Annotated in this window: 52 protein-coding genes and 2 tRNA genes (1 of these 54 only partly in view); 25 read left to right on the top strand and 29 right to left on the bottom strand. The window is 35.8% G+C overall.

The window, feature by feature from the left end:
* The first annotated feature begins 278 nt into the window (after positions 1-278).
* From thrS to rplT, 4 genes are all read left to right on the top strand, one after another.
* On the top strand, positions 279-2,219 hold the full coding sequence (gene thrS, locus DDY94_RS08810; protein WP_111683729.1) for a threonine--tRNA ligase: 1,941 nt from the start codon (positions 279-281) through the stop codon (positions 2,217-2,219).
* Positions 2,220-2,249: 30 nt separating this feature from the next.
* Positions 2,250-2,798, top strand: a complete 549-nt coding sequence (gene infC / locus DDY94_RS08805; RefSeq protein ID WP_111683728.1) for a translation initiation factor IF-3 — start codon at positions 2,250-2,252, stop codon at positions 2,796-2,798.
* Between the two features lie 67 nt (positions 2,799-2,865).
* Entirely contained in the window at positions 2,866-3,063 is a 198-nt protein-coding gene (gene rpmI / locus DDY94_RS08800) for a 50S ribosomal protein L35 (RefSeq protein ID WP_102754533.1), read from the top strand.
* 159 nt (positions 3,064-3,222) lie between these two features.
* Complete coding sequence (gene rplT / locus DDY94_RS08795; RefSeq protein ID WP_111683727.1) at positions 3,223-3,567, top strand: 50S ribosomal protein L20; 345 nt, start codon at positions 3,223-3,225, stop codon at positions 3,565-3,567.
* A gap of 74 nt (positions 3,568-3,641) precedes the next feature.
* On the opposite strand, the gene DDY94_RS08790 is transcribed toward rplT, so the two are convergent.
* From DDY94_RS08790 to tgt, 11 genes are all read right to left on the bottom strand, one after another.
* The gene (locus tag DDY94_RS08790) at positions 3,642-4,064 is read right to left on the bottom strand and encodes a secondary thiamine-phosphate synthase enzyme YjbQ (RefSeq protein WP_111683726.1); all 423 of its coding nucleotides are present in this window, start codon (positions 4,062-4,064) and stop codon (positions 3,642-3,644) included.
* 28 nt (positions 4,065-4,092) lie between these two features.
* Positions 4,093-5,166, bottom strand: a complete 1,074-nt coding sequence (locus tag DDY94_RS08785; protein ID WP_111683725.1) for an adenylate/guanylate cyclase domain-containing protein — start codon at positions 5,164-5,166, stop codon at positions 4,093-4,095.
* A gap of 11 nt (positions 5,167-5,177) precedes the next feature.
* Entirely contained in the window at positions 5,178-6,362 is a 1,185-nt protein-coding gene (locus DDY94_RS08780) for an asparagine synthetase B (RefSeq protein WP_111683745.1), read from the bottom strand.
* Positions 6,363-6,508: 146 nt separating this feature from the next.
* Positions 6,509-7,234 carry a sulfotransferase-like domain-containing protein gene (locus DDY94_RS08775; RefSeq protein WP_111683724.1) on the bottom strand — a complete coding sequence of 242 codons (726 nt, stop codon included), beginning with the start codon at positions 7,232-7,234 and terminating at the stop codon, positions 6,509-6,511.
* The gene (locus tag DDY94_RS08770; protein ID WP_111683723.1) at positions 7,227-8,144 is read right to left on the bottom strand and encodes an aminotransferase class IV; all 918 of its coding nucleotides are present in this window, start codon (positions 8,142-8,144) and stop codon (positions 7,227-7,229) included. The genes DDY94_RS08775 and DDY94_RS08770 overlap by 8 nt, the downstream gene beginning before the upstream one ends.
* Positions 8,145-8,200: 56 nt before the next feature.
* Entirely contained in the window at positions 8,201-9,241 is a 1,041-nt protein-coding gene (locus tag DDY94_RS08765; RefSeq protein ID WP_111683722.1) for an AI-2E family transporter, read from the bottom strand.
* Positions 9,242-9,313: 72 nt separating this feature from the next.
* The gene (dnaB, locus tag DDY94_RS08760) at positions 9,314-10,846 is read right to left on the bottom strand and encodes a replicative DNA helicase (protein ID WP_111683721.1); all 1,533 of its coding nucleotides are present in this window, start codon (positions 10,844-10,846) and stop codon (positions 9,314-9,316) included.
* A 169-nt stretch (positions 10,847-11,015) separates the two neighbouring features.
* Positions 11,016-11,969, bottom strand: coding sequence for an acetyl-CoA carboxylase carboxyltransferase subunit alpha (locus DDY94_RS08755; RefSeq protein WP_111683720.1), 954 nt, complete (start codon positions 11,967-11,969; stop codon positions 11,016-11,018).
* Positions 11,970-12,018: 49 nt separating this feature from the next.
* A complete protein-coding gene (locus tag DDY94_RS08750) occupies positions 12,019-12,927 on the bottom strand; it encodes a DMT family transporter (protein ID WP_111683719.1) in 909 nt (302 codons plus the stop codon).
* Positions 12,914-13,990 carry an LptF/LptG family permease gene (locus DDY94_RS08745; RefSeq protein WP_111683718.1) on the bottom strand — a complete coding sequence of 359 codons (1,077 nt, stop codon included), beginning with the start codon at positions 13,988-13,990 and terminating at the stop codon, positions 12,914-12,916. Before DDY94_RS08745 ends, DDY94_RS08750 begins: the two co-directional genes overlap by 14 nt.
* A gap of 3 nt (positions 13,991-13,993) precedes the next feature.
* On the bottom strand, positions 13,994-15,124 hold the full coding sequence (gene tgt, locus DDY94_RS08740) for a tRNA guanosine(34) transglycosylase Tgt (protein WP_111683717.1): 1,131 nt from the start codon (positions 15,122-15,124) through the stop codon (positions 13,994-13,996).
* A gap of 164 nt (positions 15,125-15,288) precedes the next feature.
* On the opposite strand from tgt, the gene DDY94_RS08735 reads away from it, so the two are divergent.
* Genes DDY94_RS08735 through DDY94_RS08720 form a run of 4 tightly spaced genes read left to right on the top strand, consistent with a single transcriptional unit; the run spans position 15,289 to position 18,444 of the window.
* A complete protein-coding gene (locus tag DDY94_RS08735) occupies positions 15,289-16,134 on the top strand; it encodes a transketolase (protein WP_111683716.1) in 846 nt (281 codons plus the stop codon).
* Between the two features lies 1 nt (position 16,135).
* Positions 16,136-16,843, top strand: a complete 708-nt coding sequence (locus DDY94_RS08730; protein ID WP_111683715.1) for a hypothetical protein — start codon at positions 16,136-16,138, stop codon at positions 16,841-16,843.
* Positions 16,840-17,793 (top strand): transketolase family protein, encoded by a 954-nt coding sequence (locus DDY94_RS08725; RefSeq protein WP_111683714.1) that lies wholly within the window; start codon positions 16,840-16,842, stop codon positions 17,791-17,793. Before DDY94_RS08730 ends, DDY94_RS08725 begins: the two co-directional genes overlap by 4 nt.
* Positions 17,794-17,847: 54 nt before the next feature.
* Positions 17,848-18,444, top strand: a complete 597-nt coding sequence (locus tag DDY94_RS08720; protein WP_111683713.1) for an outer membrane beta-barrel protein — start codon at positions 17,848-17,850, stop codon at positions 18,442-18,444.
* Between the two features lie 59 nt (positions 18,445-18,503).
* Here the strand turns inward: DDY94_RS08720 and DDY94_RS08715 are convergent, their stop codons facing one another.
* Complete coding sequence (locus DDY94_RS08715) at positions 18,504-19,577, bottom strand: FKBP-type peptidyl-prolyl cis-trans isomerase (RefSeq protein ID WP_111683712.1); 1,074 nt, start codon at positions 19,575-19,577, stop codon at positions 18,504-18,506.
* Between the two features lie 135 nt (positions 19,578-19,712).
* On the opposite strand from DDY94_RS08715, the gene DDY94_RS08710 reads away from it, so the two are divergent.
* The 3 genes from DDY94_RS08710 to DDY94_RS08700 are packed head-to-tail and all read left to right on the top strand — an operon-like array spanning position 19,713 to position 21,195.
* Positions 19,713-20,081, top strand: a complete 369-nt coding sequence (locus DDY94_RS08710; RefSeq protein WP_111683711.1) for an RNA-binding S4 domain-containing protein — start codon at positions 19,713-19,715, stop codon at positions 20,079-20,081.
* The gene (locus tag DDY94_RS08705; RefSeq protein ID WP_111683710.1) at positions 20,068-20,658 is read left to right on the top strand and encodes a methyltransferase domain-containing protein; all 591 of its coding nucleotides are present in this window, start codon (positions 20,068-20,070) and stop codon (positions 20,656-20,658) included. The genes DDY94_RS08710 and DDY94_RS08705 overlap by 14 nt, the downstream gene beginning before the upstream one ends.
* Before the next feature lie 33 nt (positions 20,659-20,691).
* Positions 20,692-21,195 (top strand): phosphoribosyltransferase family protein, encoded by a 504-nt coding sequence (locus DDY94_RS08700; protein WP_111683709.1) that lies wholly within the window; start codon positions 20,692-20,694, stop codon positions 21,193-21,195.
* Here DDY94_RS08700 and DDY94_RS08695 read toward each other — a convergent pair.
* Positions 21,187-21,708, bottom strand: coding sequence for a shikimate kinase (locus DDY94_RS08695; protein WP_111683708.1), 522 nt, complete (start codon positions 21,706-21,708; stop codon positions 21,187-21,189). The genes DDY94_RS08700 and DDY94_RS08695 overlap by 9 nt on opposite strands.
* A gap of 130 nt (positions 21,709-21,838) precedes the next feature.
* On the opposite strand from DDY94_RS08695, the gene DDY94_RS08690 reads away from it, so the two are divergent.
* From DDY94_RS08690 to DDY94_RS08655, 8 genes are all read left to right on the top strand, one after another.
* A tRNA-Lys gene (locus tag DDY94_RS08690) sits at positions 21,839-21,911 on the top strand.
* A 50-nt stretch (positions 21,912-21,961) separates the two neighbouring features.
* Positions 21,962-22,047, top strand: a tRNA-Leu gene (locus DDY94_RS08685).
* A gap of 14 nt (positions 22,048-22,061) precedes the next feature.
* On the top strand, positions 22,062-22,310 hold the full coding sequence (locus DDY94_RS08680; RefSeq protein ID WP_111683707.1) for a GIY-YIG nuclease family protein: 249 nt from the start codon (positions 22,062-22,064) through the stop codon (positions 22,308-22,310).
* 87 nt (positions 22,311-22,397) lie between these two features.
* Positions 22,398-22,646 carry a GIY-YIG nuclease family protein gene (locus DDY94_RS16345; protein WP_111683744.1) on the top strand — a complete coding sequence of 83 codons (249 nt, stop codon included), beginning with the start codon at positions 22,398-22,400 and terminating at the stop codon, positions 22,644-22,646.
* 217 nt (positions 22,647-22,863) lie between these two features.
* Positions 22,864-23,769 (top strand): MerR family transcriptional regulator, encoded by a 906-nt coding sequence (locus tag DDY94_RS08670; protein WP_111683706.1) that lies wholly within the window; start codon positions 22,864-22,866, stop codon positions 23,767-23,769.
* A 4-nt stretch (positions 23,770-23,773) separates the two neighbouring features.
* Complete coding sequence (locus tag DDY94_RS08665) at positions 23,774-25,225, top strand: phytoene desaturase family protein (protein ID WP_111683705.1); 1,452 nt, start codon at positions 23,774-23,776, stop codon at positions 25,223-25,225.
* A 32-nt stretch (positions 25,226-25,257) separates the two neighbouring features.
* Entirely contained in the window at positions 25,258-26,097 is an 840-nt protein-coding gene (locus tag DDY94_RS08660) for a phytoene/squalene synthase family protein (protein ID WP_111683704.1), read from the top strand.
* Positions 26,098-26,113: 16 nt separating this feature from the next.
* Entirely contained in the window at positions 26,114-26,560 is a 447-nt protein-coding gene (locus DDY94_RS08655; protein ID WP_111683703.1) for a sterol desaturase family protein, read from the top strand.
* 1 nt (position 26,561) lies between these two features.
* Here DDY94_RS08655 and DDY94_RS08650 read toward each other — a convergent pair whose 3' ends face one another.
* From DDY94_RS08650 to DDY94_RS08640, 3 genes are all read right to left on the bottom strand, one after another.
* Complete coding sequence (locus DDY94_RS08650) at positions 26,562-27,125, bottom strand: TlpA family protein disulfide reductase (protein WP_111683702.1); 564 nt, start codon at positions 27,123-27,125, stop codon at positions 26,562-26,564.
* Positions 27,126-27,137: 12 nt separating this feature from the next.
* Positions 27,138-27,809: a Crp/Fnr family transcriptional regulator gene (locus DDY94_RS08645; RefSeq protein ID WP_111683701.1), complete on the bottom strand. Its 672-nt coding sequence runs from the start codon at positions 27,807-27,809 to the stop codon at positions 27,138-27,140.
* A 123-nt stretch (positions 27,810-27,932) separates the two neighbouring features.
* A complete protein-coding gene (locus tag DDY94_RS08640; protein WP_111683700.1) occupies positions 27,933-30,200 on the bottom strand; it encodes an aconitate hydratase in 2,268 nt (755 codons plus the stop codon).
* A gap of 375 nt (positions 30,201-30,575) precedes the next feature.
* Here DDY94_RS08640 and DDY94_RS08635 point away from each other — a divergent pair, with 375 nt between their 5' ends.
* The gene (locus tag DDY94_RS08635) at positions 30,576-32,873 is read left to right on the top strand and encodes a S9 family peptidase (protein WP_111683699.1); all 2,298 of its coding nucleotides are present in this window, start codon (positions 30,576-30,578) and stop codon (positions 32,871-32,873) included.
* 68 nt (positions 32,874-32,941) lie between these two features.
* Here the strand turns inward: DDY94_RS08635 and DDY94_RS08630 are convergent, their stop codons facing one another.
* From DDY94_RS08630 to DDY94_RS08615, 4 genes are read right to left on the bottom strand one after another with little or no spacing between them, the layout of a single operon-like run.
* Positions 32,942-33,895: an AAA family ATPase gene (locus DDY94_RS08630; protein WP_111683698.1), complete on the bottom strand. Its 954-nt coding sequence runs from the start codon at positions 33,893-33,895 to the stop codon at positions 32,942-32,944.
* Between the two features lie 3 nt (positions 33,896-33,898).
* Complete coding sequence (locus tag DDY94_RS08625; protein WP_317047179.1) at positions 33,899-35,320, bottom strand: peptidylprolyl isomerase; 1,422 nt, start codon at positions 35,318-35,320, stop codon at positions 33,899-33,901.
* Positions 35,304-36,155 carry a peptidyl-prolyl cis-trans isomerase gene (locus DDY94_RS08620; protein ID WP_232817845.1) on the bottom strand — a complete coding sequence of 284 codons (852 nt, stop codon included), beginning with the start codon at positions 36,153-36,155 and terminating at the stop codon, positions 35,304-35,306. The genes DDY94_RS08625 and DDY94_RS08620 overlap by 17 nt, the downstream gene beginning before the upstream one ends.
* 6 nt (positions 36,156-36,161) lie before the next feature.
* Entirely contained in the window at positions 36,162-38,108 is a 1,947-nt protein-coding gene (locus tag DDY94_RS08615; RefSeq protein ID WP_232817844.1) for a peptidylprolyl isomerase, read from the bottom strand.
* A 232-nt stretch (positions 38,109-38,340) separates the two neighbouring features.
* Between DDY94_RS08615 and DDY94_RS08610 the strand changes: the two genes are divergently transcribed.
* Both DDY94_RS08610 and DDY94_RS08605 read left to right on the top strand, forming a co-directional pair.
* Positions 38,341-38,796 carry an SRPBCC family protein gene (locus DDY94_RS08610; RefSeq protein WP_111683694.1) on the top strand — a complete coding sequence of 152 codons (456 nt, stop codon included), beginning with the start codon at positions 38,341-38,343 and terminating at the stop codon, positions 38,794-38,796.
* A complete protein-coding gene (locus DDY94_RS08605) occupies positions 38,789-39,028 on the top strand; it encodes a hypothetical protein (protein ID WP_111683693.1) in 240 nt (79 codons plus the stop codon). The genes DDY94_RS08610 and DDY94_RS08605 overlap by 8 nt, the downstream gene beginning before the upstream one ends.
* Here the strand turns inward: DDY94_RS08605 and DDY94_RS08600 are convergent.
* The 4 genes from DDY94_RS08600 to guaB form a co-directional block, all read right to left on the bottom strand.
* Entirely contained in the window at positions 39,025-40,164 is a 1,140-nt protein-coding gene (locus DDY94_RS08600; protein WP_111683692.1) for a lycopene cyclase family protein, read from the bottom strand. The two genes, DDY94_RS08605 and DDY94_RS08600, sit on opposite strands and share 4 nt — an antisense overlap.
* On the bottom strand, positions 40,165-40,800 hold the full coding sequence (locus DDY94_RS08595; RefSeq protein WP_111683691.1) for a carotenoid biosynthesis protein: 636 nt from the start codon (positions 40,798-40,800) through the stop codon (positions 40,165-40,167).
* Complete coding sequence (crtD, locus tag DDY94_RS08590; protein WP_111683690.1) at positions 40,801-42,276, bottom strand: 1-hydroxycarotenoid 3,4-desaturase CrtD; 1,476 nt, start codon at positions 42,274-42,276, stop codon at positions 40,801-40,803.
* A gap of 111 nt (positions 42,277-42,387) precedes the next feature.
* On the bottom strand, positions 42,388-43,857 hold the full coding sequence (gene guaB / locus DDY94_RS08585) for an IMP dehydrogenase (protein ID WP_111683689.1): 1,470 nt from the start codon (positions 43,855-43,857) through the stop codon (positions 42,388-42,390).
* Positions 43,858-44,154: 297 nt separating this feature from the next.
* Here guaB and DDY94_RS08580 point away from each other — a divergent pair, with 297 nt between their 5' ends.
* Complete coding sequence (locus DDY94_RS08580; RefSeq protein ID WP_111683688.1) at positions 44,155-46,386, top strand: TonB-dependent receptor family protein; 2,232 nt, start codon at positions 44,155-44,157, stop codon at positions 46,384-46,386.
* A gap of 53 nt (positions 46,387-46,439) precedes the next feature.
* On the opposite strand, the gene DDY94_RS08575 is transcribed toward DDY94_RS08580, so the two are convergent.
* Positions 46,440-47,303, bottom strand: a complete 864-nt coding sequence (locus DDY94_RS08575; RefSeq protein WP_111683687.1) for a hydroxymethylglutaryl-CoA lyase — start codon at positions 47,301-47,303, stop codon at positions 46,440-46,442.
* 65 nt (positions 47,304-47,368) lie between these two features.
* Positions 47,369-47,992 carry a LysE family translocator gene (locus tag DDY94_RS08570; protein WP_111683743.1) on the bottom strand — a complete coding sequence of 208 codons (624 nt, stop codon included), beginning with the start codon at positions 47,990-47,992 and terminating at the stop codon, positions 47,369-47,371.
* Positions 47,993-48,078: 86 nt separating this feature from the next.
* Between DDY94_RS08570 and DDY94_RS08565 the strand changes: the two genes are divergently transcribed.
* Entirely contained in the window at positions 48,079-49,014 is a 936-nt protein-coding gene (locus DDY94_RS08565) for a T9SS type A sorting domain-containing protein (protein ID WP_111683686.1), read from the top strand.
* Between the two features lie 26 nt (positions 49,015-49,040).
* On the opposite strand, the gene DDY94_RS08560 is transcribed toward DDY94_RS08565, so the two are convergent.
* Positions 49,041-50,081 carry a quinone-dependent dihydroorotate dehydrogenase gene (locus DDY94_RS08560; protein WP_111683685.1) on the bottom strand — a complete coding sequence of 347 codons (1,041 nt, stop codon included), beginning with the start codon at positions 50,079-50,081 and terminating at the stop codon, positions 49,041-49,043.
* 149 nt (positions 50,082-50,230) lie between these two features.
* On the opposite strand from DDY94_RS08560, the gene DDY94_RS08555 reads away from it, so the two are divergent.
* Positions 50,231-51,061, top strand: coding sequence for a universal stress protein (locus tag DDY94_RS08555; protein ID WP_111683684.1), 831 nt, complete (start codon positions 50,231-50,233; stop codon positions 51,059-51,061).
* A 43-nt stretch (positions 51,062-51,104) separates the two neighbouring features.
* On the opposite strand, the gene DDY94_RS08550 is transcribed toward DDY94_RS08555, so the two are convergent.
* Positions 51,105-51,602, bottom strand: coding sequence for an ion channel (locus tag DDY94_RS08550; RefSeq protein WP_157957279.1), 498 nt, complete (start codon positions 51,600-51,602; stop codon positions 51,105-51,107).
* A gap of 173 nt (positions 51,603-51,775) precedes the next feature.
* Positions 51,776-53,168: the end of an efflux RND transporter permease subunit gene (locus tag DDY94_RS08545; protein ID WP_111683682.1), read on the bottom strand. 1,718 nt of this gene lie beyond the right edge of the window; only the last 1,393 of its 3,111 coding nucleotides appear in the window; its start codon lies beyond the right edge, outside the window; its stop codon occupies positions 51,776-51,778.

Raw genomic sequence — 53,168 nt, 5'->3', positions numbered from 1 at the left:
ATTCCCACAACATCTTTAAAAATTATTTTTTAATTTTTTTTCTCCTCCTAATCATCACCCCATGAGAACTCCCCAAAACAACATATCACTACCCGTTTTGAGCGCGCAAATATATAACCCTTTACCAATTCAACAAACATTTTTTTTACTTTGTTTTTGAAAGGGAATTATTGTGCTCATTTACAGCCTTATATAAAGTGAAATTTTTATTCAAAACTTCACTTTGTCCTTTATATATATAGGTATATCTTTGTAGGCTAAAATTTATAACTAATATAATGATCAATATTACTCTACCAGATGGTTCGGTTAGGTCTTTCGATAAAGACGTAACTCCTTATGAAGTGGCTGTAGATATTAGCGAGGGATTCGCAAGAAATGTTATCTCAGCAAAATTCAATGACAACGTTGTTGAAACCACCACTCCATTAACCACCGATGGTAGTCTTACATTATATACATGGAGAGACGATGCTGGTAAAAAAGCTTTTTGGCATTCCTCTGCACATGTTCTTGCTCAAGCCTTGGAAGAACTTTATCCTGGTGTAAAGCTATGGGTTGGTCCGGCAATAGATAATGGTTTTTATTATGATGTGGATTTAGGTGAGGATGTGATTTCTGAAAAAGACTTCAAGACCATTGAAAACAAAATGATTGAAATCGCACGAGGAAAACATGATTTCCAAATGCGTGAAGTTTCAAAAGCTGAGGCTCTTTCATACTATAATGGTAAGAATGAATATAAAGTAGACCTTATTGAAGGTCTGGAGGATGGTGAAATCACTTTCTGTGACCATTCAACATTTACAGATCTCTGTCGTGGTGGACATATCCCAAATACAAGCATTATCAAAGCTGTGAAAATTTTGAGCGTCGCTGGTGCTTATTATAAAGGTGATGAAAATGAAAAACAGCTCACTAGAGTTTATGGTATATCTTTTCCGAAGCAAAAAGAACTTACCGAATACCTTCACTTATTAGAAGAAGCTAAAAAAAGAGATCATAGAAAGCTAGGTAAAGAACTAGAACTGTTTACATTTTCTCAGAAAGTAGGCCAAGGTTTACCATTATGGTTACCTAAAGGGACTGCTTTACGAGAGCGTCTTGAAAATTTCTTGAAAGCAGCACAGAAGAAAGCCGGTTATGACATGGTTGCAACACCACATATAGGTAATAAGGATCTGTATGTAACATCAGGTCATTTTGCTAAGTATGGTGAAGATAGTTTTCAACCAATAAATACACCTGCAGAAGGCGAGGAATTCTTATTGAAACCAATGAATTGTCCTCATCATTGTGAAATTTATAATGCCAGACCCTATTCATATAAAGAATTACCTAAGCGTTTCGCTGAATTTGGAACAGTATATCGCTACGAGCAAAGTGGAGAGCTTCACGGACTAACACGAGTACGAGGATTTACGCAAGATGATGCTCATATCTTCTGTACGCCAGATCAGCTGGATGAAGAATTCAAAGAAGTAATTGATCTTGTCTTATATGTCTTTGGTTCTCTTGGGTTTGAGGATTTTACGGCTCAAGTTTCATTACGAGATCCTGAAAATCCGGATAAATATATAGGTAGTGAAGAAAACTGGGATAAAGCCGAACAAGCGATCCTAAATGCTGCAAAGGATAAAGGTTTAAACTTTGTTGTTGAAACTGGTGAAGCTGCCTTTTATGGTCCGAAGTTAGACTTCATGGTAAAGGATGCGTTGGGCCGTCAGTGGCAATTAGGAACCATTCAGGTGGATTACAACTTACCAGAGCGTTTCGACCTTACGTATAAGGGTAGTGATAATGAGTTACACAGACCGGTAATGATCCATAGAGCACCCTTTGGAAGCCTTGAACGATTCGTTGCTATATTGTTAGAACATACTGGTGGAAACTTCCCACTTTGGTTAATGCCAGAGCAAGCTATTATTCTGTCTGTGAGTGAGAAATATGAAAAATACGCGGAAAAAGTTTTAAATTTGCTAGAAAATGCCGAAATTCGCGCCCTCGCTGACAACAGAAATGAAACGGTAGGTAAAAAAATCCGTGAAGCGGAATTACAGAAGTTTCCTTATATTATTGTTGTCGGAGAGCAAGAAGAAAAAGACCAAACCATTTCTGTGAGACAGCATGGTGGTGAGGATCTTGGTACGATAGGTGTAGAACAATTTGTAGAAATAATAAAAGATAAAATAAGTAAGAGTTTAAAAACTTTTAAATAACGTTTAATTAAAACCAGATAAGCCATAGCAATACGTAGAAACAGAAGGAATTACAACAGACGCGAAGCTCAAGAAGATAAGCATCGCATAAATAATAAGATTAGATCAGAAGAAGTCAGAGTAGTTGGAGACAACGTTGAAGTAGGGATTTACCCTATAAAAAAAGCACTGGCCATGGCCGACGATCAAGGCTTGGATCTAGTTGAAATTTCGCCAAATGCGAATCCTCCTGTATGTAAAATAATGGATTATAAGAAGTTTCTTTACGAACAAAAGAAACGTGAGAAGGCTTTAAAATCAAAAGCGTCTAAAGTTGTTGTGAAAGAAATTCGTTTTGGTCCTCAAACTGACGATCATGATTACGAATTCAAGAAGAAACACGCTATTAAATTCTTAACAGATGGTGCTAAATTGAAAGCATTTGTTTTCTTTAAAGGACGATCTATTGTGTTCAAGGAGCAAGGTCAGATTTTGTTATTAAGACTTGCTCAGGATTTAGAAGAGTATGGTAAAGTAGAACAAATGCCAAAACTCGAAGGAAAGCGAATGATTATGTTCATCGCTCCAAAGAAGAAATAAAAAACCCACCTATGCCACGGCTTCGGTGGAAAATAATAAGCGAAACGTAAATTAAAACTAGGACAAAATGCCTAAAATGAAAACAAAATCGAGTGCTAAGAAACGTTTCAAACTAACTGGCACTGGTAAGATTAAAAGAAAGCACGCTTTTAAGAGTCATATATTGACTAAAAAATCTAAAAAGCGTAAGCTTGCGTTGACTCATGATACGTTAGTACATAAGTCTGACGAAGACAATGTTAAAACGATGTTGCGTTTAAAGTAACACGCTTTTAACCGGTTAAATTAATTTATAAACCCTGGAGTTAGGCCTATAAGAGTACAAAGTATAAAGTTATAAGTAAGAAGTTTACAGTAATTACTGAAAACTGTTCACTGAAAACTAAATACTATTTGACCGCCTACTACAAAAACAATTAAAAACATGCCAAGATCAGTAAATTCAGTTGCAAAAAGAGCCAGAAGAAAAAAGGTTCTTAAGCAAGCAAAAGGATACTGGGGAAGACGTAAAAACGTTTGGACAGTAGCCAAAAACGCGGTTGACAAAGCGATGCAATATTCGTACAGAGACCGTAGAAACAAAAAAAGAACATTCCGTTCGTTATGGATTATGCGTATTAACGCTGGTGCAAGACAGCACGGAATGAGCTATTCAAAGTTTATGGGTAAATTAAAAGCTAACAATATCGAATTGAATCGTAAGGTTCTTGCTGATTTAGCTATGAATCACCCTGAAGCTTTTGAAGCAATAGTTAACAAAGTTAAATAAGGGCTTTTAGCCAAATTTATAACAACATTTCGCTTAATGAAAAATCCGATTCTAACGAGTCGGATTTTTTTATTTCAATTTCCAAAAGCCGTTAATACAAGTTGTCGGCCAGAGGCGCGATCTCTATGCTCGCAAAGATAAATACCTTGCCAAATTCCGAGGTTTAGTTGGCCGTTAGTAATGGGTATCTGAACCGAAGTTCCCATTAGCGAAGCCTTAATATGCGCTGGCATATCGTCGGATCCTTCAAAAGTGTGTTTGTAATAGGGTTGGTCTTCAGGCACCATCTTATTCATGTGACTTTCAAAATCATCGCGGACAGTTGGATCAGCGTTTTCGTTAATAGTTAAACTAGCCGATGTATGTTTTATAAAAACTTGCAATTGACCAATGTTGATTTGACGAATTTCAGGAATGGCGTCTAATACCTGACTCGTAATTAGGTGAAAACCTCTTCTGTATGACCTTAATCGAATTTCTTTTTGAAAAAACTGCATTCAAAATATGTTTTTATTCATTGGTATTTCACTTTGAAAGTCCAAAGACCTCAACAGACTTTTCTTTCCCTTTTAAATTAATAATTCCTTTTGAATCTATTTTGAACAAACTCTTGGTACGCAAATTATTAAGTATAGTTTCTGATATTAATAGCGAAGAATCATATGAATTGCACAAACTCTGAATTCTTGAGGCAGTATTTATAACATCTCCATGATATGCTATCTCCTTTTTCATCGTACCGACTTCAGCGATCATAAGTTTCCCAAAATGAATGCCAGCCTTAAAAATTGGTTCGAAACCAAATTCGGACAAATAAAATTGGTGTCGCTTTTTTAATTGTTCTTGAAAAGCAAAAAATAAATTTACACAGTTATCTTTCTTAAACCCTTTTTTGGTGGTCCAGGTTACAACGGCCTCATCACCTACATACTGATACACTTCAGCATCGTGTTTATTCAAAACCTTATTCAAATCTCTGAAACACTCCTGAATAAATTTACTATACTTAATATGACCAATTTGCTCAGCGATTTTGGTTGAATCTTTCAAATCTAGGAACATTAAAATACGCTCTTCTTCACGTGGCTTTCTATATTTTCCTAAGAGTATATTCAAAAACATACCGCGTCCAAACTTGTCGTTGGCAATCCTAATAAGTGAAAAGACTATGGAGGCACTTACAAAAAAGATGACTGTATTCCAAAAAAATGGATCGGTTCGCCACCAGCCGCGTTCGTTAGGTAAATCGATATCTATTTGCTCTTCAATTCTGAATGAAAGCAAACTGAGTACAATAATTATCAATATGAGATATATAAGGGATTTTGCTACTACGCTGACGCCTAGAATCAGTTTTTTGCTCAAGAATTCATCAAACAAATATTCAATGATGGCATAACATACTCCAAGAAGTAATCCGAGTATAACACCATACTTATAAAAAGCAAAAATCGGTAAGCCTAAATCTTCATCCGTGTAAATAGCCAATTCTTCAACCAAGCCGTTATATCTAATGGCCATAAAAAAGATAAAAGCTAAGAGCCAAAAGACAACAGAGGTAACAAATAATTGCAAAAAAGATAAAATTCTATTACTCATTAATGAAGTAATTAGGTTTTCTGTTTCTTCTTTTTAGCGGCAGGAAATAATACGTTATTTAAGATTAATCTATAGCCAGGCGATGTAGGGTGAAGATCTAATTCAGTTTTTGGATCTCCTACTCTATGTGTATAATCTTCAGGATCGTGACCTCCGTAAAAGGTAAAAAATCCCTTTCCCTTTATCCCATGAATGTACTTCGCCTCTCCATTCGTTCTGTTCTCCCCCATGACCAACACATTAGATTTGATCTGATCTCTCGTGAAAGACGTGGTTTGCCCCATAAACCCTTTAACTAATGAGGTGTGATTTTGGGTTAGCATCGTTGGAATTGGATCCCACTTCGCGGAATATTCCATCAATGAGAAGTAGTCAGTCTTAAATGGAATTTGACGCTTTTGTGTCATATCGATTGATGAAAACTCATAGACATTCGGACTGCGCTCTAAAATGTAATCTTTAAAGGCGAATGTTTTGGAGTAATCGATCTTGTTTTGATAACCAGGATCGCTACCGTCACCATCAAACATTGGTTCGCAAATATCAACACCTTCAGCAGATAAGGCAATATCAAAACTATCGGTAGCAGAGCACATGGCGAACATAAATCCGCCACCCACAACATAATCCCTGATCTTTAAAGCTACATCTAATTTAGCATCAGACACTTTGCTATAACCTAACTTTTTAGCTAATTCTTCAGCTGCTTTCTTCTCTTCTATATACCATGCTGCTGATCTGTAGCTTCGGTAAAACTTACCATACTGACCCGTAAAATCTTCATGATGTAAATGCAACCAATCGTATAAAAGCAATTCGTCTTTCAACACTTCTTCGTCATAAATCGTTTCATACGGAATTTCGGCATAGGTCAAAACCATAGTAACAGCGTCATCCCAAGGTTGCTTTCCGTAGGGCGTATAAACTGCAATCTTAGGCGCTTTTTCTAAAACTACAGCCTCTTGGTTGACGGCCGGACTGCTAATTTCTTCTAATATTTGTTCAGCCTTAGCATCGGAGATCACTTCAAACGAAACGCCTCTAATCTGGCATTCGCGTTGAATAATTTCTGCATCTGGTAATAAAAATGAACCGCCACGATAATTAAGCAACCACTTCACTTTAAGCTCGCGCTCTAAAGTCCAATAAGTAACACCATAAGCTTTTAAATGATTCTCTTGGGTTTCTGCATCCATAGGAATTAAGATGTAAGATGCATAGGCATTTGCACTTAGGAATACAGCAAATATGATAAGGGCTATTCTTTTCAAGTTCATAGATTTATAACGAAATATACTCAAAATTTAGTCTGAATAGATATAAATTATAATTCTTTTAAGAGCTATAAGGCATATTCGAGCAGTTTGTTGTAGTGTGGCTCGCAGGTTTTTAATAGTGCATTCAAGTGTTCTGGAAAAGGATCATCCTTAGGTTGATACTTTATAAATCCGCTAGATTTATGAACACTAGCGTACCAATATTTTGCCCAAATTCCGTCTTCTTCACGCCGTTGTGGCGTCCAAGACAACATGTTTTTATCAAACGCTATTTCGGCAAATTCACATAGTTTTTGAAGACTTCTTTCAGGGTTGTCTAAAACCTTTTTAGCATCTAGAACAGTAAACGGAATATCATTAGTTTGAAAATATTCGATGAGTTCAACATGTAGTGCATAACCCACATCATCTATGGACGGATTTTGAATTACCTTATCAAACGAAGGCAACATATCTTTGGGATTACGGGTAAGAATGACATTTACCGTTTCCTTCATAAAATCACGATCTAAGCCCAATAAATGATGCGTCATATGCTTGAAAAACAATACTGGTTTTTCTGTATTATTCAGCATATGTGCTACAACCTTATTGCCATCATTTTCCATGGTTTGTAAAATATCATCTGCACCTGGATGATACGCATGAGCTTCAGGATGGTGCCTTAAATAATAAGCGTATAATGGTTCATCATAAACCTTCGTATTCATACGCTGAGCAAAAGAATACATTAAGGCTGTTGAGATATTGCGTGGACCAGACCACAAACAAATTCGTGTTACTTTATTCATGATGTATCTGTGCTTCAATTAGTGATTCATAGAGATGACTGAGTTTCTTTGTCATAGACCCATAGGTTCCTTCACCTATAATTCGACCGTCTATTTTTGTTACAGGTGTTAGTCCTCCGAAGGTTCCTGTTACAAAGGCTTCGTCGGCATCATAGACATCAAAGAGCGAAAAGTCCTTTTCAAGACATACGATATTATTCGCCTTGCAAACTTCAATAACTTTTGCCCTAGTTATACCATTCATGCAATATTTACTTGTAGAGGTCCACACTTCATTATTCTTTATCATAAAGAAATTAGTGGCATTGCAAGTAGAAACAAAACCGTGTATATCTAACATCAAAGCTTCATCTGCTCCAGCTTCAATAGCTTGAATTAATGCTTGAACTTCGTGAAGTTTAGAATGGCAATTCAGCCTCGGATCTAAATAATCTGGCGAACCTCGTCTAATGGTGCTTGTAAACAAAGTGATGCCTTTTTCTTTCGATTCTTTAGACGCTGTTTTAAATTCTGGAATTATAACCACATTCGGTCCTGAGATCGTAAGTCTTGGATCTTGAGAAGGTGTTTTTTTTATGCCTCTAGTCACCATGATTCTTACATGTACACCATCGTGCATATCGTTCGCTTTTAAGGTATTCCATACTTTATCCGTTAATTCTTCTTTGGAAAAAGGTAAGGTCATACCAACGGTTTTGGCCGATTGCCATAAACGATTGAAATGATCCTCTAGAAATACCAACACACCGTGATGTAAGCGTAACGCTTCCCAAACACCGTCACCAACCAAATAACCACTATCGAAAACAGATATTTTAGCTTCATTTCTTTTGAACAATTCATCATTAACTGAAATTAAAATTTCGTCATTACGCGAATCTTCTAAAGCATTGTGTGTACCATGTACCATACTCTAAATTTTAAGCAGAAAGATACTTAAAAATCAGAGTCAAAAAATGAAGTTGATTAAAGTTTTTCGATTTGTGTTTCCTTGCCCGATAAAAGGCTGGCAATAATCTTAGTGCTAGGAAATTGCTCGAGAATAATTTTCATGAAAACCGTAATTGGTATTGCCATAATTAATCCCGGAATGCCCCATAAAAAGCCCCAAAACATTAACATCACAAGAACTGCAATAATATTTATGGAGAAAGATTTACCCATAAAAATTGGTTCGAGAATTGCACCAAATACGACCTGCACTAAGGTTATTGCGAGAATAAAGAATAATAAAGTGCTCGACGGGTCTAACTCGACCAATGCGAAAATTGAAAGTAATATTACTGAAATGAATGAACCTACCATCTGCACAAAATTGATCGCAAAAGCAAATAAACCCCAGAATATTGGGAAGCTCACATCGAAGAATACACACATTAATCCTGTGAATAATCCTGTAAGCGCACTAACCAAAACCTTCACTTTGATAAATTTTATAAGGTCTTTTTCAATTTTCATAAAAGCCTTTATAGAAGTGTGCTTTTGTTTTAAGATCGTGTTATTTAATAGCTTGTGAACATTAATGGATTCAGCTAGCCATAGAACAACGAAAAATGCCGTCATCAAAAGCATAGTGATAAATTTTCGAAGATAACCGATCGTAGTTCCTAAGTTTTCCTTTTCAAAAAAGGAAGTCAGCAAATTGGCGTCCTGTTCAAATTCTATCCCAAAGCTTTCAGAGACATAAAGTCTTAGATCAGTTAGTTTTACTTCGGCCTTAGGAATAAATTCAGATTTTGTAGCTAGTATCTCCTTACTCGACAATTGAATTAGTTCAATACCCAACTTCAAACCACCGGCTACAAGTAATAAAACGATAACAATACTGATATATTTAGGCACATTTCTTCTTCCTAACCATCGCATTAAGGGTAAAAATAAAAGTGCAATGAACATTGAGAAAATGAGCGGGATAAATATAAAGGACAAGATCTTTAGTAAATAAAACACTAAAGGAATTGCAATAATTAACAATAAAATATTTGTGGTACGTCTTTGATCTAGCATGAGGCAATTTGCGTTGAAATAGCGAACTGTAAAGATACGTCAAAAAAGAGGTTTGAAAACTTTAAATTGCTGTTAAAATGGTACGTCATCGTCTGCTGGCGCATCAAAGGCGTCAGAAGGGTCAGGGAAAGAATCAGGCTTGAAGGTATCGTCGTTGGCAGCAGCATTCATTTTAGAATGGAATTCACCAAACGGTGTATCAAAATCATCTAAATTATCGAACTTACCTAAGTGACCGATGAATTTCAATCTAATATTTTCTAAACCACCATTTCTATGTTTTGCCACGATGAATTCTGCCTGTCCCTCTGTTGGCGATCGCTCCTCGTCATCCCATTCATCAATCTTATAATATTCTGGTCTGTAGATGAAAGATACGATATCGGCATCTTGCTCAATGGCTCCAGATTCACGTAAATCTGATAGTAATGGACGCTTACTTCCTCCACGTGTTTCAACAGCACGCGATAACTGAGAAAGTGCTATAACTGGCACATTCAGTTCTTTCGCTAGAGCCTTAAGGTTACGCGAAATCGTAGAAATCTCTTGCTCACGATTCCCTCCTTTCATACTTCCGCCAGCTGTCATTAATTGTAAGTAATCAATTACGATCAGTTTAATACCATATTGCGAAGCTAATCGACGTGCTTTAGCTCTAAGATCGAAAATTGAAAGTGAAGGTGTATCATCAATAAACAAAGGTGCTTTTTCAAGAGTTTTCACCTTCACATTGAGTTGTTCCCATTCGTGTTTTTCTAGACGTCCAGTTCTTAATTTTTCTGAAGATAAGCCAGTTTCACTTGAAATTAATCGCGTAATCAACTGTACCGAAGACATTTCCAATGAAAAGAACGCCACCGGAATATTGCTATTTACGGCAATATTTCTGGCCATGGTAAGCGTCATGGCAGTTTTACCCATACCAGGACGTGCAGCAACAATAACCAAATCTGAAGGCTGCCAACCAGATGTTAACTTATCGAGTTTATCGAAACCAGACGGAATTCCACTTAGGCCTTCCTTGTTTGAAATTTCTTCAATCTTCTTTTTAGCCTGAATTACCAAACTTTGCGCAGTCTCAGTAGATTTCTTGACGTTACCTTGAGTTACTTCGTACAATTTGGCTTCTGCATTATCTAGAAGGTCGAAAACATCCTTGGTTTCATCGTAAGCTTCCTCAATTATTTCGTTTGAAATTTTGATTAAACTTCGCTGAATATACTTTTGAAGAATAATTCTGGCATGAAACTCAATATGCGCCGATGACGACACGCGTTGCGTTAAAGAAATGAGGTAAAAATCACCACCTATGACATCGAGCTTTTCATCTTTCTTTAATTGGCTAGAAACCGTTAATAAGTCAATAGGCTCACTGTTTTCAAATAATTTGAAAATAGCCTCAAAAATGAATTTGTGCTTTTCTAGGTAAAAAGCATCTGGACTTAAAATATCAATAACCTCATCAACCCCTTTCTTATCAATCATCATTGCCCCGAGTACAACTTCCTCTAAATCAAGTGCTTGAGGAGGTATTTTACCCTTCTCTAAACTAATGAGGGTGCTTTTATCGACTTTGTAGCCTTGTACTGGATTGGGTTGTTTCATAAGTAACAAATGTAACTAAATAGTATCGATGAACGGCATCATTGCACCTGTTCAATCTCAACAGGTCTTTAACAATATAACTGTTAATAACTAACTTTTAGTGTTAATAACCGTAAAAAAAACCGAAGCCATAACTTCGGTTTTTTTAGTTCGCTTATATCTAGTGGATTTAGTCTTTAAATACCCCCATCTGAGCATATTTATCCATACGCTGGGTTACTAAATCTGTTGGTGATAAGTTTTTTAAATCTTCGTAAGATTTTACAATAGCATCCTTAACCGCTAAAAATGTTTTTTCTCGATCTGTATGAGCTCCACCTAACGGTTCTTTAACGATTTGATCAACTAGCTTCATGCGCTTCATGTCTTTGGCTGTTAACTTTAAGGCTTCTGCAGCTTGCTCTTTATATTCCCAGCTTCTCCATAAAATGGAAGAACAAGATTCTGGAGAGATCACTGAATACCATGTGTTTTCTAGCATTAAAACTCTATCTCCTACACCTATCCCTAAAGCACCTCCTGAAGCACCTTCACCAATAATTACAGTGATGATTGGTACTTTTAATCGTGTCATTTCAAGAATATTTCTTGCAATAGCTTCACCTTGTCCGCGTTCTTCAGCTTCCAAGCCGGGGTATGCACCTGGAGTGTCGATCAATGTGACTACTGGAATACCAAATTTCTCGGCAGACTTCATTAATCTTAAGGCCTTGCGATAACCTTCAGGATTAGACATTCCGAAGTTACGGTATTGTCTTGTCTTCGTATTATATCCTTTTTGTTGACCGATAAACATATAGGTTTGATCACCTATCTTACCAAGGCCTCCAATCATTGCTTTATCGTCTTTCACATTTCTGTCACCGTGTAATTCTAAAAAAGAATCACCGCAAAGTGCCTGAATATGATCTAGTGTATATGGTCTATTAGGATGGCGCGACAACTGAACACGTTGCCAAGCTGTAAGATTTTTGTATATATCCTTCTTTGTTTCTGCGAGTTTTTTCTCGATTTGCTTGCAAGTTTCTGTTACATCAACATCACTTTCTTCGCCAATAATTTGGCACTTTTCAAGCTGATCTTCTAATTCTTTTATGGGTAATTCAAACTCTAAATATTCCATACAATTTGAAATCGTTTTTTAGTTAGTTCAGTTTACAAATATATAAACTTTAATTGGTAATACTCGCCCTTTTACGTTTTCGCTTTTTATTGTTTTTTAACACGGCATCCATAACCACTGTTAGTATAATCAGTCCGGCACCAATATAGAATTGCGATGACATTTTTTCGGACTCTGGAAATATTATAAGTGCTAATATGATACCGTAAATTGGTTCGAGATTATAGCTTAAAATTACTGTAAACGGACTGATGTATCTCATGACTTCTACTGCTCCAATAAATGCATAGGCTGTACAAACGGACGCCAAAATGAATATATATATCCAATCCATTTTTGAAAGTGTAAAGAATTCAGCGTTGAATTGAATACCAGAAAAGTATATGAACAAACTTAAAAATAGAACCCCGCTGATAAATTCGTAAAACGAGATCACCGTAGCATTGTAGCGTTCAATAAACCGTCCGTTAACAACAGCAAATAATGTTGAAAACAAAGCGGAAAGTAATCCTAAAATAATACCATTTAGATATTTCAATTCACTACTTGTAATTAAAAATACACCTGCAATAACAATTAGTCCGAACAGAATTTCATAAAGTAATATTCGTCGTTTAAAAAATATAGGTTCAATAAATGATGCAAAAAATGCCCCTGAAGAAAACATAGCTAGGGCTATAGAAACATTAGACTGCTTAATCGATTCAAAAAAAGTAATCCAATGCAAGGCGATAATCACGCCAGCTGCTGAAAACTGTAAGATCGTCTTTCGGGAAACTTTGATATTTAGCCTTATAATTTTAATGTATATAAACATCAAAACCGCCGCTATAGCCATTCTAAACCAAACCAATTCACTTGCACCAATAGTGATCTTTTTTCCTAAGATTGCTGTGAAACCAGCAATAAATACCAGAAAATGTAAATGAAGATAATCCTTTAATCTAGCGTTTGGCATTCTTTAGAAGGTATACAGCTAAAATACCAAATAAAAGATTAGGTAACCAAACGGCAACTATTGGAGGAAAATTAGATTGTTCAGCCATAACGCCAAATATCTTATCGAAAAAGACATAAATCATGGCAATTGTAATTCCGAATGCTAGATTAATACCCATACCACCACGGCGTTTAATAGATGAGACGGCCACGCCGATAATAGTAAGAATAAATATAGAAACCGGTATACTCCACTTTTTAAGTAAAACTACTTCGTAGCGCCCTATGTTAGGCGAACCTCGTCGCTTTTCAGCCTCAATAAATTCGAGCAACTCAAAGTAAGATTTTGTTTCAGCAGCGTATTCTACAGGCGTAAGATCTTCAAGTTCAAAAGGAAAGATCATATTTTTTCGTCGTTCTTTTTCAACGATTTCCTTACCATTTTCAAAAGTTCTTTTAACGTAAGAAGTAAGTCTGTAAGAGCTGTCTTCTTCTATAAATCGGATATTATCAGCAAAAATTTTATACTTCAACTCGTTGCCCTCAAAATGTTCGTATGTGAAATTTTGACCATATTTTTGCGCGGGTGAAAAGCTACTTACATAGATATAATCGTTGTCGTTTATTTGTTGATAAACATCTCGCGTTTTTTGAATTTTCTTATTTTTTTTGAGATAAGTAAATTTAAACTCATTAAATCCTTGACTCGCAATAGGCGCTAAAAACATACCTAGCACTAAGGCCAAGATAGCAATGATCGTTGCTCCAATTATATAGGGTCTCAAAAATCTAGAGAATGAAACGCCTGAGCTCAAAAACGCCACGATCTCGGTATTATTTGCCAGTTTGGAAGTAAACCAAATGACCGACAAAAACAGAAATATTGGTAATAAGAGATTTGCAAAATAAACAGTGAAGTCTAAATAATACAGTGATACTTCACCAAATGGTGCTTTATTTTCAAGGATCTTGCCAACTTTCTCAGCGAGGTCTACTGTTATTCCGATAGGAATAAATAAAAGCAACATCATTAAAAATGTAAACAGATATCTTTTTAGTATGTACCAATCTAAAATCTTCACTATCTATAACCTGTTATCCATTTGTTTTACCATTTTGTTTTTCCATGCACCAAAATCACCAGCAATAATATGTTTTCTGGCTTCACGTACTAACCATAAATAAAATCCGAGATTATGAATGGTTGCTATTTGTTTACCTAACAACTCATTCACCGTAAATAGATGCTTAAGGTAGGCCTTGCTGTAATCTGTATCTACATAGGTAATACCCATTTCATCTATTGGTGAGAAATCATCTTCCCATTTCTTGTTCTTAATATTTATGGTACCGTGTGCTGTAAACAACATGCCATTTCTGGCATTACGTGTTGGCATCACGCAATCGAACATGTCTACTCCTAACGCTATATTTTCTAAAATATTTATTGGAGTTCCTACACCCATAAGATAACGTGGTTTGTCTTCAGGTAAAATATCGCAAACTATATCGGTCATGGCATACATCTCTTCAGCTGGTTCTCCAACCGACAAACCACCAATTGCATTACCTTCTGCACCAACATTGGCAATATATTCTGCAGATTGCTGTCTTAGATCTTTATAGGTACTTCCTTGAACAATCGGAAAGAATGTTTGCTCATAATCATACTTGAATGGTGTTTTTTTCAAGTGCGTTAAGCAACGCTCTAACCAGCGATGGGTCATATGCATCGATCGCTTAGCATAATTGTAATCGCATGGATAAGGCGTGCATTCATCAAAAGCCATGATAATATCAGCACCTATACTACGCTGTACTTCCATTACATTTTCTGGGGTGAAAACATGGTAACTCCCATCGATATGTGATCTAAATTTTACGCCTTCTTCTTTGATCTTCCTGTTGGCCGATAATGAGTACACCTGATAACCACCCGAATCTGTTAAGATATTACGGTCCCAATTCATAAACTTATGCAATCCACCTGCCTGTTCTAAAATTGGAGTTTTTGGTCTCAAGTACAAATGATAAGTATTACCCAAAATAATATCTGGATTAATATCATTTTTTAGCTCGCGCTGATGTACACCTTTTACGGAAGCAACTGTTCCTACAGGCATAAAAATAGGAGTCTCAATGACTCCATGATCAGTAGTTATTGTACCAGCTCTAGCTTTAGTTTCCTTATCTTTTGCTAAGCGTTTAAATTTCATAAAAGTAAGTCTGCTGGCAAATATAATTAACTCTTAAACATTCATATCTTAATTAAAATTAAAATTGTTAGCAAATCATAAAAATCGTTGATAAGTGACTTCATTCAGCTTTTGTAAGCGGGTTTTAAATGTTATTTTTGTGCCATTAATTTAAGCAATATAAAATGCCGAATATTCAACAGCTAGAAGCATTAACTACACAGGTGCGACGAGACATTCTGAGAATGGTTCATAAAGTAAATTCAGGTCATCCAGGAGGTTCTCTCGGTTGTGCTGAATTTTTTGTTTCACTCTACAGTGAAATCATGGAAACTAATGATGGATTTGATATGGATGGTAAAGGTGAAGATCTGTTTTTCTTATCGAATGGTCACATTTCACCAGTATATTATAGTGTATTAGCACGTTCTGGATATTTCCCAGTAGATGAGTTGAATACCTTCAGACTAATAAATTCGCGTCTTCAAGGTCACCCAACAACGCACGAAGGTTTACCTGGTGTGCGAATTGCTTCTGGTTCTTTAGGACAAGGGATGTCAGTAGCTATTGGAGCGGCTGAGACCAAAAAACTCAATAAGGATAAGCATTTAGTATATAGCCTTCATGGAGACGGAGAATTACAAGAAGGTCAGAATTGGGAAGCCATCATGTACGCAGCTGGTAATAAAGTTGATAATCTCATAGCAACTATTGATCTTAATGGCCAGCAAATTGACGGATCTACAGATACTGTTTTACCAATGGGTAATTTGAAAGCAAAATTTGAAGCCTTTGGATGGACCGTTGTTGAAATTGAGCAGGGTAATGACATTGCATCTATTTTAGAGGGTATGTCTGAAGCTAAATCCCTATCAGGAAAAGGTAAGCCAGTATGTGTTTTATTAAAAACTGTTATGGGTAATGGTGTAGATTTTATGATGCATACTCATGCTTGGCATGGCAAAGCTCCAAATGACAAGCAATTGGAAATTGGATTAGCTCAAAACTCTGAAACCTTAGGTGACTATTAATATGAAGAAATTTTTAGCGCTTTCAATTTTATTTTTTGTCGTCTTCGGACACGCACAGGAAAAATCTATTGAAATTGATTACACCGTAGAATATCTTATACCGAAACGACTAAGCTCCGCTGTGGATACCGTAAAAGTAGGTTTTGATAAAGACGGAAAATACCTTTGGACAGATAGCGACTTTCTCGCCAAAGATTTAGCCAGATCAGTATTTGAAGGCAATGATACCTTGTTAGAAAACGCGGAATTAAATATTGTTTTAGATACCGAAAACTTGACAATGATGTTATTTTTTAATTCGGGCAAGAATGAGATGTACATGAATGTTGAAATTTCAAATTTCTTTCCTGTTCAACCCTTAGGCGAAGAAAGCAAGGAGTTTGAATTAATAGCCGAACCGACTGGCGAAACTAAAACCATTCTTAACAAGGCGATTGAAGTTTACGAAGTTTTCCCCAGCAATGATCCTAATGACTCTGTAAACTTTGGTTTCGACAATACAATTGAGGTAAATAATGCAAAATTATTTGAACGATTTTTTTCATTAATATTTGCTGCGGAAGACAAACTAAAATTGAAAAGTATTGATTTTCCCAATGGCCTAATATTAAGTATCTCAGATGATGGCGAAACCATATTAGAGGCCAATTCGATAGATACGAAAACAAAAACCATTTCACTTATACATAGTTTCAAAATCACAGAATGAAAACTTACACGAATACAGGAAACAAAGACACTCGCTCTGGATTTGGAGCTGGTTTAACCGAACTAGGAAAAACAAACGAAAATGTTGTAGCGCTATGTGCAGACCTCACGGGCTCACTGAAAATGGATGAATTCAAAGCCAATCATCCAGAGCGCTTTTTTCAGGTTGGAATAGCAGAAGCCAACATGATGGGTATCGCTGCCGGAATGACCATAGGTGGTAAAATTCCATTTACTGGAACCTTCGCTAATTTTTCAACAGGAAGAGTATATGATCAAATACGACAAAGTATAGCATATTCGCATAAAAACGTAAAAATATGCGCTTCTCATGCTGGTGTGACTTTAGGTGAAGATGGTGCAACTCATCAAATCCTTGAAGATTTAGGGTTAATGAAAATGTTACCAGGAATGACGGTAATCAACACCTGTGATTTTAATCAAACTAAAGCAGCGACCCTAGCGATTGCAAAACATCACGGACCAGTATATTTAAGATTTGGACGTCCAAAAGTACCAAACTTTACTCCAGAAGATCAAACCTTCGAAATCGGAAAGGCGTTAAAATTAATTGAAGGCAGTGATGTAACTATTGTTGCTACCGGACATTTAGTTTGGGAAGCTCTTGAAGCAGCAAAAGCCTTAAATGAAGAAGGTATCAGTGCAGAGGTCATTAATATCCATACGATTAAACCATTAGATGATCAGGCAATTTTAGACTCGGTTGCAAAAACTGGTTGTATTGTAACAGCCGAAGAACATAACTATTTAGGTGGACTCGGTGAAAGTGTTTCTAGAGTATTAGCCAAGCATAAACCAACACCTCAAGAGTTTGTTGCAACCAACGATACCTTTGGTGAATCTGGCACGCCAGCACAGTTAATGGACAAGTATGGTCTTAATAGTGAAGCCATCCAGAATGCCGCAAAAACTGTACTCCAAAGAAAATAACTTCATTTTGGCAACGTTTTTGATTATAGATATCTAATCTTAAAAACGAACATTATGAAAAATTTGAAAAAAGCAGCATTTCTTGCTGTAGCTTTTGCTCTTATTGGACTAACCGCAAATGCCCAAAAAGGCAGCTCCTTTGGTTTTAAAGGTGGATTGAATTACAGTGCTAACGGCGATTATTTTGAATCTATTGGCGATAACGCCAGAAATCCTGATCGCAATATTGGTTATCACGTCGGTATCTTCGGAAAAATTGGAGATAAACTCTACTTTAGACCAGAACTTGTTTATACATCTACCAAAAGTGATTACGATAACAGTGATCTGAGCATTCAAAAAATCGATGCTCCTCTTTTAGTTGGATTAAGAGTTCTAGGACCTTTGAGCGTTTTTGGCGGACCATCACTTCAATATATACTAGACACTGAATTTGATGGTATTAATATCAATAATGTAGAAGACGACTTTTCTGTAGGCTTAAATTTTGGTATCGGTTTAAATCTTAACAAAGTTGGAATAGACCTTAGATACGAAAGAGGATTTAACAATAACGAAGCAACGTTTATCAATGATAACCTAGGAATAAATCCTAGTCGGATTGATACAAGACCAGATCAATTGATACTCAGTTTATCTATTGCTCTTTAATGAATAATAAAAAAGCCGCTAAATTTTTAGCGGCTTTTTTTTTATATGTTCAGTAAATACTATTCGTCTTCTTCGTTATAATTGGTAGTGACTTCACTGTCTAAATGATCAAAAACACCATTGCTATTAGCATCTACCATAGTAACTGTATTAATAGTTATAACACCATTACTCTCAGACCTATTCAACTCGAACTCATTTTCACCTAAAACAGGTTCAGGCTCTCCCATATTAGTGTCAACTGTGTAAGTCGCCGGTACTAATTCATCTAGGGTTGGTACATCATCATCGTCATCATCAGTATCAAAATAATCAGGTAATCCATCTTCATCTGAATTATCATCTAACACATTCAGATTTTCATTCACATCTTCGATGTACGAAGGAATACCATCTAAATCATGATCATTTACTTCAAACTGTAACAATTCAAACTTAAAAATCAAATTAGAATATGACGGCACATTAGGCACTGGCGTAGAAAAGTAACCAAGCCCAGACGGAATAAACATAACACCCAATCCGTAATCATCATATTCAACGATACCATTATTAATATTAAAACTACTAGCTGTATTAAAATCAGACAATATAAGTTGCCATCCTCTAATTACACCTCCAGTTCCACCAATTCCAGGAATACCTTGCATACTAAGTTCAACAGGAGTTGCTACTTCATCAAAAACGTCGCTGGTAGTTTCTAAAAATCCTTCGTAAACTACACGCACCTGATCTGTAAATTCAGGAGATTCTCCACCACCTTGGTTAAGACGTAATATGTAGTATTCGTATTCTGCATCTTCATAAGTGGTTGTCTTCACTTCTACCGCGTCCCAAAGTCTTGTATTATTTGCAGGATCTGGCGGTATCGTTAGATAATCACCATTTTCATCGACTGGCATTTCAGTGATGATAATATCATCAATGGTAAGATTCGTCTGAGTCTCAAAAAGACTAGAGTTATAATAGTGTCCTCTTAAATAATTCTCTAATGAATCTTTATCTGCCAGTTGTTGTTCCGTTCGATCTCTGTCGGGCACTGGAGAGAAATTATCATCATCGCCGCTACAAGCGATCAATATTGAAATAAAGAGTAATAGAGGTAAGTACTTTCTAAATGTTTTTAATGTCATTTTAAAAATCTTTTATGCATGTCTTAAACCACTTAGAACACACACAGTTCATTATTGCTTTATTATAATGGCGCAAGATACATTAAATTAATATTTTTACACCATAAGGTTAACGTAGATTTAAGTTAAAACCATATGCGAATTGATAAATATCTTTGGTGTGTTCGTTATTACAAAACACGAAATATGGCAACCCAAGCCTGTAAAAAGGGGCAAATAAAACTTAACGATAGTGTTGCCAAACCATCGCGAGAGGTTTACCCTACAGATAAAATTGAATTAAGAAAAAATCAGATCACTTATACACTTACGGTTAATGACATACCGCCAAACCGTGTTGGTGCCAAGCTCGTTGATATTTACAGAGTAGACACTACGCCTAAGGAGGCTTTTGAAGCACAAGAAATGCTAAAGTATAGCAAGGATTATTATCGTAAAAAAGGCACTGGTAGACCTACTAAAAAAGATCGTCGAGATATAGACAGTTTTTATGAAGAAGAATAAATTCGATCAATCCTATTGGGAGCAGCGTTATGACGCTAATGAAATTGGCTGGAATATTGGCTACTCTTCTACGCCATTGAAAACTTATATTGATCAACTTGAAGACAAATCCATAAATATTCTTATTCCCGGTGCCGGAAATAGTTATGAAGCTGAATACCTATGGAATGCTGGTTTCAAAAACACATATGTACTCGATATTGCGTTACAACCATTAGTTAATCTGAAAAGCCGAGTAACAGGTTTTCCAAAAGATCAATTGTTACATCATAATTTTTTTGAATTTGAAGGTCAGTTTGATCTAATTCTTGAACAAACATTTTTTTGCGCTTTAGATCCTAGTTTAAGAGAAAAATATGTCAAGAAAATGGTAGACTTATTAAAGCCTAAGGGTAAATTATCGGGATTATTTTTCGATTTCCCACTTACCTCTTCAGGCCCACCATTTGGCGGCAGTATTGAAGAATATAAAATACATTTTAGCCCTTATTTTGAAATAAAGATTTTAGAACGTTCAACAAATTCAATAAAACCAAGAGAAGGTAAAGAACTGTTTTTTATCTTTGAAAGACGATAAGATTATTCCATATAACAAGAAGATAAGCGCACTATGGCACTAACAAAGAATACGATATTAAGTCATAAAGAAATTGAACATAAGATCAAGCGAATCGCTTATCAAATCTACGAGTGCAATGTCGACGAAACGCAGATTGTTATTGCCGGTATTGAAAGTAATGGATATATTCTTGCCAGAAAGATTAAAAATCAACTCGATAAAATTTCTGATATCGAATCGGTACTATGCAAGGTTAAGATCGATAAAAAAGAACCTACTAAGCCTATCATAACTTCGATTAGTAAAGACGACTATACAAACAAATCTATTGTGCTTATCGATGATGTTTTAAATTCTGGTAGCACCTTAATTTACGGGATCAAACATTTTTTAGATGTGCCTTTAAGACAATTCAAAACAGCGGTTTTAGTAAATAGAAATCATAAAAAATATCCTGTTAAGGCTGATTTCAAAGGCATTTCATTATCTACTTCACTTTTCGAACACGTACACGTCAATTTATCTAAACAACCTTATGAGGCTTATTTAGATTAGGATCATTAGGAGTTCCTCTAAAATATCTTGCTGTGTTTTATGATCTGTATTTACAACATGTTCGGCTTGGTTGTAGTACTGCGTGCGTTCAAAAAGATGTTTACCTATAAACTCCATCAGATCATCTTCCGATTGGATATGACTAATTAATGGTCGCTGTGAACGTTCTTTAAAAAGTCGATTTGTTAGTAATGGAATCGACAATTTTAAATAGAATAAATTTACTTGTTCATTGTCTAGAAGCAATTCAAGATTTCTACCATAACATGGTGTTCCACCACCGAGCGCTAAAACACAATTTTCATTTGAATTTAAAATTTCATTTAAATACTCCGTTTCTTTTTTTCTAAAATAGAGCTCCCCTCTTTTATTAAACAGTTCGGGGATAGAAGCATTTTCTTGTGCGGCAATATAGTCATCAAGGTCTAAGAATTTGTAATTCAACAAAGTAGCTAGAGCCTTACCAATAGTAGATTTACCCGATCCCATATATCCCATTAATGCAACAATCATACTCTAAATTTTTAGTTTGAATTTTCTAAATTCCCGATAGAACAAAAAAACAAAAATTAAAGTTAAAAATGTATTGTTTTATTAATTAATCATTTTATATTTGCACCCTCATTTAAGAGAACATCTTAATGACCGGGTAGCTCAGTTGGTAGAGCATCTCCCTTTTAAGGAGAGGGTCCTGGGTTCGAGCCCCAGCCCGGTCACGATAGTTAAGCGAAATGCTTAACTTTTTTTTTATATTTACTTCAGTATTGCGCACGTGGCGGAATTGGTAGACGCGCTGGCTTGAGGGGCCAGTGACCGTTTTAGGTCGTGGAAGTTCGAGTCTTCTCGTGCGCACTTTCAACATTTTAATGCCCTATTTCGTTTATATTCTTTACTCTAAAAAGTTTGATACGTTTTATAAAGGTCAGACTAAAGATTTATTTGAACGAATTAGGAGGCACAATTCAGGACTGGAGAAGTCAACTAAAAGATACACTCCTTGGGAGCTTTTATGGTATTCTGAAAAATCTAGTCGATCTGAAGCAATGACATTAGAAAGAAAGTTGAAAAACCTTTCAAAAGAAAGGCTGAAAAAATTCATAAAAAAGTACTCATAGCGAAATTGAGTCTTGACGTTTGTTACACAAAGTCAAGATCAAGACCGCAAGCGTCTTGATCTTCTCGTGCGCACTTTCAACATTTTAATGCCCTATTTCGTTTATATTCTTTACTCTAAAAAGTTTGATACGTTTTATAAAGGTCAGACTAAAGATTTATTTGAACGAATTAGGAGGCACAATTCAGGACTGGAGAAGTCAACTAAAAGATACACTCCTTGGGAGCTTTTATGGTATACTGAAAAATCTAGTCGATCTGAAGCAATGACATTAGAAAGAAAGTTGAAAAACCTTTCAAAAGAAAGGCTAAAAAAATTCATAAAAAAGTACTCATAACGCCATTGAGTCTTGACGTTTGTTACACAAAGTCAAGATGAAGACCGCAAGCGTCTTGATCTTCTCGTGCGCACTTTATAACTCTAAGTTTGTGCAATTATCAAAGCACACTACATTTCCTCATTTTAATTAACACATATTTTTTACTTAAATTTTGTTAATTGTAAGGTTTTTATGAGTTAAAATCTTACTTTTGTTTAAACATTTTTGTTAAAAAATGAACAATATAAAGAATCAATTCAGTATCAAGGATTTGGAAAACCTTACTGGAATTAAGGCGCATACGATTAGAATATGGGAGAAGCGCTACAATCTTTTACAACCCAAACGGACCGATACTAACATACGATATTACGATTTAGCGAGCTTTCAAAAGCTTCTAAATGTGAGCTACCTAAATAATAATGGCTACAAAATTTCGAAAATAGCCACTATTGAAGAACACAAAATTCCGATATTAGTTAGAGAAATAGCTGCCGAAAGTAACATGGAAAGCCATGCCATAAACGCATTTAAGCTATCTATGCTCAATTTCGATCAGGCACTTTTTTACAACACCTACGAGTCACTTCTAAAGGAAAAAGAATTTTACGAAGTTTTCTATGATATCTTTATTCCATTGTTGACCGAAATTGGTCTCTTATGGCAAACAGATACCATATCACCAGCACATGAGCATTTTTTAACTTCCTTGATTCGTCAAAAAATACTTATCAATACTGAGAAAGTACAATCTAAGCAAATCAATAAATCTAAGAAAACATTTGTTCTCTACTTACCTGAAAATGAAATACATGAGTTAGGGCTTATGTTTATAAACCATCAATTAGTCAGCCGAGGATACCAATCTATTTTCTTAGGCTTCAGTGTACCACTTGATAGTTTAACTGATTTAAAAAATTACTACGACGAAATCATTTATATCTCCTATTTTACAGTAAAACCAGAGAAGGATGACATTGAAAAATATATGGAGAATTTCAACAAACTCTTGCTAGAAAACAGCAACACGAAACTTTGGATTTTAGGTCAGATGCTGAACGCCTTAGATTTGAACAACCTGCCAGAAGGCGTTTCGGCATTTAAGAGTATTCAAGCATTGATTGAAAATTTAGATCACTAAACCAATGAGTAAAAGAATTTCAATAATTGGCTCAGGCTTTTCATCCCTTTCGGCTTCTTGCTATTTAGCTAAAGCCGGACACGAAGTATCTGTGTTTGAAAAAAACAATACTGTAGGAGGTAGAGCACGCCAATTGGTAAAAGATGGATTTACTTTCGATATTGGCCCAAGTTGGTATTGGATGCCCGATATTTTTGAAAAATTCTTTAATGACTTCGGAAAAAGTACAAGCGACTATTATCAGCTCGATAAGTTGAGTCCTGCCTATAAAATTTTCTTTTCAGATGAGGTTATAACGATAGGCGATCATATGGATCAAATCTGTGAAGAATTTGAACGTATCGAGGCCGGTAGTTCAAAACCACTTCGAAAATTCATTGCTCAGGCACAAGATCATTACGATATTGCAATCAATAAGGTCGTATTGAAACCTGGTATTTCACCTTTCGAATTAGTTACAAAAGATACCGTAACAAGAGTAGATCGTTTCTTCAAAACAATTAGCCAAGAAGTTAGAAAGAACTTTAAAAATCCGAAGCTAATTTCAACACTTGAATTTCCGGTACTGTTTTTAGGCGCTAAACCAAGCCAAACACCGTCATTTTACAGCTTTATGAATTTTGCTGATTTCGGATTAGGAACATGGCATCCAAGAGGTGGCATGTACGAAATAATAAAAGCAATGAAAAGCTTAGCCGAAAGCCTAGGCGTTACAATTCATACCAATAGTAATGTTGAAAAGATCAACGTTGAAAATGGCAAAGCTGTGGGCATAACGGTCAACGGAATAACAATAAATTCGGATGTAGTATTGAGTGGTGCAGACTATCATCATTCTGAAACCTTATTAGATACCGAATATCGCCAATACTCAGAATCTTACTGGGAAAAACGAACCTTTGCACCTTCATCATTACTGTTTTATGTGGGGTTTGATAAGAAGATAAAAGCCATAGATCATCACAATTTATTCTTCGATACAAGCTTCGAAAATCATGCTGAAGAAATATATGATGACCCAAAATGGCCTGAAAATCCATTATTTTATGTTAACTTCCCTTCTGTAACAGATAAGAGCATGGCGCCTGAAGGTTGCGAAACTGGTTTTTTTCTCATACCAATCGCACCTGGATTAGAAGATACTCCCGAACTGAGGCAACAATATTTTGATATTATTATCAATCGTTTTGAAAATTTAACCGATCAAAAGGTTAAAGATCATATACTTTTTAAAGAATCGTTTTGTGTTAATGATTTTGTAAGTGAATACAATTCGTATAAAGGTAATGCTTACGGAATGGCAAATACATTAAGACAAACTGCATTCCTTAGACCGAAATTAAAAAGTAAAAAAGTAGATGAATTGTATTTCACTGGTCAGCTAACCGTCCCTGGACCAGGAGTACCTCCATCACTTATATCAGGTAAGTTAGTAGCCGACCTGATCAATAAATAAAAGTTAGTACCATAGAATAAGCACCGTATATCATGAAATCTATTTTTGACAACGTCTCCAAAGAATGTAGCAAGCTTGTTACAAACGCCTACAGCACGTCATTCTCGATGGCCACCAAAATGTTGTCTGAGAGTATCAGGCAAGACATCTATAATATTTATGGGTTTGTAAGATTTGCCGATGAGATTGTGGATACGTTTCATGATTATGACAAGGAAAAATTATTCAGAAATTTTGAAACTGAATTAGAAAATGCCCTTAAGGATAAAATCAGTTTGAACCCGATCTTAAATTCTTTTCAAGATACCTATCACAAGTACAATATCGATAAGCATTTGGTCGATGCCTTTATGAATAGTATGCGACTAGATCTATTCAAAAAAGATTATCTAACCGAAGAAGAATATAAAAATTACATATATGGTTCTGCAGATGTCGTAGGATTAATGTGCTTAAAGGTATTTGTGAAAGGTGATAACGAGAAATATAATGATCTTAAGGACTCTGCTATGAGTTTGGGTTCAGCTTTTCAAAAAGTAAACTTTTTAAGAGATTTGAAAGCAGATTTTGAAGATCTAAGCAGAACCTACTTTCCTAATACAGACCTAAATCATTTAGATGAAAATTCAAAGCAAGCTATAATTCAAGATATTGAAGCTGATTTTGCTGAAGGCTTAAAGGGAATTAAAAAATTACCGCTCGAAGCTAGATTTGGCGTGTTCATGGCCTATCGTTACTACAACAAGCTTCTTCAAAAACTTAAAGACACTCCTGCTTTAGAAATTAAATCGGCTAGAATTAGAGTGCCTAATTACAAAAAGATAGAGTTACTTACTCGCAGTTATGTAAAATATCAACTAAATTTACTTTAAATAAAAAATTAGTGTTGTGCAGATAGTTTTTTGGATCTTAATTTTCTTGGTAACATTTTTTATTATGGAGTTTAATGCGTGGTTTACGCACAAGTACATCATGCATGGATTTTTATGGAGTTTACATAAAGATCATCACCATAAAGACCATGATAGTTGGTTTGAACGCAATGATGCTTTTTTCATTTTCTATGCCGTAGTTAGTATGCTTTGCTGGTACCTTTGGGGCGAACACAACATCTGGTTTTGTTTACCTATCGGAATTGGTATTATGGCCTATGGATTGGCTTATTTTATCGTTCATGATATATTTATCCATCAGCGATTCAAGTGGTTACGAAATATAGATAACAAGTATGCTCGTGGTGTAAGACGCGCCCACAAAATTCATCATAAGCACTTGGGCAAGAAAGACGGGGAAAATTTTGGTATGCTTATCGTACCTTTCAAATATTTCAAATAATTTACTCGGCAAGCAATTGATCTAATTGCCCACGAACTTTAGCGCTATTCCAATCTACAGCTCCAGATTCGTCTACTACAATCTCGCCCTTTTTATTAATAATAAATGTTCTTGGAATTGAACTTGTCATAAGTTCCTTCGGAATTTCATTTAACGAATTATATACATCGAAATCGAAATTCTTTTTATTCTTGAAAGTCTCTACAACGTCAAAAGTATCTGTTGTAACAAATAAAAAATCAACCTTATCATTATAATCTGTATACAATGCCTGAAGACTTGGCATTTCAACAATACAAGGCGGACACCAGGTTGCCCAAAAATTTACAAAAACTACTTTATCTTTAGTTGAATTGAAATCTAAAGTAACATTGGTATCTGATTGTAATTTCCAATGATCATAAGTGACCTGCACCCTTTCATTGGCATCAATCATAGTAGACTGATTAATGTAGCTTAAACCTTTGTGTAACACGATCTGAATGGGATGTCGCGTCTGAGGGATGATGAGCAAGGCAATGATTATCATAAAAATAATATTGCTTTTTGTTAATTTGGTCTTCATGAAATATAAGATTTAAGCCGAGGTATTGTAAATTCTTATCTGCCTTCGGTCGAAGTCTATGATATCATCTTCCTTAAGTTCGTTCATAAGAATATTCAATGTTGGTCTTGAAATGCCTATCAAAGATGCAATATCTTTTTGAGTATACGGATGATTTATAATCTGATCGCCGGTTTTATCGCAATCGTATCCGTAATCGGTACAAAGTTCGTCTAAAAATTCAAGTAATCGGGTTTTTGAATCTTTAAAAAGTAACAACTGTAAGCGCCGTTCTAATTTCTTAAACTTGTAGCCAATAAATTTATATATTCTGAAACTGAAAGTCTGATTATCGCGCATAAGGTCGTGCATAGTTTCCACACCAACAGGACAAATTGAAGTCTGATTATCTAAGGACTGGGCAAATTCTTCACGTTTCCTTTCACCCAAAATTGCTTTTTCACCAAAGAGCTCTCCTTTGGTTAAAATAGCCTTTACAACCTCATCTCCATTTTCACTATAATAGCCGATCTTCACCTTACCGTTTTCAATCAAATAAATTTTATTCGACGAGTCATTTTCGAAATAGATGTAGTCTTCTTTTCGGTATTGATCAAAAGTATGGGATTGCTTGTAGGCCTTGAACTTATGTGGACAAAGTAGTTTGAACAGATTTACATCCTCAAAAAACCAAAAAGATCTCATGATAATAGTGATAGGATATTGGTTGTATAAATGTACTGTCGCATTGAATTCCCCTACCTTACAATTTGCACAAAAAAAACTCCCAATATTAATTGGGAGTTTTCAAATAAGAATATTTATGACTTAAGCATTCTGCTTTTTAATTAAATTAAGTGCAGAGCCTTCTTTGTACCATTCAATTTGTGAATCGTTATATGTATGATTCACAGCAATTGTATCTGAAGAACCATCTGCATGAACGACTTCTATATGCAATGGTTTACCAGGAGCAAATTCATTAAGATCTAAGAAGTTGAAGGTATCATCCTCTTGAATAAGATCATAATCTGCTTCATTTGCGAAGGTTAAACCTAACATACCTTGCTTCTTAAGATTTGTTTCATGAATACGTGCAAATGATTTTACAATCACAGCAGCAACACCTAAATGTCTTGGTTGCATTGCCGCGTGCTCTCTTGATGAACCTTCACCATAATTGTGATCACCTACAACAACAGACCAGATTCCATTTTTCTTGTACTCACGTTGCGTGTCAGGAACACCGCCATATTCACCCGTAAGTTGATTTTTTACAAAATTGGTTTGCTTGTTGAACGCGTTAACAGCACCAATTAAAGTATTGTTTGCGATATTATCTAGATGACCTCTGTAACGCAACCATGGTCCGGCCATTGAAATATGGTCGGTTGTACACTTACCAAATGCTTTAATTAACAACTTAGCGCCAGTCACAGAATCTCCAATTGGTTCAAATGGTGTAAGTAATTGTAAACGCTCAGATTCTGGGTTTACTGTAACTTCTACTCCGCTACCGTCAGCAACAGGCTCTAAATAACCATTTTCTTTAACATCGAATCCTTTTGGTGGTAATTCCCATCCTGTTGGCTCATCTAACATTACCTCTTCTCCATTCTCGTTGATCAGCGTATCTGTCATTGGATTAAAGTCTAATCGACCAGCAATAGCGATTGCTGCTGTGATTTCTGGAGAAGCCACAAAAGCGTGGGTATTTGGATTACCATCAGCACGCTTAGCGAAGTTTCTGTTAAACGAATGAACGATACTATTTTTTGGAGCATTCTTAGGGTCGCTGTAACGTGCCCATTGCCCGATACACGGACCACATGCATTTGTAAATATCTTTGCATCGAGTTTTTCAAAAACCTCTAAAATACCATCGCGTTCAGCAGTGTATCTTACCTGTTCTGATCCTGGATTAATTCCGAATTCAGCTTTGGTCTTTAACCCTTTATCTAGGGCTTGTTGTGCAATTGAAGATGCTCTTGATAAATCCTCGTAAGATGAATTTGTACAAGATCCTATTAATCCCCATTCTACTTGCATTGGCCATTCGTTTTCTTTCGCTTTTTCTGTCATTTCTCTTCCGACAGTAGTTGAAAGATCTGGCGTAAATGGCCCATTTAATAAAGGCCCTAATTCTGAAAGATTAATATCAATTACCTGATCAAAGTATTGCTCAGGATTAGCATATACCTCTGTATCTGCTGTTAAGTAGTCTTTTATTTTATTAGCTTCATCAGCAACGTCTGCTCTATCAGTAGCTCTTAAATAGCGCTCCATTGAATCGTCATAACCGAAAGTAGATGTTGTTGCTCCGATCTCCGCACCCATATTACATATGGTTCCTTTACCTGTACAAGACATTGATAAAGCGCCAGGACCGAAATATTCAACAATAGCTCCTGTTCCCCCTTTTACTGTTAGGATTTCAGCAACTTTTAAGATCACATCTTTAGGTGCTGTCCATCCTGAAAGTTTTCCGGTTAATCTTACACCAATTAATTTTGGAAATTTAAGTTCCCAAGGCATACCAGCCATCACATCCACTGCATCGGCACCTCCCACGCCTATTGCTACCATTCCTAAACCACCTGCATTTACAGTATGAGAATCGGTACCGATCATCATCCCTCCAGGAAAGGCATAGTTTTCTAATACAACTTGGTGGATAATTCCTGCACCAGGCTTCCAGAAACCAATTCCGTATTTATTAGACACTGATTCCAGAAAGTTAAATACTTCACTACTGGTATTATTAGCATGCTTTAAGTCGGCTTCTGCTCCGCTTTTCGCCTGAATTAAGTGATCGCAATGTACCGTTGTTGGTACAGCAACTTTTGCTTTTCCGGCTTGCATAAACTGTAATAATGCCATCTGAGCCGTTGCATCCTGACAAGCAACTCTATCTGGTGCAAAATCAACATAGTCTTTACCTCTGGTAAACGCTTGTGTTGGTTTTCCATCCCATAAATGAGCATATAATATTTTTTCTGAAAGTGTCAATGGTTTTCCAACAATTTCTCTGGCAGCATCTACGCGCTCAGCCATGTTAGCATAAACCTTCTTTATCATATCAATGTCAAAAGCCATAAAGTATATTTAAAGGTTGATAATTATGTTTTTTAAAAGTCCCACAAAATTACGAATTCCTAATCATTTTTAAAAATATGTAACAAAATCAACAAAACAGTGAATATAAATCACAAATTGACTCATTTTTTGATAGTTTTTTTAATTATTAACAGCTTAAATGAGATATGATTAATAAATTAACAATTCCCTTTATTTAGAATGAATATGTATTTCAGATAACATTTTGAGAATTAAACCTATAATAAAGTACTAAGATCAATTTACGTGTTCAATTTTAACGTTTAAATTGTAACAAAACCTGTCGTGTTTTCTTCTAATAGCATATAATCTAAATAATCAGTATTCAAATTTTAAACAAACGAAATGAAATCTATGTTTTTAAAATTGAGCACCTTTTTTATCATATTAGGTAGCTTGGCACAAACTTATGCCCAAGATATAACAGGAGCATGGGAAGGAAAATTATCTGTACAAGGTACAGAAATACCATTGGTATTTAATATTTCAATGGAAGACGACGCTTACACTTCAACCATGGATAGTCCATCTCAAGGAGCAATGGGTATTCCGATGGATGTCACCACACTTGAAGGAACTACTTTAACCATAAAATTCAATCAAGCTGGTATTAAATATATCGGTACACTCTCCGACGATAAAATAGAGGGTACATTTTATCAGGGCAGCAATGAATTACCGCTGATATTAGGCAAAACAGTAATAACTCTACCAGGTAACACAGCCTTACCAACTTCAGATGAAGATCTTGAAAAGCTATCGAACTGGAAACCTATCAACTCTTATAAATATGCAGTTGAAGATTATTTTGCAAGACCTAAGGCACGTTCTTTTAATTTTTCACCTGATGGAAAATATTTATCCTACAGAGAAAAAGATGATAACAAGAAAAATCATGTTTATGTAAAGAACTTAGAAACTGATCAGGTAACTCGCGTTATTGAAGAAAAGGAAGAACTTGTAAGAGGTTTTGGATGGGCAAATAACAACCGTATTGTTTACATTATGGACAAAGGCGGCAATGAGGATTATCACTTATTTGCAGTAAACATTGATGGCAGCAACCAAAAAGAATTAACGCCATTTGATGGGGTTAAGGTAAATATCTTAAACGGCCTTAAGGAAGATAAAGATCATATGATCATTTCTATGAACCAAAATAACCCTCAGATCTTTGAACCTTATAAAATTAATATCGTAACGGGTAAGCTTGAACAACTCTATTCTAATGACGATGCGGCTAATCCTATTGACGGATATGAATTTGATAAAGACGGAAACTTACGCGGATTTGCAAGATTAAGAGATGGTGTTCATTTTGATATGTATTACACTCTAGATGGTGAAAATTATGAGATCATAAAGCAGCTAAATTGGAAAGATAGTTTTGGCATTTCTTCGTTTAACTATGCCACTGAATACCCTCACGACGCTTATGTGATATCTAATTTAGATAGTGATAAAACGCAGATATATTTATACGATCTCAAAGAAGATAAGGTAATTAAGAAACTGTTCTCAAATGAAAACTATGATGTTTCAGGTCTTTCTTTGTCGAGAAACAGAGGTTATGAACTCGATTATTTCTCTTACGAAGGTGAAAAGCAAGTTATAGTTCCAGTGAGTGATTACTATAAAAGTCTTCACAAAAAAATTACAAACAAATTCCCAAATTATAGCTACTCCATAGCTGATGTAACAGACGACGAAAGTAAATATCTGATCTTTTTACAAAGTGATAAATTATATGGTACATATTATTCTTATGACGCTAAAAAAGATGAATTCAAGCTACTTTATAATTTAATGCCTAATCTTCTTGAAGAAGATATGGCTGAGATGCGACCTATTACTTTTACAAGTAGAGACGGTAAAACCATTCATGGATATATTACACTACCAAAAGCTGCGCTTGAGGGTAAAAAAGTTCCGGTAATTGTAAATCCTCATGGTGGACCACAAGGAATAAGAGACTCTTGGGGATTCAATCCTGAAGCTCAATTATTTGCAAGTAGAGGTTATGCCACATTACAGGTAAATTTCAGAATTTCGGGAGGCTACGGGCGTGAATTTTTAGAATCAGGATTCAAGCAAATTGGTAGAAAGGCCATGGATGATGTTGAAGACGGACTTCAATATGTTGTTGACCAAGGTTGGGTTGACAAAGATAATGCTGCTATTTATGGTGGAAGTCATGGTGGATATGCTGTATTACGAGGATTAACTAAAACACCAGATCTTTATGCTTGTGGTGTAGATTATGTTGGTGTTTCGAATATTTTTACGTTTTATGACTCTTTCCCAGAATACTGGAAACCTTACAAAAAGATTGTAAAGGAAATCTGGTACGATCCAGACGTTCCGGAGGAAAAGGCTATTATGGAAGAAGTATCACCTGTATTCCATATTAACAAAATCAAAAAACCACTTTTTGTTGTTCAGGGTGCGAACGACCCTAGAGTTAATATCGACGAATCTGACCAGATTGTTGAAGGTCTACGCGCAAAAGGTGTTGATGTTCCATATATGGTAAAATACGATGAAGGACATGGTTTTGGTAAGGAAGAAAACTCTATAGCGCTCTATAAAGCCATGATGGGCTTTTATGCAAAGCATTTGAATCAAAATATTGAGCAACCGATTAAAGATTAAATACAATCAATCATCAAACAAAAAGACCTCATAAAATTATGAGGTCTTTTTTTATTTGTAATTGTTTATTAAAATAAACTTTCAATGATTTTTTCGTCTGTAATTCCTTCAGCCTCTGCTTTGTAGTTTTTAATAATTCTGTGTCTCAGAATTCCTGTAGCAATGGCCTGTATATCTTCAATATCTGGTGAAAATTTACCTATGGTTGCTGCATGTGTTTTTGCTGCAAGGATAAGGTTTTGTGAAGCACGTGGCCCTGCTCCCCAATCAACAAATTCTCTAACGATATCTGCTGCAGTATCGGCCTTAGGTCGCGTTTTAGCCACAAGCGATACTGCGTATTCCACAACATTATCTGCAACTGGTATACGGCGAATAACATTCTGAAAATCGATGATTTCTTGTGCTGTAAATAGCGAATTAACGCTTAACTGGTTATCCGTTGTCGTAGCTTTTACTACTTCCACTTCCTCTTTAAATGAAGGATACTCTAATCGTATTGCAAACATGAAGCGGTCTAATTGAGCCTCTGGCAATGGGTATGTTCCTTCTTGTTCAATAGGATTCTGTGTAGCTAGTACAAAATAAGGTAAGCTCAATTTATACTGATGACCAGCAACTGTTACTGCTCGCTCTTGCATGGCCTCGAGCAATGCTGCCTGTGTTTTAGGAGGAGTTCTATTGATCTCATCTGCCAAAATAATATTGGCGAAAATTGGTCCTTTTATAAATTTAAAATGACGATTTTCATCTAGGATTTCACTTCCCAAAATATCACTTGGCATAAGGTCTGGCGTAAACTGAATACGCTTAAAATCTAAACCCAATGCTTGGGCAATGGTATTAACCATTAATGTTTTAGCTAAACCAGGGACACCTATTAATAATGAGTGTCCGCCCGAGAAAATAGAAATTAATATTTGGTCTACAACATCTTCCTGACCAATAATGACTTTAGATATTTCTTGTTTAAGGGCTTTGTATTTCGTTACAAAGTTTTCAATTACGGCAACGTCAGACATATGTTATTGTGTTTTTAACCAATTACTTTGATAATCACAGTCTCTATACACACCGTTGATTTTTACATAAGTCTCAAGAATGACTTCTTTTTGCCATTTTTCAATAGCTCTCACTTGTTTATCTTGAAGTGCTAATTCTTTTATTTTAAGATAATCTCTAGAAAAATCAGCTTCATGATCGTCGATTCTATCGGTCACCGTCATAATCTTGAATTTGTAAGCATTAATTCGGTCTTCATCTTGAATGACCTCACTGATCTCGCCATCTTTCAGGCCTTGAATCTGAGTGTACATTTCTGTATCCATCTTAGTCAATTCAAAATTAAAATCTTGCGTCGTAGGATTGGTAAGCTGACCACCTTCATATTTCGTTTCTTCTTCATCACTAAATTCTAAGGCAGCATCGGCAAAGGAAACTTTTCCTGAAACTATTAAATCTCTAACCTTATCAATTTTGTCTCTTGCTTCTTTTAAGGCATCAGGAGTCACTTCAGGACGCAGTAAAATATGTCTTACATCGTATTCCTGACCTCGAATCTTTTCAAGATAGATGATATGATAACCAAAGTCTGTTTCAAACGGATCTGAGATTTCACCTTCTTGGAGATTGAATGCTACATCTCTAAATTCTTTAACCATTCGAGGGCGTTTTCTGTTCATGGTTGGTAACAAACCTCCGTTATTTTTAGAGCCCATATCCTCAGAATAAAAGAGTGCTTTGGTGATAAAACTTGCTCCATTTTCTTCAACATCACGTTTAAAGCCCTTCAATTTATCAATGACTTCTTGCTTTGCCTCATCAGTTACTTTAGGTATAATTACGATCTGAGCTACCTTTAGTTCCGTACCAAATGTTGGTCTTTCATCCTTAGGAATATCGTTAAAAAAAGTTCTAACCTCTTCAGGTGTTACCTCAACACCGTCGATCACTTTCTTTTGCATTTCCTGTGCCAGATAACCATTCTTATTGATCTCGTACATTTCATCTCGAAGCGCCTGTTCTGACTCTTTCTTATAGAAATTCAACAAGCCTTGCATATCGCCTTGAGTTTGCGCAAGGATACCCTGAATCTGCTGTTCTACAAGAGATTGGATATACAATTCATTGACAATGATACTATCTTGAATTGCCTGATGTGCATATAATTTCTTCTCTAATAAACTACCAAAAAGTTCGCAACGTGTAACGCCACTCAAATCTGCGCCTTGGGCTTCTAATTGTGCAATTTCTCGGTCTAGGTCAGACTCTAACACAATAAAATCTCCAACTACTGCAGCAACGCCATCAGCCTTGATGCGTGTTTTGTTTATCACACTATCTTTTTCTTTTTTAATAGGAACATCATCCGGTATAATCTCTTGTCCGTTGACGAAACCAACGAATAGGAAACAAGAAAGACTGAAGAGTTTAATTATAGATTTCAAACTTTTTATTTTTAATCGCATCTTTTGAAATATCATTTTCGAGTTGTTTGATAAGCTCTAACTTTCGCTTATTAATGACAATCTGTTTTATAGATCTTTGAACATACTCCAAAGGGGCATAATCATTCTGAAGTCGTATGTCATTAACTTGCATCAAATATAGGTTTAATGAATCTTTGAGCTGTAAGAAATTAGATTTTTTTAACAGTTGGTCTTTACTTTCAGGCTTAATAACAGGCACTTTATCCACAACTTGGTTAAACTTAACCCAAAGGGAATCATTTAAAGAATAAGACTTAAACTGTAAGGAAATAGAATCCAAATATCGCTTGTCTTTTGGTTCAAAACGTTTGAATCTTTTCGTAATAGTATCTAGATCAATCGGATTTAAAGGCAAGCTGATATAGCGTAATTGTAGCAAGTCGTCATTAAGTTTGAAGGACTCTTTGTTAGCTTCATAAAACACCTTTGACTCTTCAATATCTACAACAGTATCAATGTTCTTTTTAACTAATCTTTCGAGATAGGCTTTGGTGTAAAGATCATTTTTGTACTGATCGATCAATTTTGAAAATTCTTCTTGCTTTTCCTCTGGAAGATTTAAAAGCGCACCATCCATTAGTAGTAACTGACGCGCCCAACGGTTGATATAAGCATTTACAATTACGAGACTGTCTGCTTCACTTGCGCCTTCAGGAACTAAATCAGCAACGTCTTCCTTATATAAATACGTATCGTTAACTCTCGCTATAGGTTCGCGATCATCAGTTTTTTTGAAGAAGTCGCAACTCAACAAACAACCACAAATCCATATGAATACGTATGCTTTTTTCAACTAAAATTATTGATTGTTAATTTTCGATTTTACGGCCTTTAGTGCTTTTTTATTCACTTCAACCTCAAAGCGACCATACAGTCCTTTAAGCCAATCATTTTCGATTTGGGTCTGATAATCATTTACCACATTACCTCTAGCTTCTTCAAGCGTTTTATCGCCTGCTGGCAAGGTATTAATTACCTCTATTACATGAAACGCGTCGTTGTGTTCATATATTTTATCAATCCCCTTTTCGAAACGTAAGCTAGTTGGGAGCTTATTATCATTAAGATCAAAAACTCCACTAGTAAATATGATGTTCTTTTTCGCTTCTGAATTTAATTCGGCCTCAATCTCTTCCTTAGCTTTACCATTTTGCATCATCTTCAATACGCGCTCTGCGATAGACTGGTCTGCCGTTGAAGCCATTAAAACCTCTACTCTATCATTCCATCGGTAGTTGGATTTATGCTTTTGATAGAATTGCTCTAACCCCGTCGAATCTTTTGATGCTCTGTTCCAAACTTCCTTTTCCATTAATTCAAATAACAATAGACCATCTCTATATTCCTTGAGGATATTGGCAAATTCTTCATTTTCGAATTCTAGATTTTCCTCTCTAAACTGAAGGATCTCTCGCTCGAAATACTTCTCATACTCTCTTTCGATCACATTAGTAAATGAAGTTTTTCTACCGTTATAAGCACGTTGAATTGAGAATAGGTGCTTCCCAAAATCGTTGTAGGTAACCTTTTTATTATTGATAGAAAACAATGTTTTTTCAGCTTCAAGTCCCTCTGGAAGCTTCCAAGCACGTCTGAAGAAATCATCCGTTAAAATGGATTCAAAATAAGTCTTAGACTCTAAATTTTCAACGATATCATAGCGTGATTTTAGTTCCTTAACCATCGCCGTATTAATAAGTTTAGACCTCGTATCTCGTTTAACCTTACTTTCTAATTGAGGTTTTTGAACCTCAAACGATGGGTTTGGTTCTAGATCAATGCGCTTTACAATATGCCAACCATAAGCCGTTTTGAAGGGTGCGCTCATATCGCCATTTTCAGCTAAACCAAAGGCTTGGTCTTCAAACTCTATAGAACTTAACTGTCCACTTTTAAATGGTGCCAACTTACCTCCGTTTTTTGCAGAACTTTTATCATCAGAAAATTGTTTGGCCAGAGAGGCAAAGCTCTCACCTTGCTGAATTTTTTTATAGATATCTTTAATACGTTCTTCTGGATCTATGGTTGAATCTTTTTGCTGTAAGGCAATCATAATATGAGCTGCCGTTACTGTCCCACGCGATTGGCGTCTATCATTAATTTTTACAACATGATAGCCAAACTGTGTTCTAAACGGCATTGAAATTTCGCCTTTAGGCGTATTGTAGGCCGCAGTTTCAAAATCATAAACCATTTTAAAGGCCGAGAAATAACCAAGGTCCTCAACAAATATGCTTTGTCCGTTGTGAACATCTGCTCTTAAAGCATCGAACCCTTCATTTAAAAAACGATCTCTTAATTTTAGTATCTGGTTATAGGCCGCTAAGGTATCTGATGTACTTTCGTCTAACCTTACTAAGACATGTGAAGCATTAAGGTCAATTATACTGCGATCGTAGGCTTCTTGCACAAGAGCATCAGTGACTTTATTTTCTGATAGGTAATTTTTTGTAAGTTGTCTTTTATACTGTTGAAACTCGCGTAAGTACTTTGTATCTTCATCCAACTTTAGACGTTTAGCCTCTTTCAATTTCAACTGGTATTCAGTAAAGAGCTTTAAATAGCCATCTACATCCTTTTGACTTTCATCCTTTACCAAATCTAAATTCTTGTTGTAAACTCTTAAAAATTCAGAAGTTAAAATTGGTTCACCATCAACAGTTAAGAGGATTTCATCTTTCTCTTGAGAAAAAGAAAAATTTAGCGCAAATAAGGCTAAAAACAACCATTTAAAATTAGTTTTCATTTTCATATGTTTTCTATGTTAGGTCAACATCCCTTGCAGGATTCTACATGAAATTGCGAATTGAGCAAAAATAACACAAATCGCCTATTTTACAAGCTGAAGTCCTATCATAATTTCGAATCAAATTACTAAGGTATTTTAATGCTTACAGCATCTAAAATGGTAGAAACGTCGATATTTTAGAGTTAGTATTCGCACTTTTATTATATTTATTTGTAATCGTTTTTTAAGCATGAAATATACCACCGAAATCATCATTAAGAAATCGCTCAATGAAGTGATAAAATGTATGGATTCTACAGACAATATGAAACATTGGCAGGAGGGCTTAGTAAGCGCGGAGCATATTTCAGGGACACCAGGGCAATTTGGCGCCAAGATGAAATTAAACTACGATTTTGGCAAGCGTAAAATTGAAGTCATTGAAATTATTACGAAACAAAATTTCCCTGAGGAGTTTCATGCAACATATCATACAAAAGGTATAAGAAACATACAGCAAAACTATTTTGTTGAAACTGCTGAAGGTCATACAAAATGGACTTGTAAAAATGAATATCAACCGACTAATTTTGCTATGAACGCGATGTTGTTTTTTATGCCCAGAGCTTTCAAAAAGCAAACCAAAACTTACATGACTAACTTTAAAAATTTTGCCGAAAACGGCGCCTCAGTTGCAAATGCGTAAATTAAAATTGATCTGGGATTTTAGAGGTCCGGCGAGTCAAAAAACTGCGGAGCACCATCTTATCCATCTGAAAGAATACATCAACCTTAATGCGCTTCAAATTAACATTACAGGTATAGAAACCTATAGTGAGATGCACAGCATTGCTTTTTTGGTAGTCGATGAATCTGAAATGAAGCCGATTAGAGACGCACTAAAACCTCATCGCGGTCAGGTATATTCGAATGATTAAAACACGCGCTTCAAGAGCGACTGAATAAAGCGTTTTGACGGTACGGATGTAATGATTTTTAGATCTTCGATTACACTCGATTCCTCATCTAGAAATTTAAAAATTGTATTTGTATTTCCCTTTCTAAACATTGAGGCAAAAAGATTAGCGCCTTCCTTATTATACTTATAAAGAACATCTAAAAAAAGAAGGTCGTAATACCAGAACTTCGTCATTCTATTGAATTTTGATAGATCTTGCTCTTGTTTCAAAAATGAAAGGAGTTTTTCTGTTTTTTTAGTGGTGTTTCTAAAGGTGTAGCCTGTACTGGCTTTAGTCCAACCACCAGCAGTACCAATGTTTAGAATATGTTTGGAGTCTAGTTTGAAAAACTTAAATGAGGTCATAGGAATTGAGCCCATTTCTTTTTCGATGATCTCATAGTCTGAAATATTTCTTTCTGAAAGATATTGTTTTATGGCATCCTCGTATTCTGAGCGTTCAAGTAAATCTTGCGAAAAAAGCGTGTATTCGAAGAGTGCTGTTTTTTTGTCCATTGGCAATACATACATAAATCGTGTATTACCTTTTTGAGCAATTGTAAAATCCATAAAAGTGGCTATGGAATCATCAAAAACCTCCTCTTTTGTTTTAACAAACCACCCAAGAAAATGCTGCTGTAAAACCGGATATTTTTTCTGCTTAATATAGAGGTCAGGTTTAGCAATACTATTAAATAACTTGCCACATGTTAGATGTTCTTTATCTGTTATGACTTCAACGCTATCCTTGTGCTCATTAAAACTTTTTACAGCGCTCTCAATAAAAGTAATATTAGATTTTTTCGAAATAACTTTCCAGAGTGCATCGTAGAAATTTTCGCTACTAATCATTTTGTAGCTGTATGGAGCAATTTCAATAGTATCTGAATATTTTTCACTTCCGAAGAAAATTTTGGGCCAGGTTTTGGTTAATATATGATCCCATTCGCCTTCACCATTTTCCCAATAGCACCAGGTTCTGTCATTGCCCTTGTCTCTTACCCGATCAATGATCAAAATAGATTTATCATCAAAAAAGCTGTCCTGCGCCATGCGGTATGCCAGCATTAAACCCGATGCTCCTGCACCTAAAATGATATAATCGTATTTCGTCATTTAATAGAATAAAAACACAGTAAAAAATACAACAATTGAAATTAACACATTCAACGAAATGACTTTGTTAGTTTCAATCTTAAATGATTGATAGCCCAAATGCGCTACAAAAGCTGTGGCGAACCACCCTATATAATTTTGTAACGGAACCACTCCGTTTTCAAACTCCCAATAATCAAATCTTGGAGCCGAAACTTCTAATACAACATCTAATCCGGTCATTAGTGCTGCGCCAATCAAGGAAGTAACAACGATATTCTTGGCAAAAAGTTTTGCGACATCAGCAGAGGCCATAGTAAGTAGTGCCCAATTTACACAGATCATTAAGGGCACTCCCCAGAGTTTAATTCCGAGGTTTTCACCATAAGCATAAGAACCGAAAATTAGACCATAGTTAACACCCAAACCTTCAGTAATAAATCCTAATAAAAAAGGTATAGCAACCGCTATAAGAATTTGAATTTTGAATTTTTCAATATTCACCAAAATAATTAGGAAGGTTAAAAGCAAATTAAATGGCGTCATACTCAAAAACCATTCGGAGTATTCAGGAGTTAAAAATCCTATAATGCCTGAAATTGAGAATAGCCAAATTAAAAAGATCGATAAATATCTTATAAACTTTCTATCTATCATTTAGTTTGCTTTTTGTATTAATTCTGAAACAATTTTTCCCGACAATAAACAAAGTGGAATCCCACCGCCAGGATGAACACTACCACCGCAGAAATACAAGTTCTTTATGGAACTCTTAAAATTTGGATGTCGTAGGAAAGCTGCGAATTTATTGTTGCTTGATGCACCATAAAGTGCACCCTGAAAGCTTTGGGTCTTAGATTCAATTAATCTTGGGTCTAAGATATTTTCGTATTCAATAATCGCATCTAGATCAATTTGAAGTAACCTATTGATCTTTCTTTTTATGTTTTCTCTCGATCTTTCAATTATTGCATCCCAATCTTGCCCGGTGTTACTAGGCACATTGATCATCACAAACCAATTTTCGCAACCATTTGGTGCATCCTTAGGTTCATCTTTAGCCGTAATATTGATATACACTGTAGGATCGTCATGTACGTCCTTTTTATTGAAGATGTAATCAAACTCCGTTTTATAATCTTCCGAAAAGAATATATTGTGTAAATCGAGTTGCGAAAACTGTTTTTTAATCCCCCAATAGAAAATTAATGCCGAACTACTTCTTGGTTGTTTCAAGATCTTTTCAGGCGCTTTTTGCTTGGGTAGCAGTTTCCTGTAGGTCGGAACAACATCAGCATTAGACACCACAATGTCTGCCTTAATCAATTCGCCTTCAATTTGAATTCCTTCTACCTTATTATTATTGATTATTATTTCTTCGACCTTCGTATTAAAATTAAAAGTTACGCCAATGTCCTTAGCCAATTGAAACAGACTCTGGGTGATGGAATGCATCCCTCCTTTTGGTATAAACGTACCATAATACTGCTCTAAATGCGGAATCATAGACATGATCCCTGGCGTTTTGTAGGGCGAAGATCCGTTGTAGGTTGCAAAACGATTATAGAGTTGAACGAGACGCTCATCTTTAAACACTTTTGAATTGAGGTCGTCTAAAGTCGTATTTATATCCAATGAATTGATACTCAAAATAGCCCTAAGTGTATCCTTAGATAAGTATGTTGAAGACTTATGAAGCGATTTTTCAAGAAATAGAGAAGCGGTTAAATCGTACTTCTTTTTGCTCTTATTAAGATAATCGATAAGAGCGGTTTTTTCTACATTGAACACTTTTGAAGCTTCCTCTGCAAATGCATCAATATCTGCCAATGCACTAAAAGTGGTGCCGTCTTCATAAAAGTAGTTGCATACAACTTCCTTTTTTTTGTACTCAAAATAATCTGAAATGTTCTTCTGACCTACCTTAAAGAGTTCTTCCACATATTGTGGCATCGTAAATAATGAAGGTCCCATATCGAAACGATAACCATTTTCTGAAAAAGCTGTGAGTTTACCACCTGGATAAGAATTAGCTTCAAAGACAGTAACCTCGTGGCCTTGCGCTCGTAAACGAATAGCAGCCGCCAAACCTGCAATACCAGCGCCTATAATAACTATGGAGTTCTTTTTCATGGACATGCAAAGATACATTGAAAACTACCCTGTTAAAAATGACATTAACATTTTATTCTGAAACAAAAAAAGCAGCATCAAAATGATGCTGCTTTTTTATTTTTTTAAATATTATCTCGAATAATTTGGTGCCTCCTTTGTGATGGTCACATCGTGTGGATGGCTTTCATGAATTCCGCTTGCGGTAATTTTCACGAAACGTCCTGTTTCCTGAAGTGTAGGAATATCTTTCGCTCCGCAATAGCCCATACCTGCTCTAAGTCCACCTACAAACTGATGAATACTTTCATATAATTCCCCTTTATAAGGAACTCGGCCTACAATGCCTTCAGGTACTAATTTTTTAATATCATCTTCAACATCTTGAAAATAACGATCCTTACTTCCTTGTTTCATGGCTTCTACTGAACCCATTCCTCGGTAAGACTTAAATTTTCGTCCTTCATAAATAATGGTTTCACCCGGACTCTCCTTGGTTCCAGCTAAAAGTGAACCTAACATTACAGTATCTGCGCCGGCTGCTATAGCCTTCGGAATATCACCAGTATAGCGTATTCCACCATCAGCGATCACTGGCACACCAGAACCTTTAATTGCAGCTGCAACTTCTAGCACAGCCGAAAATTGTGGAAATCCAACACCTGCAACAACACGTGTTGTACAAATTGAACCTGGACCAATTCCAACCTTCACAGCATCAGCACCAGCATCAACTAAATATTTAGCAGCTTCACCTGTAGCAATATTACCTACGATCACTTCAAGATCTGAAAACTTACTTTTTATTTCTTTAAGCACCGCAACCACACCCTTCGTATGACCATGTGCCGTATCGATCACCACAGCATCTACACCTGCATTTACTAAGGCCTCTGCCCTCTCGACGGCATCACCAGTTACACCAATTGCCGCCGCCACTCGTAATCTTCCGTAGTGATCTTTATTGGCAATAGGTTTTTGCGTCACCTTTGTAATATCTCTAAATGTGATAAGACCAGCTAATTTATCGCCCTCAACAATTAGTAATTTCTCAATCTTATTTGCTTGTAAAATTGTTTCGGCATCTTTTAGTGATGTTCCTTTTGGTGCCGTCACTAAATTTTCACCAGTCATCACTTCAACAATTGGTCTGTTGTTGTTGTGTTCAAATCGCAGATCACGATTGGTCACAATTCCTTTCAAATTTCCTTGGTCATCAACAATCGGTATCCCTCCAATGCTATGCTCGCGCATTGCATTCTTTGCATCAGCAACAACAGCATCTAAAGTTAGAGTGACTGGATCGATGATCATTCCACTTTCAGCACGTTTTACGCGTCTTACTTTCTGTGCCTGATCCTCAATGGTCATATTTTTATGTAATACGCCAATACCGCCTTCTTGAGCCATAGCAATAGCCATTCTACTTTCTGTAACGGTATCCATTGCCGCAGATATAACTGGGATATTAATGGTGATATTTCTAGTGAACCTCGATTGAATATTTACCTCGCGCGGTAATACTTCTGAAAAAGCTGGAACTAAAAGGACGTCATCGTAGGTTAGACCTTCACCTAGGATTTTATTTTCGTGTGCTGTCATGATGCAATTAAGATATAATTGCGTGCAAATTTACGGATTTTATTTCACTTAGTGCTTCCTAATTGATTCTTAACTGAATTAAAAGATTATATCCTCAGATATTTATCATTCGAATCTTAACATTTCGAATTTAGACACTCATTAATTTGTAAAATCCTGAATGACAAATCCTTGTAATCTTTAAGCAAAAAGATTTGAAATTTTATTTTTATTTATTCTAAATAAACTTTGAAAATACATTTTCAGACCTTAGTTTTGCGCCATCAAAAAATTATTATTTTTAACAAGTCTAAATAAATGAAGTTAAAATTTGCCCTTACATTACTTGGCCTGACAAGTTTAACGTTTACAAATTCTCAGGAAAATCAAAACCAAAAGCCTAAAGATTCAATTCAGAAACTAGATGAAGTTTTTATTGATGCCAACAAAATTTTCGGAAGTAAATATGTGGCCAGACACAGAACCGGTTCCGCCTATTACCTTTCACCAGAAGAACTCAAAAAATTTAGTTATACGGATATAAACCGTGCTTTAAGATCAGTACCTGGAGTTACCTTTTATGAGGAGGATGGTTTTGGTCTTCGTCCGAATATTAGTTTAAGAGGAACATCACCTCAACGAAGCGCAAAGATTACTTTAATGGAAGATGGTGTTTTAATTGCACCTGCTCCATACAGTGCTCCTGCCGCTTACTATTTCCCTTCTGTAGGAAGAATGCAAGCTGTTGAAATTTTGAAAGGTAGTAGTCAAGTTCAGTTTGGTCCATTTACTACTGGTGGTGCTATAAACATGATCTCAGCTCAAATTCCAGATAAATTAAACGGTGAAATTCGAGCAAGTTATGGAGCTTTCGACACCCAACAACTATTAGCGAGACTGGGAGATAGCAAGAAAAACTTTGGTTATATGGTAGAGTACTTAAACTTTGGCTCGAATGGATTCAAGAATTTACCTGATAATAGCAATACCGGGTTCGATATTAACGAATTCACAGCTAAATTTAGGATCAACTCAAACCCAGATGCCAATGTAAAACAAGCTTTAGAAACCAAGTTTCACTATTACGATGAACGTTCTAACGAAACCTATTTAGGTTTAACTGAAGCTGATTTTGCTTCTTCTCCATTTGATAGATATGCTTCATCACAAGATGATAGAATGACTGCCGAGCAGATTCAATTAATGTTAACTCATACCTTAGAATTCAGTAATGATGTAAGAATCACTACCAATGGATATTATAACAAATTCTCGAGAAATTGGTTTAAACTTGATGATGTGGTTTTTAATGGCGATAGACAGCGTATAGCCAATGTTGTAGCTAATCCGGATCAGTTTGCAGACCACATGGCTATCGTTCGTGGAGATGTAGATTCTGAGGCTGATGCCTTACTATTGAAAGCCAACAACAGAGTTTACTATTCAAAAGGAATTCAGACTAAAATCGATTATCACTGGTATGGTGAGAATGTTTTTCATGATCTTGAAGTTGGATTACGCTACCACTATGATGAAGAAGACCGTTTTCAGTGGGAAGATGGTTATAGTATAATCAACCAAGAAATGACGAGAACTTCTGAAGGACCGCGTGGTGCACAAGGAAATAGAATAAGCAGTGCAACAGCATTTGCCTCATACGCTATGTATAAGTTGAAATACAAAAATTTAACCCTAACACCTGGATTACGTTACGAGAATATTGTACTTCAAAGAGAAAACTTTGGAAGTGATGATCCTAACAGAAATGGAAATGATATTGCTTTTAGAGAGAATAAAGTCGATATTTTAATTCCGGGAATAGGATTTAACTATGCATTCTCAAATAATATGTCTGTTTTTGGAGGCGTACATAAAGGATTTTCACCTCCTGGAAGTGAAGAAGGTGAAGAACCAGAAGAAAGCATCAATTATGAACTTGGTTCGCGCTTCACAATTGGGCAACTAAGAGGTGAAGTAGTTGGTTTCTATAATGATTACAGTAATTTACTGGGAAGTGATTTAGCTGCAACCGGAGGTACAGGCTCATTAGATCAATTTAATGCTGGTGAAGTTGCCGTTAGTGGTTTAGAGCTTTTATTGAACTATGAACTTTTACCAAACAACTCTAATTTTAAGTTACCAATAACGCTTGGTTATACGTTTACAAATACTGAATTTTTAAACAGTTTTGGAAGCAATGAAAGTATTTGGGGAGAAGTTAATGAAGGCGATGAATTGCCTTATATCCCTACACATCAATTCAATATTATGGTTTCGTTAGAGCACTCTAAATACGAGCTTAATTTGAGTGGACGATACAATGGTGAATTTAGAACCTTGGCAGGTTCAGGAGATATACCAAGCAACGAGTTAGTGGCTTCAAATTTTATTATTGACTTTTCGGCCAAGTACCATTTATCACAAAGTTTAAGTTTTACCGGAAACATTATCAATTTACTAGATGAGACTTATGCTGTATCTAGAGTTCCTGCAGGCTTAAGACCTGGTCATCCCTTTGGTGCTAACCTAGGACTGGAATTTAGATTCTAAAACACATTCATCAACATAATTTAAGGTGTTACTAATTTTTAGTAACGCCTTTTTTAATGATACTTAGCAAACACCTTAGTGGCCTCATTATAAGCACTTTCAAAACTCATTGCATTTAGGTCGTGTGCTTTTTGTTGTGTGAAGTAGGATAACATTTTTTCCGTAGGCATATTTCCGGTGAGCTCGTCCTTGGCCATCGGGCAACCACCAAATCCTTGAATGGCCCCATCAAATCGTCTACAACCTGCCTTATAAGCCGCATCGATTTTTTCAAACCAGGTTGTTGGGGTTGTATGTAAATGCGCTCCGAATTCAATATGCGGATATTTCGGAATTAAATTTGAAAAGAGGTAATCTATATTTTCAGGATTTGAACTACCAATAGTATCACTTAAAGACAAAATATTCACGCCCATTTTTGCTAATTTTTCAGTCCACTCCCCTACGATATCCACATTCCATGGATCACCATAAGGATTGCCAAATCCCATTGAGATATAAACAACAACATTTTTATTGGTGCGATCTGCAATATTTAATATTTCTGAAAGCGTTTCAACAGATTGAGCTATCGTTTTATGCGTATTACGCATTTGAAAGTTTTCAGAAATTGAAAATGGAAAACCGAGATAATCAATTTCGGGATGTTGCGAAGCATCGTTAGCACCACGAACATTGGCGATGATGGCCAGTAATTTGCTTTTAGTAGCGCTTAAATCTAGTTGAGCCAAAACTTCAGCCGTATCAACCATTTGTGGAATGGCTTTTGGCGAAACAAAACTTCCAAAATCTATAGTATCAAAACCAACACGGAGCAAGGACTGAATGTACTGCACCTTGGTTTCAGTTGGAATGAATTCCTTTATGCCTTGCATGGCATCTCGAGGGCATTCTATAAGTTTAACAGCCTTGTTCATTGGGTCAAAGATAAGATTAACGAAAACGTTTTCAAACTTTAGTTAAAAACGATTCTGAAGGATAATCAATCTGGCAAAAGAATAAAAATTGCAATCCCTATAAAGACCACAATTTGCAACCATTTAAATACTAAACCAGAGTTTTTATGTTCTAGAGTGAAGACTTTTATTTGTCCGGCTAGCAACGCTATTGCGGAGAAAATAATAAAGGAAACAAACATAAATATCCCGCCTAGGATATAAAACTGCCAAATGGTATTCATGGTTTGTGAAAACAAAAACCCAGGAAAAAATGCCAAAAAGAAGATCGTCACCTTAGGGTTGAGGACATTCATAAAAAATCCTTGGATAAATAATGCTTTCAAACTTTTTTTAGGAGCGGAATCTGAATCAAAATCAATTTGTGAGTGCGACTTATAAACTCGAAATGCCAGATATAATAAGTACACAGCACCCAAGACCTTGATACCAAAAAATATATCATCATTAGCTTTAATAATCGCCGAAACCCCAAAGGCTAATAAGGTTGTGTGAATGATGCATCCTGTTATTAAACCGCAGACCGTTGCTAACCCATAAGCCTTTCCGTTGGTTATACTCTGAACCAAAACGTAGATATTATCAGGTCCTGGAGATATTGCTAAGGCAGAAGTTGCTAGCGCAAAAGAAAGGAGAATGTCGTAATTCACACTTAAAAAATTTGTGCTAAAATACATTATTCATTGTAAGCTAGCTTTTGTGCCATCGACTTAAATATTATATCTCAATATTTGCTATGAAAAAAACTACACTATTATTCCTCTTTTTACTTTTTGCATTTCAAATGAATGTGGTTTGGGCACAATCTACCGCAACGTATGATATCACCTTTACCAGTTCTTGGAATTCTAGCGATCATGGTACTTTACCAGTTGATGCGCATTGGTCTGATCTCGTTGGTGCCAACCATAATAGCAATGTTACTTTCTGGGAATTAGGTGAAACAGCCTCAGCAGGAATAGAACTTGTGGCTGAATCTGGAATAAATTCGCCATTCGACACAGAAGTGCAATCAGCGGTCAATGCGGGCAACGCTGAGCAATGGCTAAGACAAGTATTTTCTCCATTTGCTGCCATTAGTTCAGCAACACTTAGCGACGTTGTAGTTTCTGAAGAATATCCATTGTTAACCTTGGTATCTATGATTGCACCTAGCCCTGATTGGATGATTGGTGTAAATAGTTTAAATCTTTGGGACACAACGACAAATACTTGGAAAGATACTTTTACAATCGATATGTTTCCTCATGATGCCGGTACTGAGGATGGTTATGCTTATTCCACAACTAATCCCGAGACCATTCCGCGAGGTGTGATCACGAATATTTCAAACGCAATGGGTTACCCATTTAATTCTGAAAAGGTAGGTACATTAACCGTCACATTAAAAAGTACAACCCTAAGCATCGATGATAAAGAATCAATTAAAAGCATCAAGCTTTTTCCAAATCCAAATTCAACAGGGACCTTAACGATTTCTAACGCAGAGCAACTAAGTGAGATTTCATTATATGACGTGTTAGGTAAACGTGTAAAGTTTGTGAAGTTTTCGGATAATGGTGAAACTAAAAAAGTAATTGATTTGGCCGATTTAAAAGACGGCATTTACATCGCACGAATGACCAGTTTATCGGGTGCTGTTGAGAGTAAAAAATTGGTAGTGAATAGATAACCCTAATTCTAATTACAAAGAGACTATTATTTCGATTTGGCTAAAACAGCACTGTTAATGTCTTTTACAAGTTTGGGCCCCTCATAAATAAAACCGGTATATAATTGCAGTAAGTCTGCTCCGGCCTCTAATTTTTCTATAGCATCTTCTGGTGAGTTTATGCCACCAACACCGATTATTGGAAATGCCTTATTACTTTCTTTTGCTAAAAACCGAATCACTTCAGTAGACCTATTAGTTAATGGCTTGCCGCTTAAACCGCCAGCTTCAGACTTGTTTTTACTCTTCAGTCCATCTCTAGAAATAGTTGTATTAGTAGCAATTACGCCATCAATTTTGGTTTCTGAAACAATATCGATGATATCCATGAGTTGCTCATCAGTAAGATCTGGTGCAATCTTCAATAGTATTGGTTTCGTCTTTGATTTTTGAAAATTCAATACTTGCAAAGCCTTCAAAAGTTCTGTTAGTGGTTCCTTATCTTGAAGTGCTCTTAAATTTGGTGTGTTTGGTGAGCTTACATTAACCACAAAATAATCCACATGATCAAAAAGTGCATTAAAACAGATCTTGTAATCTTCAACCGCGTCTTCATTTGGTGTGACTTTGTTTTTTCCAATATTACCGCCTATAAGAATCCCATTGTCTTTCAACCATTTTGAACGCTGTTTTAAGCGTTCTACAGCAGCTTCTACCCCACCATTATTAAATCCCATACGATTTATAATCGCTGAATCTTCTTTTAACCTGAATAAACGCTTTTTAGGATTCCCAGATTGTGGCTTCGGAGTTAGGGTACCAATTTCAATAAAGCCAAAACCAAAGTTTGAAAGCTCATTGTAAAGTTTTGCGTCTTTATCAAATCCGGCTGCTAATCCCACAGGATTCTTAAACTTCAAACCAAACAATTCTTTTTCTAAATTGCTATTGTCAACACGATAAATACTTCTGAAAAGTCCTTTAAAACCAGGAATTTTAGAAATTAGTCTAATTAATCCAAAAGTGAAATAATGAACTTTTTCAGGATCGAAACAGAAAAGAATAGGTCGTAATAGTGCTTTGTACATATCTGCTAAATTGCTATGCAAAAATAAGAATCTAAATAGTTATTTGAGACTCAAATTAATACAAAATATTTCGTCATAAACTGTCATTTATCATTCTTTATGAGTGAACAAATTCTTACATTTGAGGATATAACTAATTATAAACTATCATGAAAAAAATCATAATTCCTGTCGATTTTTCAAAACATTCTGAATACGCTTTAGAAACTGGCGCTGCACTTGCGAAACAACACAATGCTGAACTTATTGTTATGCATATGCTTGAGCTTTCTGAATCTATTTTCTCTGCGTCTAGTTCAGACAGAAATGAAGAGACCGCCTTTATGCTTATGGTTACCAATAAAGAATTTGAGAAATTCTTAGATAAGCCATTTTTAGAAGGAATTTCGGTAACTCCTTTAATTAAACACCATAAGGTATTGAAGGAAGTAGCCGATGTTGCGAGTCATGAAAAAGCTGATCTTATCGTAATGGGATCTCGTGGTCATAGTGATCATGAGGGTATTTTCACGGGTTCGAATACTGAAAAGGTAGTGCGTTATAGCGACACTCCTGTTTTGGTGGTTAAATCAAAACCAGACTCAGTGAATTTCAACAATATTGTTTTAGGTTGTGATTTTAGTGAAGATAGTATTTCAGCAGTTAAGAATGCATTAGAATTATTAAATGAATTAGCAGATAAGGTAACTTTATTACATGTGAATTTGCCAAACTTAAGCTTCTTAAGTACTGATGAAATTAATGAGAATGTGTCTGATTTCTTAAAGTTGTCTCAACTCGATAAAAGCAGCTTAAATATAGATTACACTGCCGACCATACGGTTGAAGATGGTGTACTTAATTATGCCAAACGTGCAAACGCTGATGCCGTTTCTATCATTACACATGGTAGAACTGGATTAAGCCACTTCTTCGGAGGAAGTATTTCCGAAGACTTGGTAAATCATTCGAAACTTCCTGTTGTTACCTTTAAATTATAGATGTTTTAATAAAGACCTTAGAAATTATATCTAGGGTCTTTTTTTAGTCCTTGGTTGAGGAGTGCTTAATATATTTCTCTACAACCACAGCAGTTATTATTACGAGATAAAATTGACCAATTAACCCTACCAATACAGCCGCTTTTTGGGCTATTGGAATGGTAGGAACTATTTCGCCATAGCCAATCGTTAGTAAAGTTATATAGGAATAATATAAGATCCCATCCGATTTAAGCGCCATATCTGTGGTATCTAATAATGGTCCTGACAGTGCTCCTGGATTGGTTAATTCTATAGACATAAATAAAAAGAACGCTAAAAAACCCAAGGAGATATAACCACTCATAAGGCCCATTATAACATTCTTGGTAACGCGTTTGGCTTGCCATACTTGTTTTATAATATTCCATGTAACCGTGATGTAAAACACAAAATAGATCGTTAACCGAATTAGAATGTATTCTGTATTCTGCTCACGCGAAATCATATCAAATCCAAAGACAAAAGCAGTACCAATAAAGAGAATAATAAAAAACCACATGAGTTTTTTAGTCTTCGAAATCATTAAAATTCCAGCAGCTATACTTATTAAATAAAAAAGTGGAAGAAGCCTGGATTCGTAAAATTCAGGTGGAAACAATAAGGACCCGAATAAAATTACTAACTGTATAGTAAGAAATATTTCAAATCTATGTTTGTATAGCTTATCGATCATTACTCTTTCAGTAAGTTCTCATTAAATTCGTAACCGTTGTAACTTACTTTAAATAAAGCACTGTAAAGAGACGGTATAAATAGTAAGGTAATTATAGTTCCAAACAGCAGACCAACCATAATACTGATGGCCATACCTTCCCACATTTCACCTCCAGAAATATAGAGCGGAACTAGACCAAGAACAGTTGTGAATGTTGCTAACAATATCGGTCTAAAGCGCTGTAAACATGCTGCAATAACGGCATCCTGATCTGTGCGGCCATTCTTTTGCTCAATCTCCATCCTATCGATAAGAACAATGGCATTGTTAATTACAATTCCTGCCAAAGAAATAACTCCTAAAAATGGCATAAATCCGAAGGCCTCCTGAAACGCCAATAAACCAATAACAACGCCAATAATACCTAGAGGAATAGTTAAAACAACCATTCCCATTTTTCTAAATGAATTAAACTGAATTACAAGTAATAAGATGATTATGAATCCAGATATTGGAAGATAACCAATTATTGGTCCCATATTATCAGCTGTTTGCTTAGCATCACCACCAAACTCATAGCGATAGCCTTGTGGCCAATTAGAAGCTTGTTCATTTAACCAAGGTGTTATCTCAGCAGTGATTACGGAGGCATTTCCATCATCTCGTAATTCACTAGTAACATTAATCGTACGTCTAAGATCATAGCGTTTTATTTTTGAATATTGCCATGCCGGAACTATCGATGCTACCTGTAACAATGGTACCGATCGCCCTGAATTCTGAGAATAAATATTTAAGGTTTCTAATGAAGCCAAGGATTGTTGCTGGTTGTTATCACTTCGCATTACAATTGGGATAGACTTATCCTCTTCTCTAAACTCTCCTGTTTGAAATCCGTCTAGGACTGTTCGTAAAGAAGTTGCAATATCAGAACTTGTAATACCTGCCGTCTGCGCTCTATTTTGATCAATTTCAATTAGGAATTTCTTACTTTTTGGTCCCCAATCATCTTTTACATTCTTAGTTCCAGCGATGCTAGAAAGTTTCTGCTTAACAGCTTCAGAGATGCTTGAAAGCACATCTGGATCACTACCTGAAACCTTGATCTCAATAGGCGTACCACTACCACCAGCTCCCAACGGCCCAACTTTAATGTCTGCGTTTGGAAAATTATTATAGGTGAATCGATCGATGGTATTAATCATGTCATTGTTCTCATTAAAGGACGTTGTATTCACCAATATGTGTGCATAATTTGAATTGGCTTCATCAGGAGAGTAGCCCAAATCATAGGACTCCGGACCTTCACCAATATAGGATGACCAATCAACTATTCCCAGAGCTCGACCTTCATTAATCTGAAGCGAATCTGCCATAAATTGTTCTATTTTTTTAACCACCTCAGTAGTT

The organism is Winogradskyella tangerina, assembly GCF_003260205.1.
GTDB classification, from domain to species: Bacteria; Bacteroidota; Bacteroidia; order Flavobacteriales; family Flavobacteriaceae; genus Winogradskyella; species Winogradskyella tangerina.
Note: the sequence above shows the minus strand (reverse complement) of the source record. Positions and strands in the feature narration are given on the sequence as shown.

Coding starts and splice junctions, on each gene's coding strand:
- DDY94_RS08695 (WP_111683708.1), bottom strand. CDS start 21,708: ATGATTGTTGCATTAATGGGATATATGGGATCGGGTAAATCTACTATT.
- DDY94_RS08580 (WP_111683688.1), top strand. CDS start 44,155: ATGAAGTTAAAATTTGCCCTTACATTACTTGGCCTGACAAGTTTAACG.
- DDY94_RS08630 (WP_111683698.1), bottom strand. CDS start 33,895: ATGTCTGACGTTGCCGTAATTGAAAACTTTGTAACGAAATACAAAGCC.
- DDY94_RS08775 (WP_111683724.1), bottom strand. CDS start 7,234: ATGAATAAAGTAACACGAATTTGTTTGTGGTCTGGTCCACGCAATATC.
- DDY94_RS08735 (WP_111683716.1), top strand. CDS start 15,289: ATGCCGAATATTCAACAGCTAGAAGCATTAACTACACAGGTGCGACGA.
- guaB (WP_111683689.1), bottom strand. CDS start 43,857: ATGACAGCACACGAAAATAAAATCCTAGGTGAAGGTCTAACCTACGAT.
- thrS (WP_111683729.1), top strand. CDS start 279: ATGATCAATATTACTCTACCAGATGGTTCGGTTAGGTCTTTCGATAAA.
- DDY94_RS08555 (WP_111683684.1), top strand. CDS start 50,231: ATGAAAAAAATCATAATTCCTGTCGATTTTTCAAAACATTCTGAATAC.
- DDY94_RS08780 (WP_111683745.1), bottom strand. CDS start 6,362: ATGGATGCAGAAACCCAAGAGAATCATTTAAAAGCTTATGGTGTTACT.
- DDY94_RS16345 (WP_111683744.1), top strand. CDS start 22,398: ATGCCCTATTTCGTTTATATTCTTTACTCTAAAAAGTTTGATACGTTT.
- DDY94_RS08765 (WP_111683722.1), bottom strand. CDS start 9,241: ATGCTAGATCAAAGACGTACCACAAATATTTTATTGTTAATTATTGCA.
- DDY94_RS08640 (WP_111683700.1), bottom strand. CDS start 30,200: ATGGCTTTTGACATTGATATGATAAAGAAGGTTTATGCTAACATGGCT.
- DDY94_RS08595 (WP_111683691.1), bottom strand. CDS start 40,800: ATGATAGATAGAAAGTTTATAAGATATTTATCGATCTTTTTAATTTGG.
- DDY94_RS08785 (WP_111683725.1), bottom strand. CDS start 5,166: ATGAGTAATAGAATTTTATCTTTTTTGCAATTATTTGTTACCTCTGTT.
- DDY94_RS08710 (WP_111683711.1), top strand. CDS start 19,713: ATGCGAATTGATAAATATCTTTGGTGTGTTCGTTATTACAAAACACGA.
- DDY94_RS08680 (WP_111683707.1), top strand. CDS start 22,062: ATGCCCTATTTCGTTTATATTCTTTACTCTAAAAAGTTTGATACGTTT.
- DDY94_RS08725 (WP_111683714.1), top strand. CDS start 16,840: ATGAAAACTTACACGAATACAGGAAACAAAGACACTCGCTCTGGATTT.
- DDY94_RS08605 (WP_111683693.1), top strand. CDS start 38,789: ATGCGTAAATTAAAATTGATCTGGGATTTTAGAGGTCCGGCGAGTCAA.
- DDY94_RS08600 (WP_111683692.1), bottom strand. CDS start 40,164: ATGACGAAATACGATTATATCATTTTAGGTGCAGGAGCATCGGGTTTA.
- DDY94_RS08750 (WP_111683719.1), bottom strand. CDS start 12,927: ATGCCAAACGCTAGATTAAAGGATTATCTTCATTTACATTTTCTGGTA.
- DDY94_RS08790 (WP_111683726.1), bottom strand. CDS start 4,064: ATGCAGTTTTTTCAAAAAGAAATTCGATTAAGGTCATACAGAAGAGGT.
- crtD (WP_111683690.1), bottom strand. CDS start 42,276: ATGAAAAAGAACTCCATAGTTATTATAGGCGCTGGTATTGCAGGTTTG.
- rpmI (WP_102754533.1), top strand. CDS start 2,866: ATGCCTAAAATGAAAACAAAATCGAGTGCTAAGAAACGTTTCAAACTA.
- DDY94_RS08650 (WP_111683702.1), bottom strand. CDS start 27,125: ATGAAGACCAAATTAACAAAAAGCAATATTATTTTTATGATAATCATT.
- tgt (WP_111683717.1), bottom strand. CDS start 15,124: ATGAAATTTAAACGCTTAGCAAAAGATAAGGAAACTAAAGCTAGAGCT.
- DDY94_RS08700 (WP_111683709.1), top strand. CDS start 20,692: ATGGCACTAACAAAGAATACGATATTAAGTCATAAAGAAATTGAACAT.
- DDY94_RS08670 (WP_111683706.1), top strand. CDS start 22,864: ATGAACAATATAAAGAATCAATTCAGTATCAAGGATTTGGAAAACCTT.
- dnaB (WP_111683721.1), bottom strand. CDS start 10,846: ATGAAACAACCCAATCCAGTACAAGGCTACAAAGTCGATAAAAGCACC.
- DDY94_RS08635 (WP_111683699.1), top strand. CDS start 30,576: ATGTTTTTAAAATTGAGCACCTTTTTTATCATATTAGGTAGCTTGGCA.
- DDY94_RS08705 (WP_111683710.1), top strand. CDS start 20,068: ATGAAGAAGAATAAATTCGATCAATCCTATTGGGAGCAGCGTTATGAC.
- DDY94_RS08610 (WP_111683694.1), top strand. CDS start 38,341: ATGAAATATACCACCGAAATCATCATTAAGAAATCGCTCAATGAAGTG.
- DDY94_RS08575 (WP_111683687.1), bottom strand. CDS start 47,303: ATGAACAAGGCTGTTAAACTTATAGAATGCCCTCGAGATGCCATGCAA.
- DDY94_RS08645 (WP_111683701.1), bottom strand. CDS start 27,809: ATGAGATCTTTTTGGTTTTTTGAGGATGTAAATCTGTTCAAACTACTT.
- DDY94_RS08755 (WP_111683720.1), bottom strand. CDS start 11,969: ATGGAATATTTAGAGTTTGAATTACCCATAAAAGAATTAGAAGATCAG.
- DDY94_RS08660 (WP_111683704.1), top strand. CDS start 25,258: ATGAAATCTATTTTTGACAACGTCTCCAAAGAATGTAGCAAGCTTGTT.
- DDY94_RS08715 (WP_111683712.1), bottom strand. CDS start 19,577: ATGACATTAAAAACATTTAGAAAGTACTTACCTCTATTACTCTTTATT.
- DDY94_RS08770 (WP_111683723.1), bottom strand. CDS start 8,144: ATGGTACATGGTACACACAATGCTTTAGAAGATTCGCGTAATGACGAA.
- DDY94_RS08720 (WP_111683713.1), top strand. CDS start 17,848: ATGAAAAATTTGAAAAAAGCAGCATTTCTTGCTGTAGCTTTTGCTCTT.
- DDY94_RS08730 (WP_111683715.1), top strand. CDS start 16,136: ATGAAGAAATTTTTAGCGCTTTCAATTTTATTTTTTGTCGTCTTCGGA.
- DDY94_RS08615 (WP_232817844.1), bottom strand. CDS start 38,108: ATGAAAACTAATTTTAAATGGTTGTTTTTAGCCTTATTTGCGCTAAAT.
- DDY94_RS08560 (WP_111683685.1), bottom strand. CDS start 50,081: ATGTACAAAGCACTATTACGACCTATTCTTTTCTGTTTCGATCCTGAA.
- DDY94_RS08565 (WP_111683686.1), top strand. CDS start 48,079: ATGAAAAAAACTACACTATTATTCCTCTTTTTACTTTTTGCATTTCAA.
- rplT (WP_111683727.1), top strand. CDS start 3,223: ATGCCAAGATCAGTAAATTCAGTTGCAAAAAGAGCCAGAAGAAAAAAG.
- DDY94_RS08550 (WP_157957279.1), bottom strand. CDS start 51,602: ATGTGGTTTTTTATTATTCTCTTTATTGGTACTGCTTTTGTCTTTGGA.
- DDY94_RS08665 (WP_111683705.1), top strand. CDS start 23,774: ATGAGTAAAAGAATTTCAATAATTGGCTCAGGCTTTTCATCCCTTTCG.